Source organism: Propioniciclava sp. LT432 (genome assembly GCF_059515965.1).
Window position 1 is genome coordinate 1 of sequence record NZ_JCAKNE010000024.1, and the last position, 57,671, is coordinate 57,671.

The window sequence follows — 57,671 nt, forward strand, 5'->3', positions numbered from 1 at the left end:
TGGATATTGCGCTTGCTGAGGGCCGGTGTTCCGCTGGGGGGTGAGCCAGTGTTCCGGGGATCGGTGGGCCACGTCGACGGGATGGGTTGCCATGGTGCTGGGGCGGCCGCTTGGGCCGCCCCAGCGCTGTGGTTACTGCAGGTGAGTGAAGTGTTTGCGCAGGGAGTCGTCACAGTCCAGGACGGTGGCGTGCGCGTTGGTGGTGATCCGGTCGACGATGGCGTCGGCGAGGATCTTCTCTTCCATCCGGTCGTGCCACTGGCCCGGTGGTAGCTGGGAGCAGTAGATCGTGGAGGCGGTCTTGTGTCGTCGGTCGATCAGGGTGTGCAACTGCTGGACCTGGACCCGGGTGGGCGGGGTGAGGAACCAGTCATCGATGATCAACAACTCGACGTTGACCAGGGTGTCGAGGCAGCGCTTCTTGTCCCCGGTCCGTTCGGCGATGGTGATCCGGTCGAACAGTTCCCCGGCGGGCAGGTAGAGCACCTTGCGGTACTGCTGGCAGGCCTTGTTCCCCAGCGCGCAGGCGACGTAGGTCTTCCCCGCGCCGGTGGGTCCTTGCAGGATGACGTCTTGGTGCTTGACCAGGTAGGCGCCGACCGCGAGCCGGTGGATCAGCTCGAGGTCCATGCTGCGGCCGGGCATGGCTTTCAGGTCGGTCAGGTCGGCGGCGGGTTGGGCGAGGCAGGCTTGGCGGCGGAGCCGGTGCAGCTTGCTGTCGCGGCGTCTCTCGTATTCCCAGTCGACGGCCTGTTTGACCAACTCTGGACCGGTCAGGGTGGCGGCGGTCGTGGTGTCGGCGAGGTTCTCGAAGTACTCGGCCATCCCGGACAATCGCATCGTCTTCAAGCGGGTGAGGGTTTCCACATCGATCATGCTCGGCTCCCGTAGTAGTCGCTGCCGCGGACATAGCCGGCGTCGCCCAGGGAGGGGGCCGGCGGGGCTTGGGTGGGTGGGGTCCAGCCGGTCCACAGCTTCTTGATGAGCGTGTAGGAGGGGGCGGGGGTGGCCGCCAACGCCCGCGTGCAGGTGTCCTCCAGGCGGGCCATGCCGCCGGGCTTGGTGGCCAGCGACATCACCCCCAGACAGGACCGGTAGGACTGCTCGACGATCTGGCGGGACGCCAGGATCGCCCCGATCGCCGCTTGGGTGTTCGGGCCCACCGTGGCGGCCCACTGCTCGAATCGTTCCGGCGTCCAGTCGACCAGTCGGCTGCGGTGGGTGGCGGGCATGTGGGCCGGCAGGGTCGCATACCGGCCCGACACCCCTTGGAAGCGGGGGTGGGACGCGACCCGCTCGATCCCGTCGAAGACCTCCACGATGCTCGTGGTGAGGCGCACATCCAGGGATTGGCCGATCAACCGGGAAGGGACGGAGTAGAAGTTCTTGTCGACCTGGACGTGGTAGTTCGGGCCGACCTTGGCCTTGCGGAGCTCGGCCAACTCGAACCGGACCGGCGGCAGCGGTTGCAACAGTGGCTTCTCGTCGCGTTCGAACACGATCTGCCGGGAGTCCTCCCGCTTCTGGAACGGACGCGCGTTGATGGCAGCGACTTCGGCGAAGATGGCCTCGTTCAACTCGGCCAACCCGACGAACTGCCGATTGCGGAGCACCGCCGCGACCTGCCCCGCGACGAACCGGACGCTCCCTTCGACCACTGCCTTGTCGCGGGGACGTTTCACCCTGGCCGGGATGACCGCGGTGCCGTAATGCTCGGCCAACCGGGCATAGGCGGGGTTCAACGCCGGCTCGTAGCGGTCCGACCGGGACACCCCGGTCCGCAGGTTGTCCGGCACCAGGAGCCGGGCAGCACCCCCGAAATCCTCCAGGGCGTGCACGTGCGCGTCGATCCACGACCCGAGCGTCATGTCCGGGAACGCCTCCACATACGTGTAGGCCGAATACGACAGTGCGGCCACGAACACCCACCCCTGTCGTGGTTCGCCGGTCAGCGGGTCGGCGTAGGCCATCGGGTCCCCGGCCCAGTCGACCTCGATCGACTCGCCCGGGTTGCGCTGGATCCGCATCGACGCGCCGGTGGCCTTCGCCCACCGCCGGTACTGTTCGTTGAAGAACGAGTACTGGTAGGGCACCTCGCCGGTGGCGCGGCAGTTGGCCACGTACTCGTTCCACAACACCAGCAGCGTCACCGACGGCCGTCCCAGCTCCCGGTGCACGTGCTCGAAGTCTGGTGTGGCCCGGTCCGAGTCCGGCTTGGCCGGTTCGGGCAGCAACAGCCGGCGGACCTCGTCAGCCCCGAGGTCCGTCACCTGCTCGAACCCGACCCCCGCCGAGTCCGCCGCAGTGAACACCGCCGCCACCGTGTTACGGGAACACCCCAACACGTCCGCGATCCCACGCTGACTGACCCCCTCAGCTCGCAGCCGAAGGATCTGTTTGTAGTCGACCATGAAGGCGACTTCCTCTCGTCACGCCGTACCCCAACGGCACGGCGCGACGAACGTCCCACACGAAAACCCGAGCGCCGCCACGGTCCACCGCGCCCCGTCGCCGTGGCTCACCGCCCACCGGACCACTGGCTCACCCCACAACGGAACACCGGCCCTCACCGAGCGCAATATGCAGCCCTGCGCGGGCCCTCGTCAACGATTCTGGTTGCCCTCGACGGCGCGGACCTGCTGGGAACCGTGATGGTGGGGCACGACGGGCACCGCGGTTGGGTCTACTACCTGGCGGTGGAACCAGACCGGCGCGGACGTGGACTGGGCCGGGCACTGATGCATGCGGCCGAGGAGTGGCTGGACGGGCGCGGTGTCCCGAAGCTCCAGTTCATGGTCCGGGCCGACAACGCCTCGGTGATCCAGTTCTACGAGCACCTGGGCTACACCGACCAGCGGGTCACTGTCCTGGGCCGGTTCCTCGACCCCGATCGTCAGACCCTGCGGGAGTCCAGCTCGTCCCCTTGAGGTCACGATCGGAGCAATTGTCCTCCCTAGCCACGGGCCCAACCGATCTGGGTGACAATGGCCCATGCCCCCGAATCTCACTGCCGCAACGCCCCGTCGGTGGTTCGCCCTGTTGGGCGTCCTGACGGCCATCCTGCTTGGAGGCTGCGCCTCCGGAGCCCCGAGCACCGCTGGAGCGCCCGTACGTGCAGTCGAGGCGACTGTCGCGTCCCAGGCGCCCGCGGTCGCTACGACGCCGCCTGCAGCTACGACGCCCGCAGCTCCCCAGCCAACCCCAGTGGCGACGACTCGGCCTCCCAAGGCCAGCCCTGCGCCGACCACCCGCCCACCGCAACCGACTCAACCGGCACCGGCGAGAACGACCCGGGCTGCAGCCCCCGCGCCCACGGCGGCGGCGAAGGTCGTCGACACCTCGACGAAGTCGGGTTGCACCATCAAGGGGAACATCTCGAAGGAGGGGGAGAGGATCTACCACGTCCCCGGCCAGCGCTACTACGACGCGACGGTCATCTCCGAGTCGAAGGGGGAGCGCTGGTTCTGCTCCGAGAGCGACGCCCGAGCTGCAGGGTGGCGGAAGGCCAAGGTCTGACCACCGGCGGCTTGTTGCGGCCGGCCCGGTCCTCCTTGAGTAAGGGCACCCTGAGTGGGAAGCTGTCACGCGCTCTTTCAATCCAGGGGGATCCATGCCACACGCAGCAGACCGTCACGACGTCATCCGGGTGGAGGGAGCGCGAGTCAACAACCTGCGCGACGTGAGCGTGGACCTGCCCAAGCGTCGACTGACGGTCTTCACCGGCGTATCGGGCTCGGGCAAGAGCTCGCTCGTCTTCGACACGATCGCCGCCGAGAGCCAGCGCCTCATCAACGAGACCTATTCGGCGTTCGTCCAGGGCTTCATGCCCACCCTCGACCGTCCGGACGTCGACAATCTCGACGGGCTGACGACCGCCATCGTCGTCGGTCAGGAGCGTCTGTCCCCCAACATCCGCTCGACCGTCGGCACGGTGACGGACGCCAACGCCCTGCTCCGCATCCTGTTCAGCAAGCTGGCCGAACCGCACATCGGCTCGCCGCAGGCCTTCTCGTTCAACGTCCCCTCGGTGTCGGGTGGCGGAGCCATCAAGGTGGACAAGGGCGCCGGTGCGACGAAGGTCGTCAAGCAGTTCAAGGTCGTGGGCGGCATGTGTCCCCGCTGCGAGGGGACCGGCTCGGTCTCCGACGTCGACGTGAACGAGTTGTACGACGCGGACAAGTCGCTCAGCGAGAACCCGTTCAAGATCCCCGGCTACTCCATGGACGGCTGGTACGGCCGCATCTTCGCCGGCTCGGGCTTCTTCGACGTCGACAAGCCCATCAAGGACTACACCAAGCGTGAGCTCCACGACCTGCTCCACAAGGAGCCGACGAAGATCAAGGTCGAGGGCATCAACCTCACCTACGAAGGGCTCATCCCGAAGATCAGCAAGTCCATGCTCAGCAAGGATCCGGAGGCGATGCAGCCCCACGTCCGCGCGTTCGTGGAGCGCGCCGTCGTGTTCGGTACGTGCCCCGAGTGCGACGGCACACGTCTGGCGGAGGGCGCGCGGATGGCCGAGCTCGGCGGCATCTCGATCGCGGACGCCTGCGCGATGCAGGTCAGTGATCTCGCCGCTTGGGTGCGCGCGCTGGACGCCCCGTCCGCCGGGCCGCTGCTGGACAACCTGCTGGCCCTGCTGGATTCGTTCGTCGGCATCGGGCTGGGGTACCTGAGCCTGGCCCGCGCGTCCGGCTCGCTGTCGGGTGGAGAGGCCCAGCGCCTGAAGATGATCCGGCACCTCGGATCTGCCCTGACCGACGTCACCTACGTCTTCGACGAGCCGACCGTGGGCCTGCACCCCCACGACATCCAACGGATGAACGAGTTGCTCGTCCAACTGCGCGACAAGGGCAACACGGTGCTCGTGGTCGAACACAAGCCCGAGGTGATGGCCATCGCCGACCACATCGTCGACCTCGGACCGCTCGCCGGTTCACACGGCGGCCAGATCGTCTACGAAGGCGAGCTGGCCGGGCTCAGGGCGTCCGACACGTTGACCGGACGCCACCTCGACGACCGCGCCCGGCTCAAGCCCGCGGTGCGGACGCCGACCGGCAAGCTGGAGATCCGTGGGGCGTCCACGAACAACCTGCAGGACGTTGACGTCGACGTTCCCACGGGCGTCCTCGTCGTGGTGACGGGCGTGGCCGGCTCCGGGAAGAGCACTCTGGTCCATGGTGCGCTGGGCAACCGCGAGGGCGTGGTGACGGTGGACCAGGGCGCCATCAAGGGTTCGCGGCGGTCCAACCCGGCGACCTACACCGGGCTTCTGGAGCCGATCCGCAAGGCGTTCGCCAAGGCCAACGGGGTGAAGCCGGCGCTGTTCAGCGCCAACTCCGAGGGGGCGTGCCCGACGTGCAACGGCGCCGGGCAGGTGTTCACCGAACTGGGCTTCATGGAGACGGTGGCCAGCACCTGTGAGGAGTGCGAGGGCAAGGGGTTCCAGCCGGCGGTGCTGGAGTACAAGCTGGCCGGCAAGGACATCCGCGAGGTCCTCGACATGCCCGTCGACGACGCCCTGGAGTTCTTCGCCGCCGGCGAGGCGAAGCTGCCCGCGGCCCACAAGATCCTCGACCGGCTGGCCGACGTCGGGCTCGGTTACGTGCACATCGGGCAGCCGCTCAACACACTCTCGGGCGGCGAACGGCAGCGCCTCAAGCTCGCCACCCACATGGCCACGAACGGCGGCACCTACATCCTCGATGAGCCGACCTCGGGCCTCCACCTGGCCGACGTGGCGCAGTTGCTGGGGCTCCTCGACCGCCTGGTTGATTCCGGCAAGGATGTCATCGTCATCGAGCACCACCAGGCCGTGATGGCGCACGCCGACTGGATCATCGACCTCGGACCGGGAGCGGGCCACGAGGGCGGTCGCGTCGTCTTCGAGGGCACCCCCGGCGACCTCGTCGCGGACGGCTCGACCCTCACCGGCCAGCACCTCGCTGCCTACGTGGGGGCCTGACCGCCGACCTTGGGTGTGGACTCGGGAGCCGATCCACGAGAGAGTTGAACCATGAGCGAGGAGCCCGAGCGACTCAGCGGACGTACGTTCCGGAACCGGACCCTGCGCGGTTCCCGCTTCGCCGCGTGCGACTTCGGTGACGTGGTCATCCGAGGCAGCGACGTGGCTGGCATGGAGATCGACTCGCCCTGGCTGCTGGAGGGCGACAACACGCTGGTCGTCAACGGAGTGGACGTTGCCCCCCTCGTGGACGCCGAGCTGAACCGCCGGTTCCCGGGGCGCGAGTTGCGGACGGCCTCGGACCCCGGCGGCCTGCTGGCCGCCTGGGACGCACTCGAGCGGACGTGGGACGCGACGCTCGATCGGGCCCTCGCCCTGCCGGACGGCACCTTGGACGCCTCGGTGGAGGGGGAGTGGTCTTTCACCCAGACGCTGCGCCACCTCGTGCTGGCGATCGACACGTGGCTGGGCAAGGCGGTGCTGGGCCGCGCGCAACCCTTCCACCCGATCGGTCTGCGCGACGACAGCGACAGCCCCGCCTTCGCATCCGCCGAGTTCGCGGCCGAGCAACCAACCTTCGACGAGGTTCTGGCCGCGCGGGCCGACCGGCAGGGAAAAGTCCGCGCGTTTCTGGCGCAGGCGGACGCCGCACAGTTGGCCGAGCCGCGCCGGAACCCGCACGTCTCCGCGGAGGATGCGGATCGGTCCCCCGAGACCGTCGGGTCGTGCCTGCGGACCATCCTGGAGGAGGAGTGGGAGCACCACCGCTACGCGGTCCGCGACCTCGACCACCTGGCGGCCCCGGCGGACGGAGCCCACGGATGAGCACCCGTTACGTCGCCCTGCTGCGCGGCATCTACCCGTCCGGGAAGAACATGAGCAACGAGCACCTGCGCGGGGTCTTCACCGGGCTGGGCTTCGCGGAAGTCGCCTCGGTCCAAGCGAGCGGGAACATCCTGTTCACCGCGGACGAAGGAGACGTCCCCACCCTGGAGGACACGATCGACGCGGCGCTGGCCCGCGATCTGGGGCTGACGAGCACGGCCATCCTGCGCTCGGCGGAGGACATGGCCTCCCTGGCTGCCACCGACCCTTTTCCGGGGCTCGCGCACGGCAAGGGCACCTACCTGACGGCGACCTTCGTCAAGGAAGGGACGGTCCCACCCGAACCGCTGCCTATCCCACCCGAGGCGTTCGCCACGAATGTGGTCGGGTTCGACCGGACCCACGGCGTCCTGCTGTCGGTCACCGACAACAGCGAGCCGGGACGCACCTCGGGTTACATGGCTTGGATGGAGAAGGCGTACGGCCGCCGCCTCACCACGCGGTCGTGGCCGACCGTGCAACGGCTGGCGGCCAGGCTGGCCGGTTGACCCACCCCGCTCGGCCGTCCGTGAACGAGGCGGATCAGGCTGCCGACAGAAGCCCGAGGCGCTGCAACACCTCGTCGCTGCGCTCGACGACGATGGTCTCGAGGACCTCCTGGGCCTGCTCTTCGGATGACTTCACCGCCAGCGCGATCTCGGCGACCAACGGCTCAGCCCCCTCGCGCAACATGTCCCTCTCGGCCAGGGAGAGACCCCTCTCCTCGCGGCGGCGCACCAAGTCGCGGACCACGGCCGCGATGCGGACGGGATCGCCGGTGGCCAGCTCCATGCGCTGGTTCTTGACGCGTCGGGCCCACTTCGTCTCCTCGGGGCCGGACTCGGCTCGGAGGACATCGGTCAGGCGAGCCAGGTCGCAGGCCTCCGCGACCTCGCGGATGCCGACGTCATCCACCGTGGCCAGGGGGACCGAGACCGCCATGCCGCTGGCCTGCACCTCCAGGTTCACGTACTCGATGACGTTGCCCTTGATCGTTCTGCTCATCAATCCGGTGACCAATGCTGGTCCGTGATGGGGGTGGATGACGGTGTGACCAACGCTGAACTGCACTGCTGCCTCGCTTCTCCTCGAACCCCCAGTCTAGCGCACCGGGGACGGCAGCGTGGGTCGAACCTTGGTATACACCCTAGTCGCAGGGGATTGTTCGCCGTGGCTATGCTAATCGGTGCGCCAACCCGCTCATCCGCCGCGCTGGGTTCTCGATGGCTTGGGCGACGGCCTCGGCATCGCCCAACAGCAGGACGCTGCCGCGTGCGCGTGAGACCGCTGTGTAGAGCAATTCGCGGGTCAGCAGCGGCGACCCCGTCGGTGGCAGCACCACGCTGACATGGGAGAACTGACTGCCTTGGGCCTTGTGCACTGTCATCGCGTGCACGGTCGTGAGTCCGTCCAGGAGGAACGGTGACCAGTGGTGCAGGGAGCCCCCGGTGGAGAACCAGGCCTCCGGGCGCCCTTCGCTGGTGATGACCACGCCCGTGTCGCCGTTGTACAGCCCGAACTCGGGGCGGTTGGTCGTCACCATCACCGGTCGGCCGGTGTGGAACTCGCCGTCCACCGAGTAACCCGGTACGCCGTCCAGCAGCCAGGCCTGGACCTGCCGCGTCCAGTGGGAGACGCCGAACGGCCCGCGTCGGTGGCCGCAGAGCAGTCGGTGTTGGTCCAGGGCCGCCAGAGCGGGGCCGGGCCGCCCGAGTGAGGCGGCCTCGAACACCTGGCTCCCTGCGCGGAGGATCCGCCGACGGAGCAGGTCGGACCCCTCGGCGACTCCCACCAGGCGGACGCCGGCGTCGCCCCCCTGCAGGACCTCGAGGGCCGTCGCCACCTCCCCGTCCCGGATGGCGGCGGCCAGCGTCGCGATCGCCCCATCGAAGCGGTAGTTCTTGGTCAGGCGGGCCACCACTCCCGCGGTGGCGGGGGCGCGCGTGATGTCGGCGAGCACGCTGCCGGCGTCGACCGAGCTGAGCTGGTCGGGGTCACCGACCATCACGAGGCGCGCGGATGGCTTCAGCGCGGCCAGCAGGCGGTTCATCATCACCATCGAGACCATGGACATCTCGTCCACGATCACGACGTCGTGGGGGAGCGGCGTCTCGGCGTCGTGCCGGAACCGGTTGCGTGACCCCGGCTTCCACCCCAACAGGGCGTGCAGCGTCAGCGCGGTGAGGGAACCGTCACCCAGGGACTCGGTCATGCGGGCGGCGGCCTTGCCGGTGGGCGCGGCCAGGGCCACCAGGGCGTCCGGCTGCTCCTGGCGCAGTTGGTCGATGATCCGTCGGATCGTGTAGGTCTTGCCCACCCCCGGACCGCCGGCGATGACCATCACCGGGCTGGAGAGCGCCAGCGCCACCGCGGCGTCCTGCCCCTCGGGTTCACCGAAGGCGGGTGCGCCGCTGAGGCGTGCCAAGAGCGCGCGCTGCACGGACTCCTGGTCCTCGAAGTGACGCTCGAGGTAGAGCGCCCCGTCCACGAGGCGCAGGGGACGGCCGCCGTCCGGCCCGTCCCCGACGGTGACGGCCGGACTGGCGCGGAGGGCGGCCTCCCAGCCGGTTGCCTCGGGCCACCAATCCTCGGGGATCGCCACGACGTCCTCGCCGAGGTCGAGGTCGCGGATGCGCTCCCACTCCAGGCAGATCGACCCGGAGCGGAGCGCGCGCACGGTGAGGGCGAGCGCCAACTGGACGCGCTGGTCCTTCTCACCGAACAGGTGCCCCAACTGCTGCGCCGGGTGGACGTCCGCCCAGGTGAGCGCACCCGCCCGGTTGAAGTCGGCCAGGAGGCCGACCGCGCTGACGGCGACGTGTGACTCGGTCATGCGGCCCCTCCGGCGAGCAGGCGCGAGGTGGCCAGCACCAGCGCGGTGGGGGGCTTCCAGGCGAACACGCCCAAGGGTGTTCCGTCGACGACGGGGGTGTCTGGTCCGGCCATGCCCCGGACGAACAGGTACAACACCCCGGCGAGGTGGCGTTCGGGGTCGTAGCCGGCCATCCGCAGCCGGAGGAAGCGGTGCAGGGCCACGCAGTACAGCAGTGCCTGCAAGGGGTAGTGGCTGGTCATCATCGCCTCGGCCATGGCGTCCGGCGTGTAGTGGCCCACGGTGAGCTTCTCCTCGGGAGCCGAGAGCCGGTTCGTCTTGTAGTCGACGACCAGGAAACCCTCCGTCCCGGAAGCCGACCCCAGCCGGAGCACCGAATCCACCGAGCCCGTGAGGAAGCCGTGCAGCACCTGGTCGGCGAGCCCCGGGTGGTCGAGCCGGGCCGGGTAGCCGGCGAGCGGGTCGCCCGCCGGCAGGTGCTCGGCCAGCAGTGCCGCGATGTCGGCCAGCGTGGCGTCCGGGTTGTCGAGGGCGAACTCGAACTCCATCTCCGACAGCCGGTCCGCCGGGGGGAAGCTGCGCAGCGTCCGCCCGGGGGCGAGGGCGCCCAGCGGAGTCGTGAAGCTCGGCTCGAGGGCCGGTGCCAACTCGGCGGCGCGGACGTCCCCAACCGGCCAGCGGCGCAGGGCCTCGCCCACGGCCTCGGCGAGCGTGTCGCGCCATGAGTCGCCCGTGGCGTCCGTGTGCTCATAGATGGAGTGGACGAGCGTGCCGAAGGCGGCCCCCGCGGGCAGCTCTGCCAGGGGGGACGGCTGGGTCCAGGCCGGGTCCGGGTCCACCTCGAAGCCGTCGATGAGCTCGTCACCGACCAGCGGCGAGTCGACGGGAGCGGCGAATTCGTGCGCGGCCGCGGTGAGGCCCGAGTACGACGTTCGGCGCCACTGCCGGTCGATCGTGCGCGACCACCCCCGGGTCCGGAGTTCTGCCGGGGCCGGGAGGTCCACGATGAAACCGCCACGACCGGACGGCGTGGGCTGGGGCACGGCCACGCACGCCACCTGCGAGTCCGCGAGCCAGGCCAGGCCGACGGGGGAACCTCCGTCGGGAAGGTCCCAGGTCGGGTAGCTCAGCGCTGGTCGCTCGGCGACGGCCGCGTCGTGGCCCGCGTGCAGCAGCCGGTGCAGGGGGGACGCCGATGTCTCCCAGTGGTGGGCCCACCAGGTGACCACACGCGATTGTGCTCGCGTCAGCCCGACGTACAGGGCACGCAGTGCCTCGTCGCCCTCCTCGGTGCGCCACCGTTCCCAGCGGTCCGCGCGTGCGGGGGTGCTCCGACCCGCGATGTCGAGGAGGCGACCATCACCGCGAGGCAGCACCAGCGGACGTCCGGTGTCCTTGTCCGCCTCACGCTGGTGGGTCGCCTCGGGCAGAAGCACCACCGGCCACTGCAGGCCCTTGGCGCGGTGGATGGTCATCACCTGGACCGCATCGGCGTCCGTGTCGCGTCGCCGGGTGCTGTCCGCACCGGTGGACGAGCCGTCCCGCTCGGCGACGAGCCAAGCCGCGAGGTCGCGTGCGCGTCCGGCCCGACCGGCACTCAGCTGCTGGTGCAACAGTTCGGCGAGGTGGCGGTGGTCGGTCACGAGCCGCTCCCCGTCCGGGCGAGACAACAGCCGCCCGCGGAAGTTCGTGTCGGCGTCGAAGGCGGCGAACAGCGCGGGCACCCCGTGCCGGTCGAGCACGCGGGCCCACGTGTGGATGAGCAGGGACCAGTCGCCCAGTTGGTCGGCATCGGCCGACGCGAGGCTCGTGACGGTCGCCCCCACGAAGTCGGTGAGGAAGGCCCGACGCAGGTACGGACGCCGCGGCTGGTCGAGCGCACGCAGCAGGGTCAGCCAGTCACCGGCTGCGGGCGTGTTGAGCACGCTGTTCGAACCGTTGAAGGTGGCCGGGATCCCGGCGCCCGCCAGGGCGCTCGCCAGCTCCTGTCCCCGCTCGTTGGAGCGGACCAGCACCGCGATGTCGGACGGTGCGAGGGCTCCGTCCACCTTGCGCAGGGGCGCGTCGCGCGCGAGCAGGTCGCTGACGACGCACACGAGGTCGTCGGTGATCCTGCCGCGCGCGGTGGCGGGGTGGATCGCCTTCTCGGCTTCGAGGGCGCGGACCTGGACGCCCCGCGCCCAGGGGCTCTCCGGCGCGGCGACCAGGCGCGGCCTGTGGGCTGTCGCCACGATCGGGACGCCGATGTCGGACCCGAGGCGAACCCCTCGGAACAGGGTCGCAACTCCCTCGACGACCTCGGGATCGGACCGGTGGTTGACACCCAGGGTGGTCTTGGCGTCCGACTTCTGGACCGCCATGCCGTAGGTGTGCACGTCGCCGCCGCGGAAGCCGTAGATCGCCTGCTTGGGGTCACCGATCAGCACCAGGGCCACGGCGCCGGCGAACGCCTGCCGCAGGACACTCCACTGGGTGGGATCCGTGTCCTGGAACTCGTCCACGAGCACCACGGGGAAGCGGCGGGCCAGCCTTGCGCGAGCCTGCTCCCCGGTGGTCGGGTCGGACAGGGCGGCGTCCAGACGCGTCAACTGGTCGTCGAAGGAGTACAGGCGCCGAGCACGCTTCCGCGCCTCCACCTCGTGGCGGACGGCCGCGGCGAACTCGACCCGCGCGCCGGCGGAGCCCGGGCTGCCGGCACCGGCGAGCTCGGCGATCTCGTTGACGGCCTCACGCGCGATGTCCCGCGCGCCGGGGTCGGCGTCCCACTGCCTGCCGAAGGCGAAAGGGGCCCCGTGCGGCTCGTCTGCGAACAGGCGGATGTAGACGTCCTCGGCTGCCTCGTCGGCGAGGGGGCGCAGGTCTTCCACGAGCGTGGACTGCGGCGTCTGGGGCGCCAGGACGCCGAGTCCGGCGAGCATGCCGTGGCAGAACTCGTGGGTGGTCATGATGGCGGCCCGGTCGAAGTGCGCGAATGCCCGCTCGAGGCGCGCCGCGCGTTCGGCCACCACGGAGGGGGCGGCGTCGGCCAGGTGGGCGGTGACCTCGTCGGTCGGGCAGTCGCCCAGCACCGCGGTGGACAGCGCCGGGGTGGACAGCGCCGGGGTGGACAGCGGCGGGGTGGACTGCGCCGCGGCGGAGAGGGCCGAGGCTGTCTCGCGGATCCGCTCACGGACGCGGGAGCGCAGTTCGGCGGTCGCCGCCCGCGAGAACGTGATGAGGAGCAGGTCGTCCACCCCGGCCACGCCCTCGGCGATGTAGCGCGCGGCCAGCGCTGCGATGGCGAAGGTCTTGCCGGTGCCGGCGGACGCCTCCAACACGGTCGTGCCGGAGGGCAGTGGGCCGGTGAGGTCGAACAAGGTGGTGGTCAACATGAGGCCTTCCTGATCGGTTCCCACACCCGTAGGGCCAGGGCCCCCAGCTGTGACTCCTCCTCGGGGTGCCCCCATGGGTCGTCAGCCTCGCGGCGCACGGCCCACGGGGTCTTGTCGCCCGAGTACCACAGCCGCCAGACCTCGTCCCGATCCCACCGCCAGATCTTCTCGAGCATGTCCTTCCTGTCCTTCGGGTCGCGGCCCCTCGCGCGCTCCTGCGCCCAGAACTCGGCCACCCGTGGGGGCAGGGGGAGCACACGCTCGGTGGCGTGCCCCGCGAGGGTGACGAGGTCGGACAGGAAGGCCGTGGCCATGTCCACCGGGGGTGCCGCGAGCCGGAACGTGCCCTTGCCGCCCACAAGCGCGGCGTCGACGCGGCGTCCGGACTGCACGGTGAGGGCGAGCAGCCGCACCCACGCCTCCCCCAGGTGCTTCGCGTTGACACTGCCGTAGTGCGACTCGGCAAGCAGGCCGTTGCGCAGGGTGAGGCGGCCGGTCAGCCTGACGCCCTCGACGACGAGGTCGATGACCTGCGCGTCCGGTGCGCCGTCGGCCACCTTCAGGAACGCTTGGTGGACCGACTGCGCCTTCTCGGCGATGCTCCTGATGGCCTCCGCGCCCAGTCTGCGAGGCGGGAGGTCGCCGCTCAGCCAGGCCGCGGTGGTGACCGCGTCCAACGTGTGACCGGCCCTCAGGGCTGTCAGCATGCCGTCGCCCACCGACCACGCGTCCAGATGGCCGAGTTCCAGCGGCATGCTCTCCGCCAGCGGCTCGTCGTCACCGAGCGTCAGGTCGGCCCTCTCCTTGAGGAGGAAGCGACCGGGATGCTTGAGCATCGAGGCGAGCCGGTCGACCCCCAACTCGGTCAGGGGGGCGGGCCGGTGCAGGTGGCCGACCGCCCACCGGTCGGGATCCGCGTCCCTGGGGGACACCAGGGCTCGTGCCGCGTCGAGAGCGGCGAGGTCGAACGAGGGCTCGCGCCCGACGAAGTTGGCCCACGCGAAGCCTTGGAGCGTCGCCCTCAGGACCTGCCCGGTACCGCCGATCGCCTCGATGAGCTCCTGGACCCCCGCCGGCGGGTGGTGCGGCTCCGGCGTGAGGGATGACTGCCCCTGGTAGACCACGACGAGGTGGTCGCGGGCAGCGAGCACGGCGTCGAGCACGGCCTGACGGTCGTCCGCCCCCGGGTCAGGGTCGCCGGGAGCCGGCTCGCGCGCGATCAGGTCGTCCCCATCGCCCAACCCGCGACGTGGGAAGGTGCGCTCGTCGAGTCCGACGAGGCACACCACACGGTGGGGGACGCGGGCAAGCGCCTCCAGCGAGCACACGACGAGCGCGCCGCTGCCGAAGGCGGGCCGAATGCCGCGTTCGGCGAACGCGTCCGTGAGGAGGGCCAGCGCGTCGGCGGGTGCGAGCACGGCACCGGACGCGCCCGCGCGCGCCTCGATGGACTGCAGCACGGCCCACACCTGTGACAGCTGCCAGCCGTCGGCGAAGGGGACGTCGGCCAGGAGATCGATCGCCTGGCGCAGGCGGGCGACCCAGTCTGCGACCGACCCCTCGCCCGACAGGGCGCGCACCGAACGGGACACGCGGCTGACCAGCTCGGCGAGCGCCCCGATGAGCGCCGCGTCGGTGGAGGCCACGTCGTCGACCGTGGAGACCACGCCGGCGCTGACCAGGTGGTCCTCGCTGAACGCCTCGCCCATCACGAGCCGCTGGACGCCCAGTTGCCAGGTGTTCTGCTGCACCTGCCCCAGGCCGAAGCGGGCGCGGTGCTCCGGATTGATGCCCCAGCGGATGGCGGAGGCGGAGACCAACTCCTCCAGGCGTTCGAGCGCGTCGCCGCCGAACCCGAACCGGCGTGCGACGAACGGATGGGCGGCCAGCCCCAGCAACTGCGACGCCGTCGCCCGGCTGGCCCCCAGGGTGAGCAGGTCACGCAGCAGCGTGAACAGCTGGTTGGCCTGTGAGGCGTCGGCCTCGACCACCTGGAGGCGCAACCCCGTGGCGGGGTGTTGCCACCCACGCTGTGAGCCCCCGGGGTCGGTGAACGCGGCCGCCAGGTGTGGCGCGAGGGCGGTGGGATCGGGGCATGCCACGACGACGTCCCGCGGCTCGAGGGTGGGGTCGTCGGCGAACAGGCCGGTCACGACCTCGCGCAGCACCTCCACCTGTCGGCCCGCCCCGTGGCTGGCGTGGATCGTGACGGTCCCGTCGGCGACGGCGTCCGGGACCGGGGCACCGGCCAGGACCGACTGCTGCAGCCGTGCCAGCGTCGAGCCGCGGCGTCCGGAGCCGGCGATGTGCGTGACGCGGGGATCGCCCTCCAGCCAGGCTGCGTGCGACTCCCGTGCCGCGCGCCCGAGCGCGCGGGCCAGCGCATTCTCCGTGTCCTCGGGGCCGGGCGACGCCAGCCACACGTGCACGGGCGCCCAGTGCGCCAGGGAGCGGAGGAGGGTGCGCTGGGCGGTGGTGGAGCGCCGCGGCGCGAAGACGTGCACGGCCGGCCATGGAACCGGAACGCGGCCGGACGTGACCGCCCCAGCCAGTCGATGGCGCGCCACCACGGGGTCGTCGGCGCCGATGCCCTGGTGCAGGGCGGCCCACAGGTGCACCTGCCATCCATCGAACCCCAGCGCAGCCGCGGACGCCCCCGGGTCGGCCGACCACGCTGCCAGCATGTCGGGTCGATGGTCGGCGTAGCGCCGGAACAGGCGCGCGATCCGGAGGGCGTTGGCGTAGCGCTGGTCGTTCGCGTCGAGGTGGGCCGCCAGCGGTTCGAGGCCCGGGGCTCCCGCGCGGACCGCACCCAAGATGGCCCACACGAGTCGTTCCGGCTCCCACGCGTCGTCGTGGCCCTCACCGAGCAGCAGGCGCTCGAGGGGCCCGAAGCGGTGCACCTCGAAACCGGCGAAGATGCCCTCCCCGTCCGTTGCGCTCGAGCGGGCCACCTGCTGACCCAGCCACCGTTGGACGCCGGCGCCCGGCACGAGGAGCAGGGGGCGGGCGAAGGGGTCACCGGCGCCGGCCGTGGCCGCGACGAAACCCCGGGCCAGCGTGCCCAGGTCGTCAGCGGTGTGGAGGTGCATCTCGTTCATCGCTGTTCACCCTAGAGGTCGCCCCGGACAATCTTCGGGGGCAGGGAACAGAACGGCGGCCTGGGTGGTTGAAGTTTCGACCACCGCGACGAGAGGACCCCCATGACCAACGCCACGACCGTGCGCAATGCCACCGACCTGCCCATCGCACCGCCGCTGGCGGATCGGTGGAGCCCCCGCGGCTTCGACGCCACCCACACGATCGAACGCGAGGACCTGCTCAGCGTCGTCGAGGCGGCCCGCTGGGCCCCGTCGGCCGGCAACACGCAGCCGTGGGCCTTCGTGGCCGCCCGCCGGGGCACCGCCGCCTTCGAGGCGATCCACGGCGCGTTGGCCGGGTTCAACCAGACCTGGACGCCCGCGGCGTCCGCCCTGCTCGTCTTCGCCGTGGTCCCCGAGCGGGCGGGTCGCATGCAGGCGTTCACCGCCTACGACCTCGGCCAGGCCGCCGCGCACGCGACCGCGCAGGTCGAGTACCTCGGGCTGAACGCCCACCAGATGGGCGGTTTCGACCGCGACGCCCTGCACGCGGCGCTCGGCCTGCCCGAGGGCGTCCAGCCGATGACGGTGATGGCGATCGGCCGGCACGACGACTCGGACGCCGTCGCACCCGAGATCCGCGAGCGGGACGCCGCCGCCCGCACCCGCCTCTCCCTGGATGACGTGCTGGTCCTCGCGCAGTGACTGTCGGCGGTCGCGCGTAGGGTGCTGGGCGTGACCGATCCCGACAGCGTCCTCGATGGCCTCGACCCCGAGCAGCGGCGCGCCGCGACCGCGCTCGAGGGTCCCGTCGTCGTGCTCGCCGGTGCTGGGACGGGCAAGACGCGGGCCATGACCCACCGCATCGCGTACGGCGTGGCCACCGGCGCCTTCGACCCCACCGCGGTGCTCGCGCTCACCTTCACGACCCGGGCGGCGGGGGAGTTGCGCGCACGGCTCCGCACCCTCGGCGTCCACCGGGTCCAGGCCCGGACGTTCCACTCGGCCGCCCTGCGACAGGCGCAGTACTTCTGGCCGCGCGTGTACGGAACCGAGTTGCCGGCGGTCGCGGACCACAAGGTCGGCATGGTCGCGGACGCGCTGCGCCGGGAGCGACTCACACCCGACACCGGCATGTTGCGTGACGTCGCGGGTGAGATCAGTTGGGCCAAGGTCAGCAACGTGGCTCCGGGGGAGTACGCCGCCCTGGCCACCCAGCGGGGCCGAGAGGTGAACAACCTCGCGGCCGACCAGGTCGGCCGCGTCCTGGCCCACTACGAGGCGGTCAAGGCGGCCCGTGGCGTCATCGATTTCGACGACATCCTGTTGTGCACGGCCGGCCTGCTGGCCGAGGACGCCGGCGTCGCCGGCGAGGTGCGGCGCACGTACCGCCACTTCGTGGTGGACGAGTACCAGGACGTCAGCCCCCTGCAACAGGCCCTGCTCGACCTGTGGCGCGGTGACTCCGAGGAGATCTGCGTCGTCGGTGACCCGGCCCAGACCATCCACTCGTTCGCGGGTGCTCAGGCGGGATTCCTGACCGGCTTCACCAAGCGCCACCCGAGCGCGGCGGTCGTCGAACTCGTCCGCGACTACCGTTCGACGCCCCAAGTGGTCGGGTTGGCGAACGCCGTGATGAAGGGCCATGGCCCCGGCGTCGAGCTGCGTGCCCAGCGCCCGTCCGGCCCCGAGCCGCTCTACGTCGGGGCGCAGAGCGAGGCGGCCGAGGCGAGTGGCGTGGCCGCGTGGCTCACCGAGTGCAACAAGGCCGGTGTGCCCTGGTCGGAGATGGCCGTGCTCTACCGCATCCACGCACAGTCGCCCGCGCTGGAGGCGGCTCTGGCCGATGCCGGCATCCCCTTCTCGACCCGCGGCAGCGAGGGCTTCTTCGAGCGGGCCGAGGTGCGGGCCGCGCTGCGCGCCCTCGCCGCTGCCGCCAAGGCCACCCCTGACGAGGCCCCGACCGTCGTCCTGGACGCTGCGCTGGCGGGGTTGGGCTTCACGACGGAGCCGCCGTCGGGGCAGGGCACCGCGCGCGAGCGCTGGGAGTCCTGGTCGGCGCTCGCTGCGGCCGGGGGCGAGTTCGCGCGCACCCACCCCCACGCCGACGTCGCGGACCTCGTCGCCGACCTGGAGCACCGCGCCCGCGTCCAGCACGCGCCCACCGGGCAGGGCGTCACGCTGTCGACGCTGCACGCCGCGAAGGGCCTTGAATGGGATGCGGTCGCGATCATCGGCGTCCACGAGGGGAGCCTTCCGTTCGTGCTGGCGACCCGCCCTGAGGCGATCGCCGAGGAGCGCCGCCTCTTCTACGTCGGCATCACGCGCGCTCGTGAGCACCTCCGCCTGTCGTGGTCCGTCACCAGGAACGGGGGAGGGCAACGGCGCTCGCAGAGCCGTTTCCTCGACGGCGTCCTGACGCCGCACCAGGCGGCGCCCGGGGCGTCCAAGCGGCGGCGCGGTGGCCGGGCCAGTGCCTTGGAGGCCACCTGTCGTGTGTGTGGGCGCGGCCTCACCAGCGGCGCCGAGCGCAAGTTGAAGAGGCACACGGACTGTCCCTCGAGTTATGACGAGGCGACGTGGGAGGCGCTCCGCGCCTGGCGCAAGGCCGAGGCGGACTCGGCCAGCATGCCCGCGTTCGTGGTCTTCACCGACGCCACCCTCATGGCCATCGCGGAGGAGCGCCCCGCGACGTTGGCCGAACTCGCCCAGATCGGCGGTGTCGGACGCACCAAGCTCGAGCGGTACGGCGAGGGCGTCCTCCGTGTGCTGGCCGAGCATCACGGGGCCTGACCGACCAGCAGGGCACACCCACAGTCGGGGTGCCGCGGCCAACGGCGTGCGCCCAGCGACCCCGAGTGTGCGTCCAGCTCGAGGGTCACCCCGAGCGTCTCGGGCGGCCTGCCGGCACGCCACGCCGCCGTCTGGGCGGACGCCATGGCCGCGGCCCACGCCGCCTGTCGCGGCGCGGGGGTGTGCTCGGACCGGCACAACTGGGCGAGGAGGTGCGGGAAGCCCGGGTCGAGGTCACGCCGCACCAGGTCGGTGCAGCCCACACAACTGCTCGCACCAGGTGCGACGAAGGGCCCGACCACCGCACGCTCGGGCTCGGCGCGCACCACGAGATGGGTCACCCCGGACGCCGTCAGGTCGCGGGTGAGCACCCGGTCCGGTTCAGCGGTCGAGGCGCAGACCACCGCCAGGCCATTGGCCTGGGGGCTGAGATGGTCGCTGACGGACCAGCCCTCGGCGTCGAGGAGCTTGGCGACCTGGTCGTGCAGGATCCCGGATCCCAGGACCGAGACGGACGTTGGCGCTGCGGGGATGACGGCCTTCAGGAGTCCGGCTCCGAGCAGCGTGCCGGCGAGCCCTTCCAGCCACGGGAAGGGGACCGCCGGGACGAGCCGGCTCACCTCCAGGAGAGTGCGGGGGTGGCGCAACGCCCGCACCACGGCGTCCGTGCCGGCGGGAGCTTGGGGGATGACGAGAGCCTCGTCCGAGTCCAGCCCCACTTGGAGGGAGGCGTCGGGACGGACGAGGACGCTCACGGGGCGGGTCAGGGTGAGCAGCGGGGAGGACACGATGAACAGCATCGCGACCGGCAGTCGCCGACGCGCGCGTGGGGCGGGACGGACAACACTCGGACAACACCCGCACGACACCGGTCGTTGGACGTGCATGAGGGGCACCGGGGAAGCCCGGTGCCCCTCAGGAACTCGTGTGCCCGGCGGTCAGGCCTTGGGCAGGAAGCGGGTGAGGTTCGTGCCGCAGACGGGGCACTTGGCCTTGGCGATGCGGGTGCCCTTCTCGTTGACCGAGATGGCGCCCTCCGCCTCGCGGTGGTCCTTGCACTTCACGCAGTAGAACTTGCCGCTGTAGGTGTCGTTCGACACGGTTTCCTCCTGGCTGTTCGGTTCCCCCACCGGAGCAACCCGCTGGGACTAACCCGTACAGCATAGGGCAGCCTCCGCCTTTCATGCGTGGCGACAAGGCAAGACCCCCGGGTGTGTCGGACACCTGCCTTCCCCTGCGGGTATCCGACCCTCCGGGGGTCCTGCGGACAAACTAGTGGGCCGTCGCCCGCCGGTCAACCGGCGGCCCGCCCGCGAATCCAGTCCAAAGCGAAATGTCAGGACCGCGTCCTACCCTCGTGTGCATGGCGGATGAGAACTACGAGGTGCGCTCCTCGGCGCGCAGGACGCGCACGATGACGGCTTTCCGTGAGGGGGGAGCGCTCGTGGTCGTGGTGCCCGAGCACATGAGCCAGCGGCAGCGACGCCAGTTGGTGCCGGGTCTGGTGGAGCGGTTCCTGGCCAAGGAGGCCACGCAGCGTCCGCCACGAGCCGATGCCGAGCTCACGGAGCGCGCGGTGGAGCTCTACCGCACCTGGATCGCGCCGCATGCGTCCGGTCCGGAGCCGGCGATCGGGGTCCGCTGGGTCGGCAACATGGCGTCCCGCTGGGGGTCCTGCACGGTCCAGACCGGCGAGATCCGCATCAGCGACCGACTGCTCACGATGCCGAACTGGGTGGTCGACTACGTGCTGCTCCACGAGGTCGCCCACCTGGAGGAGCGCCAGCACGGCACACGCTTTTGGCAACTCGTGAACGCGCACGTGGATTCCGCCCGCGCGCGCGGCTTCCTCGAGGGTGTGGACTTCGCGCGGCGGAACCCCGAGAAGTGAGGTCAGCCCCTCCCGGGCTCCTGGCCTTGGTCCGTGCCGCCGCCCCGCTCCTCCTCGATGAGGCGGGCCAACTGGGCGTCGAGGTCGTCCAGCGCCGCGGGAGCGGCCTCGGCGACGTGCCCGTGGGCGGCGAAGCCGAGCGGGTCGTCGAGGTCCGCGCCCGTCGGGACGAGGTCCGGGTGCGACCAGACCGCCTCGCGTGCCTCGATGCCCTTCGCGGAGCGCACCGCTGCCCACAGGTTCGCCGCGTCCCGGACGCGGCGCGGCCGGAGCTCGAGGTTGAGCAGCGTCTTCAGCGCCGCCTCGGACGGGCCTCCGGACGCACGGCGTCGTCGGACCATCTCCAGGAGGGCGTCGGCGCGCGGCATGAACATCGCGGTGGTCTGCGACACCACGTCGTCGACCCACCCCTCGACATCGGCGACCAGGGTCTCGAGCCGACCGAGGATCTCGACCTGCTCCGGTGTCAGCGCGGGTTGGAAGAGCCGTCCCGCCATCTGCTGGCCGAACTCCTCCATGCGTTCGGGGGTCAGGCCCCCCTGCATCTGGGCCTCCATCGCCTCCTCGAACGCGGTGGCGTCGATCGTGATGTGGCGCGCGTAGTGCTCGATGAGGGCGAGCATCTGCGGCGCCAGCCACGCGACGTTGGCGAACAGGCGCTGGCGGGCTGCCTCGCGGAGGGCGAGGTAGAGACGCACGTCGGACAACGGCTCGTCGAGGCCCTCGGCGAAGCGGGCGATGTTGGTCGGCAGCAGGGCGACCACGGGCTTGCTGGTCAGGGGGAGGCCGAGGTCGGAGCCGGTGAGCACGTCCGTCGCCAGCTGGCCGATGCCCTGGCCGACCTGGGCCGACAGCATGCCCGTGGCAGCCATCTTCATCATCGGCTCCATCATCGACATCATCCCCGCGGCCTCGGGCTCGGCCCGCTTCATCAGGCCACCGACGGCTGTCGCCAGGGAGTTCGACACGCTGCCGGCGAGCTGTTCCCAGGTGGCGATGGTTCCCTCGACCCACTCCGCGCGACTCCAGGTGGCCGCCGGGGCGTTGGTCCGGTCGAAGGCGGTGTGCTGGTCGAGCCACAGGTCGGCGAGGGCGACCGTGTCGCGGATCGCGACGGCTTCGGACGCCGAGGGGCTCGGGTCCGGCCCTGCCCCCGCGGTCACCTTGCGGGCGATGTCCTTGATGAAGGTCCAGTTGAGCCCGTCCCCGCTCCCGGATCCCATCGCGGACATCTGGCGGCTGAACTGCTGCATGGCCTGCTGGAGCGGGCCGATGAGCTGGTTGAGGTCGAAGGTCCCGTCCGGCCCGGGTTGGATCCCGAACTGGCGGAGGAACTCCTCCATGGGGTTGTGGTCCTCGGCTGCCATCGTGGCACTCCCTTTCCTCGACCCATCCATTGTGGGGCATGGGGCAAACGGACGTCGGAAGGCGTCCCTGTAGGATCATTCCCATGACCAAGCAGACGTGGACCGCCGCCGTGTCCGCCCTGCTGTTCGTGGTCGCGGCGGCGTTCGTCGCCATGTGGCCCGTCGACTTCGTCACGGTGTCCCCGGGAGCCACCCACGACCTCCTGGCCCAGAGCGAGGGAGCCCCCGTCGTCTCGGTCCAGGACCTGGAGACCTTTCCCGCAACCGGCAAGATCCTGGTGACGACCACCTCGATGACACGCTCGGACTCACCGGTGAGTCTCCCCGAGGTCCTGTACGCCCACTGGACACCCGATCGTGACGTCTACCAGCGGGAGCACGTCTATCCGACCCGCATCTCGCAGTCCGAGTTGCGTGCCCGCGAGGCGCAGCAGATGACCGCGTCCCAGTCGGACGCCGCCGCAGCGGCCCTGCGCGCCGCCGGGAACGAGGTGGAGCAGATCCCCATGGTGCAATCCGTCTCCAGCACCGGGCCCGCCGCCGACAAGTTGTTCCCCGGCGACTTCGTGCTGGCCATCGACGACACCCCGACCCCCACCGTCGCCGACGCACGCGCGGCCATCGAGAGCCGCACCATCGGCCAGGAGGTCCTGTTCCGGGTGCTGCGCGACCGTGAGGTGCTCGTGGTCAAGGTCGACACGGCTCCGTCCAAGACCAACGTCGGCGTGCCGGTGTGGGGCGGCAACCTGGTCATGGGGTACAGCTACACGCCCCGGGTCCACATCGCTCTCGACCCGTCCATCGGTGGGTCCAGCGCCGGACTGATGATGGCCGTGGCCATCTTCGACACCATCACGCCCGGCGACCTCGTCGGTGGGCGGACGATCGCGGGGACCGGCGCGATCGACGGGGCCGGCACGGTGTCGACCGTCTCCGGGGTTCGTGAGAAGGTTTCGGGAGCCGAGCGGGACGGCGCGGACTTCTTCTTCCTGCCCGCCGCCAACTGCGGTGACCTCGCGGGCCATCCCTCCACCGTCCGGTTGGTGAGCGTCGAGACCCTGGAGGACACCATCAATTCCCTCGAGATGTTGGGCGACCCGGCCACCGAGGGTCTCGTGAAGGGATGCGCATGACCAACGACGCCCTGGCGGCGGCACTGCTGGAGATCGAACGCCACGTCACGCACGGCGGTTGGGACCAGCCGGCCCGGCTGTTCGCGCTGGTGCCCACGGGTGAACTGCTCGCGGCAGAGCCCTCGCTGGCCGCGCAGTTGTCCCGTCCGGGCGGCATTCCCGACGGCGCCCTGAGTTCCATCGAGCAGGATGGCTTCCACACCGGGGCCGACCTCATGGAGGACCTGGGGCGCATCATGTGGCCCGAGACGGTGCACGGCTGCGCCATGGCGATCGAGCGCGTCTTCGTCCCGCCGCACGTGGAGGCCGACATCCCCGACGATCCCGAGGCTGCGGCCACGTTCGTCGCCGAGCACGCCGAGCGCCGCGACGTCCGCGTCGTGGTGGGCGTCACCCGAGATGGGGGCCGCTACGGCGTGGCCCGGCTCAAGAGCGACCCGGACGACCTGCTGGCGGCCGACGACCTCGTTCCCGGTCTGGCTGACGCGCTCGCGCGCACGCTGACGGCCCACTGATCCACCACCCAAGACGCCCGACAACCCAAGGAGCACTGCAGACGTGCAAGCCCCAGCATCACCCCGCCGCAGCCCCATCGTGGTGACCGCCGTCATCCTGGCTGTCGCCATCGCGGTGTTCCTGCTCGCGGCGAGCCTGTGGACCGAGAAGCTCTGGTTCGACTCGATCGGGTTCACCGGTGTCTTCCTGACGCAACTCGGCGTCCAGGTGATCCTGTTCGTCGTGGGTGCCCTCGTCGTGGGTGGGCTCCTGTGGGTCAACATGGCGGTCGCCTTCCGCCACCGGCCCCAGCACCGCCGCCGTGGCGCTTCCGCCGTCCTCGACCGCTACCGCGACCTGCTGGAGCACAACGCGGTGGTGGCGATGCTGGTGCCTGCCGTGATGTTCGGGTTCATGGCCGGGCTGTCGACCGCCACGCAGACCCTGCCGGTCCTCGCGTGGTGGAACCGCCAGACCTCCGGCGTGATCGAGCCGACGTTCGGCCTGGACACCACCTTCTTCATGCTGGAGTACCCGGTCTGGCGCTTGGCGACATCGCTGCTCATGAGCGGTCTGGTCTTCGCGTTCATCGCCGCGGTGGCCGTCCACTTCGCCGTCGGCAACCTGGCCCCGGGCCAGGAGGACGGTCGTCGGGCCACGCGCGCGGCGTCCGTCCACCTCTCCATCCTGGGTACGGCGGCACTGGTCGTCTACGGCCTGCAGAACCTGCTCGACCGCTACGCGTTGGTGCTGGAGCAGGGCACGCTCTTCACCGGCCTGCACTACACCGATGCGAATGCGCGGATGGACGCCAAGCTCGTCGTGGCGGTCATCGCCTTCATCGTCGCGGCACTGTTCGTGGTCAACATCTTCTGGCGCCGGTCGCTCGTGCCCGGCACGGGTGTCGTCCTGATGCTGGTCTCCAGCCTGATCCTGTCGATGATCTACCCGTGGATCGTCCAGACGTTCCAGGTCCGCCCCAACGAGCCGGATCGGGAGAACGACTTCATCGCCGCCCACCTCGACGCCACCAAGGACGCCTATGGCATCGCGGGCACCGAGATCACCGAGTACGAGGCCGTCACGCAGGTGGCCCCCGGGCAGCTCAAGGAGGACGCCGCCGCCCTGCCCGGTATCCGCCTCATGGATCCCCAGGTCATCGGCCCGACGTTCGACCAGCTCCAGCAGGTGCGTGGCTACTACTCGTTCCCCGACATCCTCGACATCGACCGGTACACGATCGACGGGCAGGAGACCGACGTCGTGGTGGCCGCCCGTGAGATGAACCAGGCCAACATCCCTGACCGCAACTGGAACAACATCCACACCGTCTACACGCACGGGCACGGGTTCGTGTCGGCCTATGGCAACCGTCGCCAGGGCAACGGTGAGCCGGTCTGGATCACCCGCGACATCCCGCCGGTCGGCAAGATCGAGGAGGCGCAGTCCCGCGTCTACTACGGCGAGGAGTCCGAGAGCTTCGCCATCGTGGGGCGGCAGGAGGGCCAGGCCCCGATCGAGCTGGACTCGCCGGGTGGCGCCCAGGGCGGCGGCGAGCAGTACAACGAGTACGACGGTTCGGGCGGAGTCCCCATGGGTGATCCGCTGAGCCGGTTGCTCTACGCCGCGCGCTTCGGTGACATCAACATCCTGCTGTCGGACCGGGTCAACGAGAACTCCAAGGTCCTCTACGACCGGACGCCGAAGCAACGCGTCGAGAAGGTGGCACCCTGGCTGACGGTGGACAGCAACACCTACCCGGCCATCGTCGAGGGACGCCTGGTGTGGATCGTCGACGCGTACACGACGTCGTCGACCTACCCGAACAGCCAGCGCGTCCTGCTCCGGGACGCCACGTCCACCACCCAGAGCTCGGCCCTGGGTGCGCAGCTCGACCAGCCGATCAACTACATGCGCAACTCCGTCAAGGCCGTCGTGGATGCCTACGACGGCACGGTGAAGCTGTACGCGTGGGACGAGACCGATCCGCTGCTGCGCACGTGGGAGGCCGCGTTCCCCGGCACGATCACCCCGCGCTCGGAGATCAGCGCCGACCTCCTGGACCACCTGCGCTACCCCGAGGACCTGTTCAAGGTGCAGCGTGAGATCCTCGGTCGTTACCACGTCGGCAACCCGCGCGTCTGGTACAACGGCACGGACGTCTGGCAGGTGCCGATCGACCCGGTGCAGAGCAACGAGCGCCAGAAGGAGCCTACCTACTACCTGTCGATCAAGTGGCCCGGCGACCAGCACCCCGTCTTCAGCCAGACGGCCGTGTTCGTGCCGCAGAACCGCCAGAACCTCGCCAGCTACCTGGCCGTCAACGCCGATGCCGCGAGTCCCGACTACGGGCAACTCCGGATCCTGCGCATGTCGGACCGACGCCAGATCGATGGTCCCGGGCAGACCCAGAACGCCATCACGCAGAACCCGGACGTGGCCGAGCGGCTGCTGCCCTACACGCAATCGCGCGGTTCGGCGTCCATCAAGTACGGAAACCTGCTCACCCTGCCCATGGGCAACGGCCTGCTGTACGTGGAGCCCATCTACACGGAGCGGAGCGGCAACGCCGGTGCCTACCCGGCCCTGACGTTCGTCGTCGTCCGGTTCGGTGAGCACGTGGGCATCGGGAGCACGCTCCAGGAGGCCCTCGACCGGGTGTTCGTGGGGGATGCGGGGGCCGCGACCGGCGAGTTGCCCGTCACCGAGCCGACGCCGGGGCAGACGCCGTCCGAGACGCCCGCCCCGGGGCAGGCCCCGGCCCCGGGCGAGACGCCGGCACCGTCCGACACCACCGCCCCGACCGGCGTGGTCGACGAGGCGGCTGCGATCGCAGCGCTGACCAAGGCCGACCAGGCGTTCGACTCGGCTGACCTGGCCCTGCGGTCAGGCGACCTGGCGACGTACCAGGCGAAGCTGCAGGAGGCCAAGGCCGCGACGGAGGAGGCCATGCGCGCCCTGGGGCGCTGACCGGGCACGGTGGGCCGCCTCCGCGAGGGGCTGGCCCGTCAAATCCAATCGCCGACGGGCACGATGGTGGGATCCCAACCAGCCGCCCGGATCTGACCCTCCAGGACGCCGGCGTCCCCGACGACGACCAGGGAGCCGGAGTCGACGCCGAGCAGGTCGACGGCGGCAGCGGACGCGCTGTCGGGGGTCACCTTGCGGTAGGCGGCCAGCTGTGAGTCGATGGCGTCCGCGCCCAGGCCGGCACCCAGCAGGCTCAGGACACCGACGGTCACCCCCGTCGCCGTGGCGTACCGCAGGGGGGTGGTCCCGACGATGTAGTCCCGGGCCCGGGCCACCTCTTCCTTCGTGATGGGGTTGGCCGCCACGTCGAGCAGGGAGGGCATCAGGGACAGCGCCTCGCCGACCACCTCGTTGCGGAAGGAGCCGTAGGTGGAGGAGTAGCCACCGCTGCGCATGGGGGAGTTGAGCAGGCTGACGCCGTAGCTGAAGCCCTTCTCCTCGCGCAGCACACGGTTGAGGCGACTGAGGTAGGCCCCGCCGAGCGCGTTCGTCGCGACCTGGAGGGCGGCCCAGCGGGCGTCACGTCGGTCGATGGTGAACCAGCCGCGACGGATGTCGGCCTGGACCGAGCCCGGTCGGTCGATGAGCCACGCCGCGCCTGGGCGGGCCTGGGGCACCTCGTGGGTGCTGCGTTCCTGGGCGGGGCACTCCCAGGCGCTGAAGATGTCGATGACGTCGTCGAGGACGCCGTGGTCGTAGTCGCCCGACATGACCAGGACGGCGCCGTGCGGTCCGTTGGTGGCGTGGTGGTAGGCGCGCACATCGGCTCCCGTGACCTCACCGATCACCCCGGGCAGGCCGACCCTGCTGCGTGAGGCCCGGAAGGCCTGGTCAACCAGCGCCCGGCGCAGGGCGTGGTTGGCGCGACCCGACCCGGTGGCGAGCTGCTGCTCCAATTGAGCCACCTGGAGTCGACGGTGCCGCTCGACGTCCCTGTCGGCCAATTGGGGTTCCATCACGGCTTCCGCCAGCAGCCGGATTGCGGTGCGCAGGTGCGCGCCCGGGACGTCGGCCAGGAGGTGGACGTGGCTGTAGCCGACGGTGGGCTCCAGCACGGCGCCGGAGGCCTCCACGGCCTCGGCGAAGGTGGTGCCCGGGTGCGTGAGGGAGCCCTCAGTGAGCGTGCTCGCGGTGAGAATGGACACACCTTCGCGACTGTTCGGCTCGCTGTTCAGCGGCACGTCGAGCAGCAGCCCGACGGAGACGACGTACTGGCCGGGCAAGTTGTGCAGGATGACGCGGAGCCCGTTGTCGAGCAGGAAGGTGCGCCCGCGCGGGAAGGACCACGGACCAGGGGGCCGAACTCTCGGGCGCCTCGGCAACCTGACCACTATTCGCCTCCCAACGGTCCGCGTCGGTACTCGAGCACGGCACGCGCCTCCGGGTCCAACCACGCCCGGGCGGCATCCCGGACCTCGTCGGCGCCGATGCTCGTGTACTCGACGATGCGCATGTTGACCCGGGCAGGGTCGTTGAACATGGTGGTGTAGCCGCTCAACAGGTCGGCGCGGGACTCGAGGCGGGAGCACTCGGCCAGCCACTCCCGCTCGAACTGGACACGGACCCGCTGCAGTTCGGGCTCGGTCGGACCCGCCTCGCAGAAGCGGGCGACCTCCTCGCACAGGGCGGTCTCGATCGTCGCGAGGTCCTGGCCCTCGAGCGCACGGGCATACGCCATGCCCAGGGAGTTGGCGCGCACCAACGCGATTGAGGATGAGCCGGCCCCCGAGCACGTGGCGTCGTCGCGCACGAGGCGCTTGTACAGCCGCGATGTCTCGCTGCCGCCGAGCACCGTGAGGGCGATGTCCACGGCGTCCGCCTCGCGAGAGCCCCGCGAGGGCGTCCGCCACTGGACGTAAAGCATGTCGGCCGGGACGGGTGCGGACGTCACCCTGCGCGGGACCCCGGAGTGGGGCGGCAGGACAGCGAGGTCGGCGCGGGCCGGCACCGGACGGCAGGGCAGCTTGCCGAAGTACTTGCGGGCCTTCGCCACCCCGTCCTCGACGGTGACGTCGCCGACGAGGGTGAGGACCGCGTTGCTGGGGGAGTACCACGTGGAGAAGAACGCGTGCGCGTCGCTGAGCGCAGCCGCGTCGAGGTCGTCCATGGACCCGATGACGGTGTGCCCGTAGGGGTGGTCGGGGGGGAAGGCAAGCGCCAGCAGGTGGTCGACGGTGTCGCCGTAGGGTGCGTTGTCGTAGCGCTGCCGCTTCTCCTCCTTGACGACTTCGCGCTGGGTGTCGAGGTTCTCCTGCGTGAGGGCGGGCAGGAGGTTGCCCATGCGGTCGGCCTCGAGCCAGAGGGCGAGGTCGAGCACCCCGGTCGGCACGGCCTCGAAGTAGTTCGTCCGGTCGAACCACGTGGTCGCGTTCCCGGTGGCACCGGACGCCTGCAGGGCGTTGAAGTGCTCCCCGGAGGGAACGTTCTCCGACCCTTGGAACATGACGTGCTCGAACAGGTGCGCGAGACCCGTTCGCCCGGGCTCCTCGTCGCGTGAGCCGACGTCGTACCACAGGTTGACCGCCACGAACGGGACGGCGTGGTCGGGGCTCACGATCACGCGGAGGCCGTTGGGCAGCGTCTCCTCATGGATCGGGTACCCGAGTGGAACAGCGGTGGTCATCCGCCCATCCAAGCACAAGGGCCAAGAACACACGGCAGGACGAGCAACCGGATCGGGCAAATGGCCGGGGTGTGCGAAAGGCCCGGGCTCCCTGAGGGCCGGGCCTTTCGTGTTGGTAGCGGGGAGGGGATTTGAACCCCTGACCTCTAGGTTATGAGCCTAGCGAGCTACCGAGCTGCTCCACCCCGCGTCGTTGTTGCTTGGACTACTCTAGCCCACACCTCGGGGAATCCCAAAATCGGGGAGTCAGAGTGCGGTGCAGTAGGCTTGCCGCGCTCGCAGGTGGCGGTGATCCGGAGGATTCGAATGGCGAAGTCGGTGTTGGTGAGGACGCGTCGGCGTCGCGCGCTCGGGGCAGCGCTGGCCGCTGTCGCCCTGCTGCTGACGGCATGTTCGGGTGGGGCTTCCAACCTGCCGTCCTCGCCCTCGAACGTCCCTGCGACCGAGAACCCCGCAGCGGTGAAGACGCTCGTGATCGGAGCGACGGCCGAGCCCCCCACCCTCGACCCGACCGCGACGGACGCCGCGGCCCCGGCCCAAGCCCTGCTCTACAACGTCTACGAGACCCTGGTGAAGGTGGACGCGGACGGTCAGCTCAAGCCCCTGCTGGCCCAGGCGTGGGACGTCACCGAGGACCGCCTCACCTACACGTTCAAGCTCAACCCCCTCGCCAAGTTCGCGGACGGCTCGCCGATCACCGCCGACGCGGTGGTGCAGAACGTCGAGCGCATCCGGACCGGGGAGTCGGCACCCAAGTTGAAGCGGCAGTTGGCGGACGTCGTCGAGACCGAGGCCGTGGATCCCGGCACCGTCGCCATCACGCTCGCCAAGCCCAACGCCTTCTGGCTGTACGACATGGCAGGGGCGGCGGGCATTGTGATGAACCCGGCCGGCTTCGCCGAGGCCGGATCGAAGACGGCGGGCTCCGGCCCGCTCGCCCTCGGCACCTGGCTCCCGGGGGACAGCATCACGCTGGCCCGTAACACGAACTACTGGGGCACCCCGGTTCGCTTCGACGAGGTCACGTTCCGGTACTTCCGGGATCCCAACGCGATGACCGCCGCGATGCTGACCGACCAGATCGACGTCATCTCCAACCTGCAGGCGCCCGAGGCCGTCGCGCAGTTCTCCGACACCTCCCGCTTCACCGTGATCGAGGGCCTCACCGACGGTGAGGTGACCATGGGCATCAACAACGGGTATGTCCTGCCCGATGCGCCGGCGGGTTACGTCCAGGGCACGGGCAACCCCGCGCTGCAGGACGTTCGGGTGCGGCGCGCGATCACCCAGGCCATCGACAAGAAGGCGCTGGTCGAGACGGTGTGGGGCGGCAAGGGCGTCCCGATCGGCTCGATGGCGACCCCTCTGGCTGACTACTACGAGGACCTCACGGGCCTTTACCCGTACAACCCCGAGGAGTCCAAGCGGCTGCTGGCGGAGGCGGGCCACCCGCAGCTCACGCTGCGCCTGAGGCCCGCCGCGCTGCCGTACGCCAGCAAGGCGGCCCAGTTCATCTCCTCCCAGCTCAGCGCCGTCGGGATCACCGCGCAGGTGGAGGAACTCCAGTTCCCGGCCCGCTGGGTCGACACGGTGCTCACCAAGGCCGACTACGACCTGACGATCGTCGCCCACGTGGAGCCGCGCGACGTCGCCACGTTCGCCAACCCCGCGTACTACTGGCGCTACGACAACCCCGCCGTCCAGCAGGAGGTCGCGGCTGCGGCGGCCGGTTCGTTGGAGGAGTCCCCGGGCCACCTCCGGGCCGCCGCCCGCCTCATCGCCGAGGACGCCGCCGCCGTCTGGCTCTTCAGCCTGCCGAACCTCGTCGTCACGCGAGCGGGCATCACCGGGGTTCCGCAGAACGCCAACAGCGCGCTGGCCTTCGACGTCACGACGATCGCCAAGGCCTAGCCTCCGGTGGCCCGCCAAGTCCTGGCGCGGCTGGGCATCTTCGCTCTCAGCCTGGCACTCGCCTCAGCGTTGATCTTCGTGATCACCCAGGCGTTGCCCGGCGACGTGGCCGCCGTGATCCTGGGGCACGGGGCCACGCCCGAACAGCTGGCGGCCAAGAGGGCCCAACTGGGCACGGACCGGCCGTTCCCGGTGCAGTACCTGGAGTGGGTCACCGGAGTCCTCACGGGTGACCTCGGTCGCTCGTGGCTGTCGGGCCTTCCCGTCCGGACGCTCATCGCACCGCGGATCGGGGTGACGGTCTCCCTCGTGGCCGGGGGCCTGCTGCTGGCAGTCCTCATCGCGCTGCCCCTGGGTGCCCTCGCGGCCCTCAAGCGTCGCCGGTGGCAGGGCTTCCTCACGTCCGCTGCCGCCCAGGCCGGCATGGCCATCCCCGCATTCTGGGCCGGCATCCTGTTGGTGTTCGTGTTCAGCGTGAGCCTGGGCTGGCTGCCGGCCAGTGGGTACGTCCGACTCGGGAGCGACCCCCTCGAGTGGGCACGCCACCTCGTCCTCCCGGTGGTCTCGCTGGGCATGGTCCAGTCGGCCGTGCTGATCCGCTACGTCCGCTCGGCCTTCCTCGAGGTCCTTGCCGAGGACTACTACCGCACCGCCCGATCGATCGGCTGGACGCGCTGGCGGGCGCTCGCGCGCCACGGCGTCCGCAACGCCGCCCTGTCCCTGGTCACTGTGCTCGGATTGCAGTTGGCCTCCGTCATCGTGGGCGCCATCGTCATCGAGCGGGTCTTCGTCCTACCCGGCCTGGGGTCGCTGCTGCTGGACATGGTGAGCCAGAACGACCTGGTGGTCGTCCGGGGGGTCGTGATGCTGCTCGTGTTGGCGGTGCTCGTCATCAACGCCCTGGTCGACATCAGCTACGTCTTCATCGACCCCCGCCTGCGGGCTCGGGAGTCGTCGTGAAGCGCGCGGAACTCTGGGTCGGCCTGGTCCTGGTCATCGGTGTGATGGGCATGGCCCTGCTGTCGTTCGTCTGGACGCCGTTCAGCGCGACCGCCGTCGGGTCGGCCCCGCGTCTCCTGCCCCCGGGATGGCCGCACGTGTTGGGAACCGACCACATGGGCATCGACACCCTCAGCCGCATCCTCGTCGGGGCGCGGTCGGCGCTGTACGTCGGCGTCATCGCCGTCGGGATCGCGGCCCTGGGCGGGGTCCCGCTCGGGATCGTCACCGCTTGGCTACCGCGCTGGCCCGCCGAGGCGGTGATGCGGACGGTGGACGTGGCGTACGCGTTCCCGGCGCTGCTGCTGGCGATCGTGCTCGCCGGGGTGTTCGGGGGGTCCACGGAGACGGCGATGGTCGCGATCGGCCTGGCCACGATCCCCGCGTTCATCCGCGTCACGCGGGCCGCCACCCTGTCGGTGCTGGCGTCCGACTACGTGCTGGCGGCGCGGGCCTCCGGGACCCCGGTCGGGGGGATCGCGGTCCGGCACGTCCTGCCCAACATCGCCCCCATGATCGGCGTCCAGGCGTCGGTGAGCTTCGCCATCGCGATCCTGGCCGAGGCGGCGCTGTCCTACCTCGGGTTGGGCACCCCGCCGACCGTGCCGTCGTGGGGACGGATGCTCGGGGACGCCCAGACGTACCTGTTCGCCCACCCCAGCCAGGCCGTCTGGCCCGGTCTGGCGATCGCGGCGGCCGTGCTCGGGTTCAACCTCGTCGGCGACGGCCTGCGGGACTTCCTCGACCCGAAGCTGCAGGAGGTCGCGTGAACCCTGCGACCAGTTCCGGGACCGACCCGCACGCGCAGCCCCCGTTGCTGCAGGTGCGTGACCTGTCGGTCTCCTTCGGGCACAAGCCGCCCGTGGTGAAGGGACTCGACTTCGACCTCGCCGCTGGGCAGCGCCTCGGGATCATCGGGGAGTCGGGCTCCGGCAAGACCGTCACCGCGCTCGCCATCATGGGGCTCCTGCCCGAGTACGCGCGTGTGACCGGCTCGATCCGGCTCCGCGGGCAGGAACTCGTCGGTCTCACCGACCGCGAGCTGTCCCGTCTGCGGGGGGATCGGATGGGCATGATCTTCCAGGAGCCCATGACGGCGTTGGACCCGACGATGATGGCGGGCCGCCAGATCGCCGAGGCGTTCCGCCTGCACCGCGACCGGGACGCCGGCCGTGCCCGGAACGCCGTCATCAGCATGCTCGACGCCGTCGGGTTCACCGAGGCGGAACGCATCGCCGACAGCTACCCGCACCAGCTCTCCGGCGGGCAGCGCCAGCGCGTCGTCACCGCGATGGCCCTGGTCAACCGCCCGGACCTCGTCATCTGCGACGAGCCGACCACGGCCCTGGACGTCACCGTCCAGGCGACGGTCCTGCGGGTCCTCGACGAGGTGCTGGACGCCGTGGGCGCAAGTTGTCTGTTCATCAGCCACGACCTCGCCGTGGTGTCCCAGCTGTGCTCCGACGTGCTCGTGATGCTGGACGGCGAGGTCGTCGAGCGGGGAAGCGCGGAGCGGGTCTTCAGCAGCCCCCAACACCCGTACGCCGCGGGCCTCGTCGCCACCGCCCGGCTCGACCTTCTGGAACCCGGCACCCGACTGCCCACCGTCGCCGAGCACATGCGGGGGGGCCGATGAAGGACGAGCCCCTCTTCGAGGTCGAGCACCTCACCCGGGTGTACCACACCGGGCGCCGGAAGGTGCTGGCCCTCGATGACGTCAGCCTGACGGTCGCGCCCGGCCAACGCCTGGGCATCGTGGGGGAGTCCGGCTCGGGCAAGTCCACCCTCGTCCGCCTCATGGCGGGCCTCGACAGGCCGACGTCGGGCACCGTCCGCTTCGACGGCCGACCGGTCTCGGGCGTGCTGGAGCGTGAGCTCGGCTTCCTGCGGGCGGCCGTCCAGTTCGTCTTCCAGGACCCCCGCAGCTCGCTCAATCCCCGCATGCGGGTCGGCGACATCGTGGCGGAGCCGCTCCGGAGCCCCCGGGTGCGGCGCGAACTCGGCGCCGTCGACCAGCGCCGGCGTGTCGCCGAGGTGCTGGACGCCGTGGGGCTCCCCGCCGACGCCGCGTCACGGTTCCCGCACGCGTTCTCCGGCGGACAGCGTCAGCGCATCGCGATCGCCCGCGCCCTGGCACCGAACCCGCGCGTGATCATCGCCGACGAGGCCGTGTCGGCCCTGGACGTGTCCGTCCGCGCCACGGTGCTCAACCTCCTGATGTGCCTGGTCGACGAGCTCGGCTTGACGCTGCTCTTCGTGAGCCACGACCTGTCCGTGGTTCGCCACGTCTGCCCGGACGCCGTCGTGCTGCAGGCCGGCAGGATCGTCGAGGCCGGACCCTCGACGCGGCTGTTCAGCGCCCCCGAGCACCCCTACACCGCCCGACTGGTGGCCGCGATCCCGACGTTCCGCCACAGAACGTAGAATGCCCCGGGTGAAGGCGCTCCTCCTCGAGAACATCCATCCCTCCGGCGTCCGGCTCCTCCAGGAACGCGGGTACGAGGTGGAGACCGTGCCCGGCGCCCTGGGTGAGGACGACCTCATCGCGGCCCTCGACGGTGTCGACCTGCTGGGGATCCGGTCCAACACGCAGCTCACCTCGAAGGTCATCGACTCCGCGCCCCACCTGCGCGCGGTCGGCGCGTTCTGCATCGGCACCAACCAGATCGCTCTGGAGGAGGCCACCCATCGAGGGGTGGCGGTCTTCAACGCCCCGTTCAGCAACACCCGGTCCGTGGTGGAGCTGGCCATCGGCGAGATCATCGCCATGGCGCGCCACCTGACCGACCACAACGCCCGCATGCACTCCGGAGAGTGGTCGAAGTCCGCGAAGGGGTCACACGAGATCCGGGGGCGGTCGCTGGGCATCGTGGGCTACGGCAACATCGGGTCGCAGCTGTCCGTGGTCGCGGAGTCGCTGGGCATGCGCGTCCTCTTCTACGACATCGTCGACCGGCTCGCCCTGGGCAACGCCCGCCGCATGGGCTCCCTGGAGGAGCTGCTCGCCGAGGCCGAGACGATCACGCTGCACGTGGACGGCCGGGCCGCGAACCGCGGGTTCTGGGGCGACCACGAGTTCTCGCTGATGCGGCCCCGCTCGCTGTTCCTCAACCTGTCCCGCGGGTTCGTGGTCGACACCGAGGCCCTCAAGCGCCACCTCGACTCCGGCCACCTGGCGGGTGCGGCCATCGACGTCTTCGAGACCGAGCCGAAGAAGAACGGTCCCGGCTGGGAGCACCCGCTGCGCGGCACCCCGAACGTCATCCTGACGCCGCACGTCGCCGGATCGACCGAGGAGGCCCAGGAGAACATCGGCCACTTCGTCGCCAACAAGTTGGCCGACTACGCCGAGAACGGCTCCACCGTCCTGTCGGTGAACCTGCCGGCCGTGCAGGCCCAAGCCCCGCACGCGCGCCGCATCATGCATCTGCACCGCAACGTCCCGGGTGTGCTGGCGAAGATCAACACGATTTTTGCCGAGCACGGCACGAACATCGAGGGCCAGACCCTCGCCACGCGTGGCCAGACCGGCTACGTCGTCCTGGACATCGCCGGCGAGGTGTCGGACGCCGTCGTGGCAGCCCTGACGGCCATGCCCGAGGCTATCCGCGTCGAGGTGCGCTGACCGGGTCGACGCCGGTCAGGGCCTGCGGACCGTCGGGGCCGACCCGTCGATCCGCGCCAGGAACCGCAGCACGGCGGGTTGCCACGTGGAGTCACCCTGACCGTCGCTGACGAGCTCGCGCCACGTGGTCAACACGTGCTCCTGGATCGCGATGACGTCGGCGGGCGCCACCACCGGTGAGTCGACGAAGAGGGCCCGGGTGAAGTCCAGCACGTCCGCCTCGGTGACATCCCCGGGGGTGAGGCGACCCATGGCGTACAGCGCGGCCGGGATGCAGTTCACGCTGTGCTGCTTGATGTAGAGCACCGTCTCGGCGATCTCGACCGCGCCGTCGAACAGCGGGCCGTCCAGCTCGGACGCCGTGGCCGCATCGGCGCCCAGCTCGCGGTGGGTGCGCCGGTAGAACGTCCAGGCCAGGACGACGACCATGATGTGCAGGCTCGGTACGCAGAGCAGGTGGGGGTCGAACGCGTGGATCGCGAGGAACCGGCCCCTCAGGTAGCGCGGTCGCCTCGTGGTGGACATCGTGGTCGAGTAGACCCCGGACGCCTCGCGGTAGGCGCGCGTGATGAGCCCGAGGAACTCCACCGCGGCGCGTCGCTGGGCCCCTGCCCCGAACCGGCGGCGGATGTCGCCGAGGGGACGGATCCAGAACGCGATGAAGTCCAGGTAGGCGCCGATCCGCTCGGGGGCGAACGGGACGCGCTCGTCGAGGGGGTGGTCGACGTCGACGACGGGTACCCTCCGAAGGCCCAGGCGTACGGAGAACTGCAGCCAGAAGAACTCCACCAGGACGGTCCCGAGGAATCCCAGGACCGCGCGCAGCGCGTCCGGGTGACGGACGACCTGCGCGGCGACGACCGGCACCGGCACCGGCTTGCGCGCGCTCAGGGGAGTGGGTCCAGCTCGGTGGTGGGCTCGACGAGCGTCAGCGCGTCGGCCACCGCGTCGTGGAGTCGGCCGTTCGTGGCGAGCGCGCCGGGTCCGGCGACGCCGTCCACCCCGTCGATGTTGGTGAACCGGCCGCCCGCCTCGCGGACGATGACGTCGAGGGCGGCCATGTCGTGCAGTGCGAGGTCCGGCTCGGTGGCGATGTCGACCGCGCCCTCGGCGACCAGCATGTAGCTCCAGAAGTCACCGTAGGCGCGCGTCCGCCAACACTCGCGCATCAGGTCGACGAAGCCCTGGCCGCGACCGGAGGAGACCCACCCGTGGATCGACGAGTACGACAGCGACGCATGGGTGATGTCGTCGACGGCCGAGACCTGCAGGCGCGTGGCGTTGGCCAGCGACTTGCCCGTGTAGGCGCCGCCGCCCTGGGAGGCCCACCAGCGGCGCTGGAGGGCCGGCGCCGAGACCAGCCCCACGACGACCCGGCCGCCCTCCATGAGCGCGATGAGCGTGGCCCAGACGGGCACGCCCCGGACGAAGTTGCTGGTGCCGTCGATCGGGTCGATCACCCAGCGGCGCGGGCCCCAGCCGGAGTCCTCGCGCTCCTCACCGTGCACGGCGTCCCGCGGGCGCGCCCGCTTGAGGGTGGCGCGCAGCGCGTCCTCGACGGCGAGGTCGGCGTCGGTGACCTCGGTGAGGTCGGGCTTGCTGGTCACCGTCAAGTCCTGGGCCTTGAAGCGGGCCAAGGAGATCGCGTCGGCGGTGTCGGCGAGGACGTGGGCGAGGCGCACGTCGTCGACGTAGGAGGGCTCCGGCATGCCTCCACCCTAGTGGTCGGGGCACCGACGGCCCGGTACGGCTCACTCCCAGGAAGGCGGGCTCGTCCAGACCTTCTCCATGCGGCGGAACGACTCCAGCCGCTCGGGACGCAGGCGGCCGTCGGCCACGGCGACGTCCAGCGCGCACTCGGGCGCGGTCGAGTCATGGAGACAGCCGCGGGGACACTGAGCGACGAGCGCGGCCAGGTCGTCGAACGCGGCGAGGATCGAGTCGGTGGTCACGTGCGACAGCCCGAAGGAGCGGACGCCCGGGGTGTCGATCACCCAGCCGCCCGGCTCCGGCAGCTCCAGCGCGATCGCCGAGGTCGAGGTGTGGCGTCCGCGCCCCGTGTGCTCGTTGACGAGGCCGGTGGTCCGGCGCGCCTCCGGGATGAGGGCGTTGACCAGCGTCGACTTCCCGACGCCGGAGTGTCCGACGAAGACCGTGCGGTGGTCCGCCAGCAACGCGCGCAGGTGGGACAGGTCGGCGCCCGGCTGCACGACGATGGCGTCGACGTCCAGGCCGGCGTAGGCGGCCAGGAGGTCGTCGGCGGAGGCCAGGTCGGCCTTGGTCAGCACGAGGATCGGCACCAGGCCCGCGTCGTACGCCCCCACCACGATGCGGTCGATCATGCCCATCCGGGGAGGGGGGTCGGCCAGGGCGGTCACGATCGCGAGTTGGTCGGCGTTCGCGACGATGGGGCGCTCGAACGGGTCGTCGTCATCGGCGGTGCGTCGCAGCACGGTGTCCCGCTCGAGCACCTCGACGATGCGCGCCAAGGTGCCCTCGTCGCCGGACGTGTCGCCCACCACACGGACACGGTCGCCCACGATCACACCCTTGCGGCCCAGCTGGCGCGCCTTGGCCGCCAGCACGCGCCGTTTTCCCTGCTCGTTGTCGAGGTCGACGGTGTAGCGGCCCCGGTCCACGGTGATGACGAGTCCCACCTCGGCGTCCGAGTAATCCGGGCGGTCCTTCGTCCGCGGTCGGGTGCGGCGCTGGGGGCGTCCGAAACCGTCGTGCTCGTCGCGCTCCATCGAGCGCCGGCTCACGGCTCCACCAGGGTGTTCCACAGGCCGGGGAAGTCGGCCATCGTCTTGGTCGTGGCGCCGATGTCGTCGAGTTCGACGCCCGGGACCGCGAGGCCCAGGACGGCTCCCGCATGGGCCATCCGGTGGTCGGCGTAGGTGTGCCAGGTCCCGCCGGTGAGAGGGCCGGGGACGATGGCCAGGCCGTCAGGGGTCTGGTGGGCGCCCGCGCCGAACTCGCGCAGCTCCGTCTCCAGGGCTGCGAGCCGGTCGGTCTCGTGGCCCCGCACGTGCGCGACGCCGCGGATGCTGCCCGGGCCGTCCGCGATCGCGAGGAGCGCGGCCGCGATGCAGGTGAGTTCGCTGGCATCGGTGAGGTCGAGGTCCACGCCCCGGACCCGTCCGGTGCCCGTCACGGTGACGAAGCCCTTGGTGCGCGTCACCACGCCGCCGAGGGCGTCCAGCACGCCGAGGATGGCGTCGGACGCCTGGGCGGTGTGCTGCGGCCATGCCACGGTCACGGCCCCGGCGGTGGGCAGGGCCGCGGCCAGGAACACCGCGGCGTTGACCAGGTCTGGCTCGATGGTCTCGTCGCGAGCGGCGATCGTGCCGGGTCTGACCCGCCAGGACGCGGGGCCGACCTCCTCCGCGTCCACGCCGCGGTCGCGCAGCATGGCGAGCGTGAGTCCGATGTGGGGACGCGACGGGACGGCCTCGCCGGCGTGGTGGAGGACCAGGCCCTCGTCGAACCGGGCGGCCGAGAGGAGCAGCCCCGACACGAACTGGCTCGACCCGGAAGCATCGATCGTGGCCTCGCCGCCGCGCACCGACCCCGTGCCGTGCACCGTGAAGGGCAGCGACCGGCCGTCGATGCGGACGCCCGCCTGGGCGAGCCCGTCCAACAACGGTGCCACGGGCCGGACCTCTGCCTCGCGATCCCCGGTGAACGGCGTGGTGCCGTCGGCCAGGGCGGCCAGCGGCGGGACGAACCGCATGATCGTGCCGGCGAGCCCGACATCGACCGCCCCGGGGGAGAACCGAGCCGGGGGAGTGACCGTGACCGAGCCGTCCGCCTGATCGACGAAGCCGACACCCAGCGAGCCGAGGGCGGCGCGCATGAGGCGGGTGTCACGGGCGTCCAGGGCGCCTACGAGGCGCGACGGACCGCTCGCCAGCGCGGCGAGCACGAGGGCACGGGCCGTGGCGGACTTGGAGCCGGGGACCACGACGGCCCCCCGGACGGGCGAGTCCGGGGTGGGGGCCAGCCAGCGGGTCACGAGCTCACCGGTGTGGTCACGCGAGGGCGCCCTCGATGCTCTTGCGGGCGATCCGCGCCTGCAACTGCGCCTCCCGCTTCAGGCGCTTGGCGTCCTTCGCCAGCAGCTTCGCCGCGTGGCCGGTCTCATTGGTGACGGCCTTCGTGGCGCGACCGGCCTCGCGGGTGACGGTGCGCTGGGCGCGTTCCGCCTCGCGGGCGAGGCGCTTGCGGGAGTCAGCGGCGCGCCACATCAGGCTCGGCTGCCCGGCGGTGTCCTGCGACACGACGAGGGCCGCGCCCAGCAGCGCGAGGTTGCGCATCAACTGGCCGCGCACCTCCTTCTTCTCCTCGTCGGACACGCCGTTGGTCTTCGCGGCCAGGACGTGGGGCACGAGGGAGGCGGCGGCCAGGTAGCCGGCGCTGCGGCGTCCGATGCCGGTCGCCATGCCGAGTCCGCCGAGGATCGACACGGCACCGTTGATGCGGACGAGGGTGTCGGGATCCTCCGGGACATAGGCGGACGCCTCGGGCGGGAGCGCACGCTGGGCCAGGGGGACGAAGCGCTGAGCGAGGGGCTCGGCGACGGGGGCGAACTGGGCCGGGTCCTTCACGGCCTTGGCGCCCTGGACGATGAAGTAGCCGCCCAGCATCAGACGGCCGATTCCGCGCACGAGATTCATGGGTCATTCCTACCATCGAGGACCAACACTGGGGAACAAACGACGGGGACGTCGCGTTCTCCCACCATGGCAAGCACCGAGATACTCACGCTCCCGGCCACGGGGCTGCGCGCCGCTCCGGCGTCGGCGGTACTCTCGTATGTGATGAACCTGTCCAGCACCGACGCGCCCCGCGAGGTCGACGTCGACTCCGAGACCCCCGAGCAGCGCTCCGCTCGTTTCGAGCGTGACGCGATGCCTTTCATCGACCAGCTGTACGGCGCGGCGTTGCGGATGACCCGCAACCCGGCCGATGCCGAGGACGTGGTGCAGGAGGCGTACGCCAAGGCGTTCGCCTCGTTCCACCAGTTCAAGCCCGGCACCAACCTGAAGGCGTGGCTCTACCGCATCCTCACCAACACCTACATCAACGGCTACCGCAAGAAGCAGCGGCAGCCGAAGGAGGGGTTCGGGGAGGACATCGAGGACTGGCAGTTGGCCGCCGCCGAGAAGCACACCTCAACCGGCCTGCGTTCGGCGGAGATGGACGCGCTGGATCGCATGCCCGACTCGGCCGTGACCGAGGCGATGAACGAATTGGCTCCGGACTTCCGGATGGCCGTCTACCTCGCCGATGTCGAGGGCTTCTCCTACAAGGAGATCGCCGAGATCGTGGGCACGCCGATCGGCACGGTCATGTCTCGCCTCAACCGAGGGCGGACGCAGCTACGCGCCAAGCTCGCCGACCACGCCGCCTCGCTGGGCATCGGGACCGGTGGTCGCGATGCGTGAGGTCGATTGCAGCTTCGTGGCGGCCCGGGTCAACCAATTCCTGGACGGTGAGCTCTCCGAGCGCGAGGCGGATGAACTGCGCCACCACATCGACGCGTGCGCCCACTGCCTGGACGAGACCGACCTGCTGGACGCCCTCAAGCGGCTCGTCCGTCGGGCCTGCGCGTGCCCACGCGCGCCGGAGACCTTGCGCCTGCGCGTGGTCACCCAGATCCACACGGTCAGCGTCACCGTGATCGAGGAACCGCCGGCCGCCCAGGCCTGACCGTCCCGTGCGCGACGTTTGGGACACCCATGGCGTCCGTGGCAGAATGGACCGTCGCGCCGCCCGGCGCACCGACGCAGAGGAGATCCATCATGGGTAAGACCGGTCGCAAGCGCCGCGCTCGCAAGAAGACCAAGGCGAACCACGGCAAGCGCCCCAACGCCTGAGTCCTTCGACCAGTTTCGAGAGCCTCCACCGTCATGGTGGGGGCTTTTCGTTCGTCCCGATGCCCGCCCGGGGGCACGCGCGTTGGAGCGGAACCATACGATGTCGTTCATGCTCACGCTGACCGAGGTGGTGGCCCATCACAGTGACCTCTCCGCTGACGACACGCTCTGGCTCTCGGGGCTCGTGGACCAGTGGGACGTGCTGGCCGACCTCTCCTTCAGCGACTTGATTCTGTGGGTACCCGACGAGGACCCGAACGTCTTCTGGGCGGCGGCGCAGTGCCGTCCGAACACCGGACCGACGGCTTTGGAGGACGACGTGGTCGGCGAGGAGATCGCGTACGACCCCGAAAGCCTGGTCACGGAGGCCTACCTGTCCCGGCAAATCTCCAGCACGAGCGGCAACAAGCTGCAGGCGGGCATCCCGGTGGACATCCACGCGATCCCCATCATCCGCCAGAAGCGGGTCATCGCGGTCGTCGAGATGCACACCAACCGCATGGGGGTCCGCGCCCCCGGCGCGCTGGAGGACACCTACCTGGAGACCGCCCAGGTCATCATGGAGATGCTGCACGGGGCGGCGTTCCCCACTCCGGGGGACAAGCCGGTTCCGTGGGAGACCCCCCGGGTGGGCGACGGCTCGCTCCGCCTCGACCGCAACGGCACCATCACGTTCGCGAGCCCCAACGCCATGAGTGCGTTCCGCCGCCTCGGGTGGGGCGGGGACCTGCTGGGCGACAGGCTCCGGGCCATCGCGGACGAGTTGATCGAGGACACCCGCGAGCCCGTGGAACAGGTGGCGGCACCCCTGCTGGTGCCGACACGCGTCCGGGAGCGGGAGGTGGAGACGCGTCAGGGGGCGGTCCGGCTCCGCGCCCAGCCACTGCACCTCAAGGGGCGCAGCGTCGGCTGGTTCGTGACCTGCCGCGACGTCACCGACCTGCGCAACCGGGAGCGCGAGTTGGTCACCAAGGACGCGACGATCCGCGAGATCCACCACCGGGTCAAGAACAACCTCCAGACCGTCGCGGCGCTGCTGCGGCTCCAGGCGCGCCGGACCACGTCACCCGAGGCGTCCACGGCCCTGACCGACGCGCAGAAGCGCGTGGCGGCCATCGCGGTCGTGCACGAGATCCTGTCCAAGGGCTTCGACGAGGAGGTCCGTTTCGACGAGGTGGCCGACCGGCTCATGACGATGGTGCGCGACGTGGCGTCATCGAGGAACAAGGTGGCCATGACGCGGGTCGGCAGCTTCGGCAGCATGCCGGCCGACGTCGCCACGAACCTGTCCCTGGTGTTCACCGAAGTGATCCAGAACGCCTTGGAACACGGCTTGGCGGACGGCCCCGGCGAGGTGATCGTACGACCCTCCCAGAACGACGGCGTCCTGCGGGTGGACGTCGAGAACGATGGGGAGGACCTGCCCTCGGACTTCTCGCTCCAGGAGTCCCGCTCGCTGGGCCTGTCCATCGTCAACACGCTGGTGGCGGACCTCGACGGCACGTTCGAGATGGAACCGCGCGAGCAGGGCGGGGGCACGCGGGCCCGCATCACCATCCCGTCGGACTCCCGCCACGGACGCTGATCCGGGAGTCCGCCTGCCGGGTCAGGGCTCGGTGTGGACGCCCATGTGGGCACGGATGGCCAGCGCGGCCGCGCCCCTGGCCCACTCGTCGTCCCCCACGACGTCGACGACGACGTCCGGTGCCGGGACATGGGCGGGCACCATGGCGGCGACGGCGGCCCTGAGGCGGTCCTCGCGTCCGGTCAGCAGGGGAGCCCCCTCGCCGGCCACCAGCAGCACGTCGGGGGCGGTGATGGCGGCGACCGTCCCCGCGAGCTGACCCACGGCGTCCGCCACGTGGTCGAGCAACTCGGCGAGGCCCGGGTCGTCCTGCGCACGCGCCGCCAGAGTGGGCAGGTCCTCGGGCGTGACCGGACGCCCGAGCAGCACCGCCAGGCGTTCGCCCACGACGTCGCCGCTGATGACGTCCTGGACCCGGCGCCCGTCCGCGAGGAAGAGGGGACCGACCATGCCGGCGGCACCGGCTCGGCCCCGAACCAGCTCGTCCCGTGCGACCAGGCCGACGCCCACCCCGGCCCCGATCGTCACCACGGCGAACTCGGTGGCGTCCCGGCCGACCCCGAACCAGTGCTCGGCGACCGTGAACGCGTTGACATCGTTGTCGATCGTGGTGGGCAGGTCCGTCTCGGCCTCCACCATGGCCGCGAGGTCGACGGGATCGTCCCAGCCCAGGAACAGGGCGCCGCGCACGAGGCCGTCCGGGCCCACCGTCGCGCCGAGCGAGACGCCCAGGGCGTTGGGTCGAGGGCGGTCGGCCGTGAGCTGGTCGACCAGGGATCCGACGGCGGCCGTCACGTCGGCCGGGGAGAGGCGTGCACCCGTACACGAAATCTTGGCCAGGATCGTGCCGCGCAGGTCCGTGAGGACGGCGTGGAGGCCCTGGTGGGACACCTTCAGGCCGACGAAGGTGGCGCTGTCGGCCGCGATGTCGAGGGGGAACGCGGGACGTCCCGTGCTGCGTTCCAGGGGCTCACGCTCGACCAGGAGGCCGGCCTGCACCATGGGTTTCGTGAGGCGGGTGACGCTCGCCGAGGAGAGGCCGAGGTCACGGCCCAGGTCGGACCGTGACAAGGGGCCCCGTCTCAGGACGGCCAACGCGACCCGTTGGCTGGTCGGATCAAGCGCCCACCGTGCGCGCATCTCCCTCAATCCCCCGTCATCCACCGCCCCGACAGCGGTGAGGGGCGTTGTCCGGTGCGAGCGTCAGCTGCGGACGCGGGCGCGCGCGTTTCGCCGCTTCATCGCGCGGCGCTCGTCCTCGGACAGGCCACCCCACACCCCGTGGTCCTGGCCGGCTTCGAGTGCCCACTGGAGGCACTCGGTGCGTACATCGCAGCGCGCGCAGACCTTCTTCGCCTCAGCGATCTGCATGATGGCCGGGCCAGTGTTCCCCACAGGGAAGAACAACTCCGGATCCTCGGTCAGGCATGCAGCCCGATGGCGCCAGTCCATGCGGCAACCACTCCTTGTGCTGGGAGGAAAAATCTGTCCGTGCCCGCGGGGTGTTTCGGGCATGCCTGACTACCTTGCCAACTTGTCACGCCGAAAACAAGAGGACGTGCCGGATTGGCGTGGTTTCCTGCCGGTGCCCCCTAGACTCACGGCGTGCCCGAGACTGCCCGTCCCCTTCCCGCCGGTGTCCTCGTCGCTGCCCTCGCCACGTTGGGGCTGGCGCTGGCCACCCTGGTGATGGCGGGTGTGTCGCTCGCCCAGGGACACGGCTCGTTCAGTGGTGGCGTCGGGGTGGCCCTGGGCCTGTGGGCCCTCCTGGTCGGCACGGGAGGGATCCTGTTGCTGCGTGGGTCGCGCTGGGCACGGGGGCCGGCCGTGGCCGCGGGACTGTTGCATGCGCTGGGCTACGGTGAGCTGGCGATGAACAACGCGCCGGTGGCCTGGCTCGGAGCTGCTGCTGGCCTGGCTGCAGTCGTCGGGCTCGTGGTGCCGAGCAGTACGGCCTGGTTCACCCAGCGGCGCTGAGCTCGAGGCCTCCCGCCGATGCACGGGTGGTGCTGAATCCCGGCGAGGTGAATCCCCGCTCGGAGTAGGCCCGCTCGAGCGCGGCCGTGAAGGTGGACAGGGCGGTCGCGGGCAGCAACGCGATGACCGTCCCTCCGAAGCCGCCCCCGGTCATGCGGGCGCCGAGCGCGCCCTCGGCCAAGGCCACCTCGACCGCCAGGTCCACGGTCGGAACGGTGATCTCGTAGTCGTCCCGCATCGAGTGATGGGACGCCGTCAGAAGCGTTCCGAAGCTCGCCCAGTCATCCGCCTCAAGGGCGGCCACGGCGGCGAGGACACGGGCGTTCTCTGTCACCACGTGGCGGGTGCGACGCCTCAGTTCGGCGTCCTCCAGACGGGCGAGTGCGGCGGGGAGGTCCGCCTCGGCGACGTCGCGCAGGGCACGGACGCCGAGGGCCTCCGCCGCGCGGGCGCACGCCGCGCGGCGCTGGGCGTAGTGCCCGTCGGCCAGCACGTGGGGGCTGCGGGTGTCGACGAGGGCGAGGACGAGGTCGTCCGGCAGGGCGAACGGAACCTGCGCGGTCGTGAGCGTTCGGCAGTCCAGGAGCAGGGCATGGTCGGTGGTGCACCACAGGCTGGCCCGCTGGTCCATGGGGCCGGTGGGCACCCCCATGAAGCCGTTCTCAGCGGACTGGGCCACCTCGGCGAGTTCCTGCGGTGACAGGCCCAGTCCGGCCAGTGCGTCCAGGGCGAGCACGGTCGCGCACTCGATGGCGGCTGAACTCGACAACCCTCCGCCGAGGGGGACGGTGCTGTCGAGGGTGAGGTCCACGCCGCCGACGGCATGCCCCCGTTCACGGAGGGCCCAGACGACTCCGGCGACGTACCCCCACCAGGCCCGCCGCCCGGGGGTGAGGTCGGTGACCTCGACGGACTCGTCCAGCTGCTCCGAAAAGACGCGGACACCCGCACCGCCCGTCCACTCCGCCCGGACGCGCGCGGTGCGGTCCAGGGCGATGGGCAGGACGAAACCGTCGTTGTAGTCGGTGTGCTCACCGATCAGGTTGACCCGTCCCGGTGAGACACCGACCGCGGCATCAGTCATCGAAGTCGTCCTCCTCGTCGTCGAGCCGAGCCAGCCAGGTGGCCAAGCGCTCGACCGGAACCTCGAACTCGGGGTTCAGGTCGACGAAGGTGCGCAACTGCTCGGCGAGCCAGGCGAGGGAGACCTCCTCCTCGCCACGCCTGGACTCCAGCTCCTCGATGCCGCGATCGGTGAAGTACACCGGAGCGTCAGATCCCTTCGAACGCCTGGTCCATCAGGATCGCCTCCTGGGCCTGGTGCACCTTCAGCAGGCCCACCGACGGCGAGGACGACTGCGGACGCGTGGTCGGCTTGAGGGTGATCTCGCGACCACCCAGTCCCTCGGACAGGGCCTTGGGCAGGTGCAGCGCCATGAAGGGCCAAGAACCTTGGTTCTCCGGCTCGTCCTGGACGAAGCGGATGTCCGTCACATGGGGGTAGCGGCCCAGTTCGGCGACCAGTTCGTCGGTGGGCAGCGGGTAGAGCCGCTCCAGGGACACGATCGCGACCTTGCCCTCCAGGCCACGCTTGGCGCGCTGGTTCACGAGCTCCCAGCGGATCTTGCCCGAGCACAGGATGACGGCCTGCACCGCCGACGGGTCGGTGATCGACTCGTCGCCGATGGCCGGGCGCCACTTGCCCTGCGTGAACTCCTCCACTGGGGACGCCGCAGCCTTGCTGCGCAGCATCGACTTCGGGGTCATGATCACCAGCGGACGGTGCCAGTTCACGTAGGTGTGCGTACGGAGCAGGTGGAAGTGCGAGGCCGGGGTCGAGGGCTGGCAGACCGCAAGTGCACCCTCGGAGCACAGCTGCAGCCAGCGTTCGATGCGGGCCGAGCTGTGGTCGGGGCCCTGGCCCTCGTACCCGTGGGGCAGCAGCAGGGTCACGCCGGACTTCTGGGTCCACTTCGCGTCACCGGAGGAGATGAACTCGTCGGCGATGGTCTGCGCACCGTTGGCGAAGTCACCGAACTGGCCCTCCCAGAGCACAAGTGACTGCGGCGACGCCACCGAGTAGCCGTACTCGAAGCCCATGACCGCGTACTCGCTGAGCAGGGAGTCGAAGACGTGGAACTGGCCTTGGTCCTCGCTCAGGTGCTTGAGCGGGACGTACTCCTCGTTCGTCGTCCGGTCCACCACAGCGGCGAAGCGTTGCGAGAACGTGCCACGGCGGCTGTCCTGACCGGTGAGGCGGACCGTCCGGCCCTCCATCAGTAGCGAGCCGAAGGCGAGCAACTCGGCGGTGGCCCAATCGATCGGGCCGTTGGCGATGGACTCGGCCCGACGCTGCATCTGCGGCAGGACCTTCGGGTGGACAGTGAAGCTTTCGGGGAACGTCACCTGCGCATCGGCGATGCGCTGCATGACCTCGCGTGAGATCGCGGTGCCCTGGTCGTGCCCGAGCTTGGCCGGGTAGAACGGCACCCGGCGGTAGGAGTCGTCCTCCTCGTCGGCGGACTTGACCTCCTTGAACACGCCCTCCAGGCGGGCGCGGAACCGCTCCATGACGCCCTCGGCGTCCTCGGTGGAGATGTCGCCACGGCCGATGAGCGCCTCGGTGTACAAGCGGCGCACGGAGCGCTTCTGCTCGATGAGGTCGTACATCTTCGGCTGCGTGAAGCTGGGGTCGTCGCCCTCGTTGTGGCCCCGGCGGCGGTAGGCGATCAGGTCGATGATCACGTCGGCCTGGAAGCGCTGGCGGTACTCGAACGCGAGGCGTCCGACGCGGGCCACGGCCTCGGGGTCGTCACCGTTGACGTGGAAGATCGGGGCGCCGATCGACTTGCCCACGTCGGTGCAGTAGGTCGACGTCCGTGACTCGGACGGAGCGGTGGTGAAGCCGACCTGGTTGTTGACGACGATGTGGATCGTGCCGCCGGTCTTGAAGCCACGCAGCTGGCTCATCTGCAGCGTCTCGTAGACGACGCCCTGGCCGGAGAACGAGGCGTCGCCGTGCAGCAGGACGGGCAGGACCGCGCCCTGCTCGAGGGTGCCGGCGGCGTCCATCTTGGCGCGGGCGATGCCCTCCAGCACCGGGTTCACGGCCTCCAGGTGGCTGGGGTTGGCGGCCACGGACGTCTTCACCGTCTTTCCGGACAGCGAGGTGAACTCGCCCTCGGCGCCCAGGTGGTACTTCACGTCGCCGGTGCCCATGACCTGGTTGGGGTCGATGGAACCCTCGAACTCGCGGAAGATCTGGCCGTAGCTCTTGCCGACGATGTTGGCCAGGACGTTCAGGCGACCCCGGTGCGGCATGCCGATCGTGACCTCGTCCAGGTCCTCGGTGGCGGCCATGTCGCAGATCTCGTCGAGCATGACGATGGTCGCCTCGGCACCCTCGAGCGAGAAGCGCTTCTGGCCGACGAACTTGGTCTGCAGGAAGGTCTCGAAGATCTCGGCCTCGTTGAGCTTGTCGAGGATGCGGAGGTGCTCCTCACGGCCCCAGCGGATGCTCGGGCTCTCGAACCGCGACTCCACCCAACGGCGCTTCTCGGTGTCGGCGATGTGCATGTACTCCACACCGACGTGGCCGCAGTAGGCCGTGCGGAGCTGCGTCAGCACGTCCTTCAGCGTCATCGTGTCCTTCTCGTGGCCGCCGAAGACGCCCACCGGGAACTCGCGGTCGAGGTCCCAGATCGACAGGCCGTGCGCCTCGAGCTCGAGCTCGGGGTGGCTGCGCTGGGAGTACTCGAGCGGATCGATGTCGGCCATGAGGTGGCCCCAGCTGCGGTACGCGTCGATCAACTGGACGACGCGGGTGCCCTTGGCCAGCTCGTAGGCGCGGTGCGCCGAGTCGTCGGACGTCCAGCGCAGCGGGAGGTACGGCACGCGCAGCGCGAGGTAGATCTCGTCGTAGAAGTCGTGCTTGCCGATGATCAGCTCGTGCATCACCTTCAGGAACTCGCCCGACGTGGCGCCCTGGATGACCCGGTGGTCGTACGTGCTGGTCAACGTCGTGATCTTGCTGACGCCGAGTTCCTTGATGCGCTGGTCGGACGCCGCCTGGAACTCCGGCGGGTAGTCGATCGAGCCGACGCCCAGGATGACGCCCTGCCCGGGCATCAGGCGCGGCACGGAGTGCGACGTCCCGATGCCGCCGGGGTTGGTGAGCGACGCGGTGGTACCGGCGAAGTCATCGACGGTGAGCTCGTTGTTGCGCGCCTTCTTGACCATCGCCTCGTAGGCCTGCCAGAACTCGCGGAAGTTCATCTGGTCGGCGGCCTTGATGTTCGGCACGATCAGGGTGCGGGAACCGTCCGGCTTGGGCATGTCGATCGCCAGGCCGAGGTTGACCTGGTGGTTGGTGATGAGGACCGGCTTGCCGTTCTCCTCGTCGTAGCCGACGTTCATGTCGGACACCATCGAGATGGCCCTGACCATGGCGTAGCCCAGGATGTGGGTGAACGAGACCTTGCCGCCGGTGGTGCGGGCCAGGTGCTTGTTGATGATGTCCCGCTGCTCGATGATCAGCTTCATCGGCACGTTGCGGACGGACGTGGCGGTCGGCATGGACAGCGACAGGTCCATGTTCTTCGCGGTGCGCATGGGGGCGCCGCGCATCACCGTGCGCGTGGGCTCCTGGGTCGTCTCGATCTTGCGCCGGGCGGACGGGCGGTTGGCGGAGAGGCCGCCCGCGGAGCCCGGGTTCTTCGGACCGGTCGGCGACTCGACGCGCGCCTGTGGGGCGGCGGACGGGGCCGGCTTCGCAGCCGTCGGCTCCGCCGCGGGCTTCTGGGGCGGCGCCTCGGCGGTCGTGGGGGCCGGGGCCGGCGCGGCCGGGGCCGCCTGCTGGGGGGCGGCTTGCTGGGGAGCCGACTGCGCGGGTGCCGCCTGCTGAGGAACCGTCGGAGCCGGAGCGGCCGGTGCCGACTGCGCCTGCTGCGCGGGCGGGGCCTCGGAGGTCTGGCCGGCACGGCCGGCGAAGAAGTCACGCCAGGTCGGATCCACCGAGCTCGCATCCTTCGTGTAGGCCTCGAACATCTCCTCGATGAGCCAATCGTTGGCTCCGAAGTTCGAGAGGTCGTCGTTGGAGTTGTTGCTGGGCGCCGTCGCCACAATCGCCTTCTTCCATCAGGTCGCACGGGACGACCCGTCGACGTCGCCCCTCGTTGGATGTTACCGAGGAATCCTTGCGTCCCATAACCGCCCCTGCCGCCTCGTGGACACCCGGCCGTGGCCGGGCCGGGAAGGACGGTGTGTCGCGACTTGGCCCGGTGGCGCAGACTGGGGGCGTGGACCCCGACACGCCTGCCCCTCCCGCGCAAGCGAACTCGCCCCGCGCGCTCGTCGCCGCGGCGGGGGGAGCCCTCGTGCTGATGCTGGTCGGCGGCATCGTGGCGGGCGTCCTGGCCACCCAGAACGCCGCCCCGCCGCGCGCGACTCCCGCGCCGCCCCCCGTGGCGGACGCCGCCACGGTGGCCCCCGCGGAGCCGTCGCCGGCGCCGCCCCTGACCGGGGAGTTGGGGCCCACGGCGGGGCCGACGGCGGACGCGACCCCGGCGTTCGACCCCACCTCCACGCCCGCGGCCTCGCCCATCGGGTCGGCAGCCCCGTCGTCCGCGGCCACCGCGAGGCCCCGGCCCACGGCCACGGCCACCGCCAAGGCGTCCATCGTGCCGCCACCGGGCAGTCGTCCCGATCCTCGATGGCTCGACGACGTGGCCGCGGCCACCGGCGTGCCCCGCCGGGCCCTCGAGGCGTACGCCACGGCCACCCTGGCGCTGCAGCGCGAGCGGGCGAGCTGCTCGCTGGGCTGGAACACGCTGGCGGCGATCGGACAGGTCGAGTCGGGGCACGGTTCCTACGGCGGGTCCGTGCTGGGGTCCGACGGCGGCACCACCCCGCGGATCATCGGGCCCGCGCTGGACGGCAACGGCTTCGCGTCCATCCCCGACACGGACGGGGGGAGGCTCGACGGCGACACGACCTGGGACAGGGCGGTGGGGCCGATGCAGTTCATCCCGTCCACGTGGGCGAGGTACGGGGCGGACGGCAACGGCGACGGCGAGAAGGATCCGCACAACATCGACGACGCGGCCCTGGCCGCAGCGCGGTACCTGTGCGCGGCGGGCGGCATGGAGTCGGCGGGGGGCTGGCGCAACGCCGTCATCGGCTACAACCGATCCGAGCAGTACCTGGCCGACGTGGCCCGCATCGCCAACGAATACGCCCTGCGCGTGCCGCGTTGACCGACGTGGTGCGGCTCCAGGGCAGGATGAAGCCGCGCCGGACACCGAACGCGTGGTCGGCGCCGTCGACCCCACCAGCCGTCCGACGGCTGGCGCGCGCTGAGTCGGGGACCGCGAGTCTGGGAAACTGGACCGCATGACCCACATGCACGTAGCCGGCGCGATCCACGCGGACGCGGTGTCCGCAGCCCCGAACTGGCTGGTCAAGCCCGCCGACGCCAACGCGCTGGTGGACGGGCTGTGGAGCGGAACGGTGTCCCGTCACGACGACGGAGCCGTCCGCATCGGCGGGCTGACCGTCGCCGAGATCCTCTCGCAGGTCGGCTCCCCGGCGTACGTCATCGATGAGGTGGACTTCCGCGGCCGCGCCCTGACCTGGCGCGAGGCCTTCCATGACTGGAAGGTCTACTACGCCTCCAAGAGCTTCCTGTGCGGCACCGTCGCCCGCTGGATCGACGAGGCCGGCCTCAACCTGGACGTCGCCAGCCTGGGTGAGCTCACGGTCGCGCTGCGCGCGGGCTTCGACCCGGCGCGCATCGGACTGCACGGCAACAACAAGTCGGACGCCCTCCTGCGGCTCGCGCTGACCGAGGGGGTGGGGCGCATCGTGGTGGATTCCCCCGACGAGATCACGCGCCTGGAGCGACTCACCGAGGAACTCGGCACCAAGGCTGTCGTCCAGATCCGCGTCACGACCGGCGTCGAGGCACACACCCATGAGTACATCGCCACCGCCCACGAGGACCAGAAGTTCGGCCTCTCGATCTCTGGGGGGCAGGCGCTCGTCGCGCTGGTGCGCTGCCACGGCTCGGCGAACATCGAACTGCGGGGCATCCACTCCCACATCGGCAGCCAGATCTTCGACACGAACGGCTTCGAGGTGGCGGCCCGGCGCACCCTGCGGTTGATGAGCCAGTTCAAGGAGGCCACCGGCGTCACCCTGCCCGAGCTCAACCTCGGCGGCGGCTTCGGCATCGCCTACACGATCGACGACTCCCCGGCGACTCCGCACGATCTGGCCAAGGGGCTCGACGACATCATCGACCACGAGTGCCGCGCCTTCGGGTTGGACAAGCCCATCCTGTCGGTCGAGCCCGGCCGCGCGATCGCGGGCCCGGCGGGCACGGCTCTGTACACCGTCGGCACGACCAAGAGCGTCGAGCTCGGTGGGGGACAGCAGCGCCGCTACGTCTCGGTGGACGGCGGCATGAGCGACAACATCCGTCCCGCCCTGTATGCCGCCGAGTACTCGGCGGTGGTGGCCAACCGGGTGAGCTCCGCATCGCCGCTCCTGTCCCGTGTGGTGGGCCTCCACTGCGAGGGTGGCGACATCCTCGTCCGGGACGTGTTCCTGCCCGGGGACACCGGCATCGGCGACATCATCGCGGTGCCCGCGTCGGGCGCGTACAGCCGCTCCATGGCCAGCAACTACAACCACACGCCCCGCCCGCCGGTCGTGTCGGTCCGTGACGGTAGGATCACCACGATGATCCGGCGGGAGACCCTGGACGACCTGCTGGCGCTGGACGCCGGCCTCGACACCAACGAATGAGGAACGGACTTCCATGATGACCCTCGGTGAAGCCCCGGTGCGCGTGGCCCTGCTGGGCTGCGGCGTGGTGGGCTCGCAGGTGGCCCGCATCCTGCTGGAGCAGGCCGACGACCTCCGCGCCCGGGTGGGGCGTCCGCTCGAGCTGGTGGGGATCGGCGTCCGTCGCACGATCGAGCGCCCCGGCATCGACCCCGCGCTGTTCACCACCGACCTGGCGTCGTTGGTGGACCGGGAGGACGTCGACCTCGTCATCGAGCTCATCGGCGGCATCGGCCCGGCCCGCGACCTCGTCCTCGCGGCGATCCGCTCGGGCAAGTCGGTCATCACCGCGAACAAGGCGCTCCTGGCCCAGCACGGCGCGGAGATCTTCGAAGCCGCCGCCGCGGCCGAGGTCGACGTGTACTACGAGGCCGCGGTCGCCGGCGCGATCCCGATCATACGTCCGTTGCGCGAGTCGCTGGTCGGCGACGCCATCACCGCCGTCAAGGGCATCGTGAACGGCACGACGAACTACATCCTCGATCAGATGCACACCCACGGGGTGTCCTTCGGCGACGCGCTCGCCGACGCTCAGAGGCTGGGGTACGCCGAGGCGGATCCGACCGCTGACGTCGAGGGCCACGACGCTGCCGCGAAGGCCGCCATCCTGGCCTCCCTGGCGTTCCACACCCGCGTGACGCTGGCGGACGTCGACACCGAGGGGATCTCCCGGGTGACGGCGGAGGACGTCCGGGCGGCCGAGTCGCTGGGCTGCGTCATCAGGCTGCTCGCCGAGTGCTCCATCTCCGCGGACGGGACGGTCGCGGTCGGCGTCCACCCGACGATGGTGCCGCTCGAGCATCCGCTGGCCGGGATCCGGGGGGCCTACAACGCGGTCTTCATCGAGTCCGTCAACGCAGGTCGCCTCATGTTCATGGGCCCGGGTGCCGGCGGTTCGCCCACGGCGTCCGCGGTGTTGGGTGACGTCGTGACCGCAGCCCGCAACCGGGTTCGCGGCGTCGCCGGCCACGGTGAGACCGCCTACACGTCGCCGGGCATCACCGATCCGGCTCACGTGGTGTCCGCCTACTACGTGGCCATGACGGTCCGCGACGAGCCGGGGGTGTTGTCCCGTGTCGCGGAGGCGCTGGCCCGCCGCGGCATCTCCATCGCGGCCGTCCGCCAGGAGCAGACCACGGGGTCGGACGCGAGCGCGCGCCTCGGCATCACCACGCACCGGGCGCCGGACGGCAATGTCCGGGCCGTCGTCGATGAACTGCTGCAGGGCGGCGACGTCCTGGGCGATGTGCGCGTGTTGCGCGTGGAAGGAGCCTGACCGTGCTGGTCGCCTGCCTCGACCTCGAGGGTGTCCTCGTCCCCGAGATCTGGATCAACGTCGCCGAGCGAACCGGCATCGACGCCCTCCGCCTCACCACCCGCGACATCGCCGACTACGACGAGCTGATGACCCATCGCCTGAAGGTGTTGGACGAGCACGGCATCTCGCTGTCGCAGATCCAGGAGGTCATCGCGGGCCTCGGCCCGTTGCCCGGTGCGGCGGAGTTCCTGGACTGGCTGCGCGAACGGTTCCAGGTCGTGATCCTGTCCGACACCTTCTACCAGTTCGGCATGCCGCTGATGGCCCAGTTGGGACATCCGACGCTGCTGTGCCACAACCTGGAGGTCGTGGACGACCGGATCGTGGCCTACCGCCTGCGCCAGAGGGACCAGAAGACCAAGGCCGTCGCGGCGTTCCAGTCGTTGAACCTCCAGGTCGTCGCGACGGGTGATTCCTACAACGACACCGGCATGCTCGGTCAGGCGGAGGCCGGCATCCTCTTCAGCCCGCCCGCCAGTGTCGTGGCCGAGTTCCCGCAGTACCCGGTCGCCCGCGACTACGACGAACTGCGTGCCGAGTTCCTCCGGGCGGCCGAACGTGTCACGGCTGGCTGAGCCGCTGGTTCCCGTCGACGAGCGGCGCCCGTCGACCGTCCGGTCGGTCCTGGGGGCACTGCTCCTGTTCGTGCCTCCCCTGTTCGCGGGCCTGTGGGCGGGGGCGACGACGATCACGGGCGGATCGTTCGACCCGTGGCGGCCGGCGATGATCGACCTCGACGTGTATCGGCGGACCGGCGCGATGTTGCTCGCCGGGCAGGACTTCTACACCGCCGAGGGCCTGCCGTGGATCTACCCGCCGTTCGCGGCGCTGTTCACCGTCCCGCTGGCGTGGATCGACCTCGGTGTCGCCCAGGTCGGCTGGATCCTCCTCACCGTGGCCCTGCTCATGTCGATGCTGTACCGCCTGGGCCTGTCGGGGTGGACGCTGTCGATCGCGACGATGGCCGCGGTCTGGCTGGCCGAACCGGTCCGGGAGACCCTCGGCTTCGGGCAGTTGGGCGTGCTGCTGGTGGCGGCCGCGGTGCTCGACTCCATGCCCGGGCGCCGCGTGTTCGGCCGTCGCATCCTGCCGGAAGGTTTCTGGATCGGCCTGGCCACGGCCGTGAAGCTGACGCCGGCGACGGTGGCTGCGCAGCAGTTCTTCGCCGGACGCCGGCGGCCCGGCCTGGTCGCCTTCTTCACCTTCGTCGCGGCCACGGGCCTGGGCTTCCTCCTGATGCCGCAGGGCTCGTTGACGTACTGGGGCGGTCTCATCTCAGGCAACTCGGGTATCAACTCGGGCATCATCTTCAAGACCAACCAGTCGGTGATGGGCTTGTGGGCCCGCCTGTTCGGCGAACTCTCCAGAGGCGGGCTGGTGCTGAGCGCGGTCGTGGCCGTCCTCGGCATCGCGGTGGGCGTCCTGGTCCAGCGCGCGGGTGAGCAGCGGCTGGCCATCTGCATCGCCGGCCTGACGAGCCTGTTGGCCTCCCCGATCAGTTGGTCGCACCACTACGTGTGGATCGTGCCGCTGACGGTGGTGCTGGTGATGGACCGCCACCTCGCGTCGTCGGTCCGCGTGCTGGGGTTGTTCTACGCGGTGTGGACCCTCCACGCCCCGTTCAAGCAACTGCCCGGTGGTGATGGCGTCGAGCTCACCTACACGGTGGGGCAGCAGGTCGTCGCCAACGCGGGAGTGGTGGCGGGCGTGGCCTTCGTGGTGCTCTGCGGGGTTCTGGCGGCGCGCCGCAAGGGGACGCGGTCTTCGCTGGCCGACGGCATGCTAGGCTGAACCAAGCACCTGATGCGATCGCCTGTACAGGTCGGGCGGCCGAGTTCCTCGGCGATGACCTGCTCCTCCACCTTCGGCGCCCAGTCGAGCCCATGGGCTTGCGCGCGACGCCCCCCGGTCGGCATGGTGCCGTGCGGGGACCACGAAAGGACCTTCGTGACCACTATCGACTCGATGCTCCTGCCCGACCTGAAGAAGGTCGCCAGCTCGCTGGGCGTGAAGTCCGCCGGCCTGCGCAAGGCAGAGCTCGTCGCAGCCATTCGAGCGGCCCAGGGCGGTTCGGCACCCGCTGCCACCCAAGCCGCTCCCGCCCCGGCGCAGTCGGCGCCGGCCAAGTCCGCGCCCGCCCAGCAGGCGCAGCAGGCCCCGGGCGACGCGGCCGCGCCCCAGCGCACGCGCCGCCGTGCCGGGCGCCCCGAGGGTGCCCCGGACTCACAACAACCCACGCTCACCCAGCCCGAGGCGTCCGCCCAGGCCGCTCGTGAGGCGTCCGAGCCCGCCCGGCGTGAGGCGTCCGCCGGCTCCGCCGACCGTCCGTCCCGCGACCAGCGCGCCGACGACGGCCAAGGGAACGACCCGGCCTCCGGCCAGGACGACGTCGCCGCACGCCTGGAGGCCCTGGCCGCCGAGCCGGGCCGCCGCGGTCGCAACCGCAACCGCAACCGTGACGGAGGGGATCACGCCCCGTCCGAGGCGCAGGCCGAGCAGCAGCAGCAGGCCGCCGCGGAGCCCGAGGCGCGTCAGCCGCAGCAGCACCAGCAGTCAAACCGCAGCGACTACGACGACGACGGCCAGGGCGGTCGCCGCAACCGCCGTCGCCGCAACCGCGATCGCAGCAGCAATCGCCAGCGTCCCGGACGCGGTGGGCAGGGCCCCGACCTGTCCCGTATGGAGGCCGAGCCCACGGTGTCCGATGATGACGTCCTGACGCCGATCTCCGGCATCCTCGACGTGCTCGACAACTATGCGTTCGTCCGAACCACCGGCTACCTGCCCTCGCCGAACGACGCCTACGTGTCGTTGTCGATGGTGAAGAAGTGGAACCTGCGCAAGGGCGACGTCGTCACCGGCGTGATGCGCGCCCAGCGCGACGGGGAGCGGCAGAAGTACAACCCGCTCGTCCGCGTCGAGACGATCAACGGCGCCGACCCCGAACAGGCCAAGGGACGTCCGGAGTTCAACAAGCTCACGCCGCTCTACCCGCAGGAGCGCTTCCGCCTCGAGACCACGCCGACGAACATGGCCGGCCGCATCATCGACCTGGTCGCGCCGATCGGCAAGGGCCAGCGCGGCCTG

General features: G+C 70.7%; 49 protein-coding genes and 1 tRNA gene (1 of these 50 running past the window's edge). 28 read left to right on the forward strand and 22 right to left on the reverse strand.

Going from position 1 to position 57,671, the window contains the following annotated elements; translation table 11 throughout:
* Positions 1 to 132 precede the first annotated feature (132 nt).
* Positions 133 to 876 (reverse strand): ATP-binding protein, encoded by a 744-nt coding sequence (locus tag AC5YDV_RS14000; RefSeq protein WP_496181551.1) that lies wholly within the window; start codon positions 874 to 876, stop codon positions 133 to 135.
* Positions 873 to 2,411: an IS21 family transposase gene (istA, locus tag AC5YDV_RS14005; protein ID WP_496181550.1), complete on the reverse strand. Its 1,539-nt coding sequence runs from the start codon at positions 2,409 to 2,411 to the stop codon at positions 873 to 875. Before istA ends, AC5YDV_RS14000 begins: the two co-directional genes overlap by 4 nt.
* A 102-nt stretch (positions 2,412 to 2,513) precedes the next feature.
* Between istA and AC5YDV_RS14010 the strand changes: the two genes are divergently transcribed.
* From AC5YDV_RS14010 to AC5YDV_RS14030, 5 genes are all read left to right on the forward strand, one after another.
* On the forward strand, positions 2,514 to 2,927 hold the full coding sequence (locus AC5YDV_RS14010) for a GNAT family acetyltransferase (RefSeq protein ID WP_496184162.1): 414 nt from the start codon (positions 2,514 to 2,516) through the stop codon (positions 2,925 to 2,927).
* 433 nt (positions 2,928 to 3,360) lie between these two features.
* The gene (locus tag AC5YDV_RS14015; RefSeq protein ID WP_496184169.1) at positions 3,361 to 3,516 is read left to right on the forward strand and encodes a sunset domain-containing protein; all 156 of its coding nucleotides are present in this window, start codon (positions 3,361 to 3,363) and stop codon (positions 3,514 to 3,516) included.
* 94 nt (positions 3,517 to 3,610) lie between these two features.
* Positions 3,611 to 5,965 carry an ATP-binding cassette domain-containing protein gene (locus AC5YDV_RS14020; protein WP_496184161.1) on the forward strand — a complete coding sequence of 785 codons (2,355 nt, stop codon included), beginning with the start codon at positions 3,611 to 3,613 and terminating at the stop codon, positions 5,963 to 5,965.
* Between the two features lie 51 nt (positions 5,966 to 6,016).
* Positions 6,017 to 6,790: a DinB family protein gene (locus AC5YDV_RS14025; protein WP_496184160.1), complete on the forward strand. Its 774-nt coding sequence runs from the start codon at positions 6,017 to 6,019 to the stop codon at positions 6,788 to 6,790.
* Complete coding sequence (locus AC5YDV_RS14030; RefSeq protein ID WP_496184159.1) at positions 6,787 to 7,338, forward strand: DUF1697 domain-containing protein; 552 nt, start codon at positions 6,787 to 6,789, stop codon at positions 7,336 to 7,338. The genes AC5YDV_RS14025 and AC5YDV_RS14030 overlap by 4 nt, the downstream gene beginning before the upstream one ends.
* 34 nt (positions 7,339 to 7,372) lie before the next feature.
* Here the strand turns inward: AC5YDV_RS14030 and AC5YDV_RS14035 are convergent, their stop codons facing one another.
* From AC5YDV_RS14035 to AC5YDV_RS14050, 4 genes are all read right to left on the reverse strand, one after another.
* A complete protein-coding gene (locus AC5YDV_RS14035; RefSeq protein WP_496184158.1) occupies positions 7,373 to 7,900 on the reverse strand; it encodes a CarD family transcriptional regulator in 528 nt (175 codons plus the stop codon).
* Between the two features lie 103 nt (positions 7,901 to 8,003).
* On the reverse strand, positions 8,004 to 9,662 hold the full coding sequence (gene recD / locus AC5YDV_RS14040) for an exodeoxyribonuclease V subunit alpha (protein WP_496184157.1): 1,659 nt from the start codon (positions 9,660 to 9,662) through the stop codon (positions 8,004 to 8,006).
* Entirely contained in the window at positions 9,659 to 13,033 is a 3,375-nt protein-coding gene (locus AC5YDV_RS14045) for a UvrD-helicase domain-containing protein (RefSeq protein WP_496184156.1), read from the reverse strand. The genes recD and AC5YDV_RS14045 overlap by 4 nt, the downstream gene beginning before the upstream one ends.
* Positions 13,027 to 16,134, reverse strand: coding sequence for an exodeoxyribonuclease V subunit gamma (locus AC5YDV_RS14050; RefSeq protein ID WP_496184155.1), 3,108 nt, complete (start codon positions 16,132 to 16,134; stop codon positions 13,027 to 13,029). Before AC5YDV_RS14050 ends, AC5YDV_RS14045 begins: the two co-directional genes overlap by 7 nt.
* Before the next feature lie 102 nt (positions 16,135 to 16,236).
* Here AC5YDV_RS14050 and AC5YDV_RS14055 point away from each other — a divergent pair, with 102 nt between their 5' ends.
* On the forward strand, positions 16,237 to 16,818 hold the full coding sequence (locus tag AC5YDV_RS14055; RefSeq protein ID WP_496184154.1) for a nitroreductase family protein: 582 nt from the start codon (positions 16,237 to 16,239) through the stop codon (positions 16,816 to 16,818).
* Positions 16,819 to 16,848: 30 nt separating this feature from the next.
* Positions 16,849 to 18,906 carry an ATP-dependent DNA helicase UvrD2 gene (locus tag AC5YDV_RS14060; RefSeq protein WP_496184153.1) on the forward strand — a complete coding sequence of 686 codons (2,058 nt, stop codon included), beginning with the start codon at positions 16,849 to 16,851 and terminating at the stop codon, positions 18,904 to 18,906.
* Here the strand turns inward: AC5YDV_RS14060 and AC5YDV_RS14065 are convergent.
* Positions 18,894 to 19,694: a hypothetical protein gene (locus AC5YDV_RS14065; RefSeq protein WP_496184152.1), complete on the reverse strand. Its 801-nt coding sequence runs from the start codon at positions 19,692 to 19,694 to the stop codon at positions 18,894 to 18,896. The genes AC5YDV_RS14060 and AC5YDV_RS14065 overlap by 13 nt on opposite strands.
* A 150-nt stretch (positions 19,695 to 19,844) precedes the next feature.
* A complete protein-coding gene (locus tag AC5YDV_RS14070) occupies positions 19,845 to 20,006 on the reverse strand; it encodes a DUF5679 domain-containing protein (RefSeq protein WP_496184151.1) in 162 nt (53 codons plus the stop codon).
* Between the two features lie 263 nt (positions 20,007 to 20,269).
* Between AC5YDV_RS14070 and AC5YDV_RS14075 the strand changes: the two genes are divergently transcribed.
* Positions 20,270 to 20,797, forward strand: coding sequence for a M48 metallopeptidase family protein (locus AC5YDV_RS14075; RefSeq protein WP_496184150.1), 528 nt, complete (start codon positions 20,270 to 20,272; stop codon positions 20,795 to 20,797).
* A 2-nt stretch (positions 20,798 to 20,799) separates the two neighbouring features.
* Here the strand turns inward: AC5YDV_RS14075 and AC5YDV_RS14080 are convergent, their stop codons facing one another.
* Positions 20,800 to 22,164, reverse strand: coding sequence for a zinc-dependent metalloprotease (locus AC5YDV_RS14080; RefSeq protein ID WP_496184149.1), 1,365 nt, complete (start codon positions 22,162 to 22,164; stop codon positions 20,800 to 20,802).
* A gap of 83 nt (positions 22,165 to 22,247) precedes the next feature.
* On the opposite strand from AC5YDV_RS14080, the gene AC5YDV_RS14085 reads away from it, so the two are divergent.
* From AC5YDV_RS14085 to AC5YDV_RS14095, 3 genes are read left to right on the forward strand one after another with little or no spacing between them, the layout of a single operon-like run.
* Positions 22,248 to 23,297, forward strand: coding sequence for a YlbL family protein (locus AC5YDV_RS14085; protein ID WP_496184148.1), 1,050 nt, complete (start codon positions 22,248 to 22,250; stop codon positions 23,295 to 23,297).
* Positions 23,294 to 23,812, forward strand: a complete 519-nt coding sequence (locus tag AC5YDV_RS14090; protein ID WP_496184147.1) for a PPA1309 family protein — start codon at positions 23,294 to 23,296, stop codon at positions 23,810 to 23,812. Before AC5YDV_RS14085 ends, AC5YDV_RS14090 begins: the two co-directional genes overlap by 4 nt.
* A gap of 43 nt (positions 23,813 to 23,855) precedes the next feature.
* Positions 23,856 to 26,762: a UPF0182 family membrane protein gene (locus AC5YDV_RS14095; protein ID WP_496184146.1), complete on the forward strand. Its 2,907-nt coding sequence runs from the start codon at positions 23,856 to 23,858 to the stop codon at positions 26,760 to 26,762.
* Between the two features lie 38 nt (positions 26,763 to 26,800).
* Here AC5YDV_RS14095 and AC5YDV_RS14100 read toward each other — a convergent pair whose 3' ends face one another.
* From AC5YDV_RS14100 to AC5YDV_RS14110, 3 genes are all read right to left on the reverse strand, one after another.
* Positions 26,801 to 28,144, reverse strand: coding sequence for a M16 family metallopeptidase (locus tag AC5YDV_RS14100; RefSeq protein ID WP_496192511.1), 1,344 nt, complete (start codon positions 28,142 to 28,144; stop codon positions 26,801 to 26,803).
* A gap of 8 nt (positions 28,145 to 28,152) precedes the next feature.
* Positions 28,153 to 29,445, reverse strand: a complete 1,293-nt coding sequence (locus tag AC5YDV_RS14105; RefSeq protein WP_496184144.1) for a M16 family metallopeptidase — start codon at positions 29,443 to 29,445, stop codon at positions 28,153 to 28,155.
* Between the two features lie 113 nt (positions 29,446 to 29,558).
* A tRNA-Met gene (locus tag AC5YDV_RS14110) sits at positions 29,559 to 29,635 on the reverse strand.
* A gap of 116 nt (positions 29,636 to 29,751) precedes the next feature.
* On the opposite strand from AC5YDV_RS14110, the gene AC5YDV_RS14115 reads away from it, so the two are divergent.
* From AC5YDV_RS14115 to serA, 6 genes are read left to right on the forward strand one after another with little or no spacing between them, the layout of a single operon-like run.
* Positions 29,752 to 31,356 (forward strand): ABC transporter substrate-binding protein, encoded by a 1,605-nt coding sequence (locus AC5YDV_RS14115; RefSeq protein WP_496184143.1) that lies wholly within the window; start codon positions 29,752 to 29,754, stop codon positions 31,354 to 31,356.
* A 6-nt stretch (positions 31,357 to 31,362) separates the two neighbouring features.
* The gene (locus tag AC5YDV_RS14120) at positions 31,363 to 32,316 is read left to right on the forward strand and encodes an ABC transporter permease (RefSeq protein WP_496184142.1); all 954 of its coding nucleotides are present in this window, start codon (positions 31,363 to 31,365) and stop codon (positions 32,314 to 32,316) included.
* Entirely contained in the window at positions 32,313 to 33,125 is an 813-nt protein-coding gene (locus AC5YDV_RS14125) for an ABC transporter permease (protein WP_496184141.1), read from the forward strand. The genes AC5YDV_RS14120 and AC5YDV_RS14125 overlap by 4 nt, the downstream gene beginning before the upstream one ends.
* Positions 33,122 to 33,991, forward strand: coding sequence for an ABC transporter ATP-binding protein (locus AC5YDV_RS14130; RefSeq protein WP_496184140.1), 870 nt, complete (start codon positions 33,122 to 33,124; stop codon positions 33,989 to 33,991). The genes AC5YDV_RS14125 and AC5YDV_RS14130 overlap by 4 nt, the downstream gene beginning before the upstream one ends.
* Positions 33,988 to 34,779 carry an ABC transporter ATP-binding protein gene (locus AC5YDV_RS14135; protein WP_496184139.1) on the forward strand — a complete coding sequence of 264 codons (792 nt, stop codon included), beginning with the start codon at positions 33,988 to 33,990 and terminating at the stop codon, positions 34,777 to 34,779. Before AC5YDV_RS14130 ends, AC5YDV_RS14135 begins: the two co-directional genes overlap by 4 nt.
* Positions 34,780 to 34,789: 10 nt before the next feature.
* Positions 34,790 to 35,980 carry a phosphoglycerate dehydrogenase gene (serA, locus tag AC5YDV_RS14140; RefSeq protein ID WP_496184138.1) on the forward strand — a complete coding sequence of 397 codons (1,191 nt, stop codon included), beginning with the start codon at positions 34,790 to 34,792 and terminating at the stop codon, positions 35,978 to 35,980.
* Between the two features lie 15 nt (positions 35,981 to 35,995).
* On the opposite strand, the gene AC5YDV_RS14145 is transcribed toward serA, so the two are convergent.
* The 5 genes from AC5YDV_RS14145 to AC5YDV_RS14165 are packed head-to-tail and all read right to left on the reverse strand — an operon-like array spanning position 35,996 to position 40,656.
* Positions 35,996 to 36,847 (reverse strand): hypothetical protein, encoded by an 852-nt coding sequence (locus AC5YDV_RS14145; protein ID WP_496184137.1) that lies wholly within the window; start codon positions 36,845 to 36,847, stop codon positions 35,996 to 35,998.
* A gap of 20 nt (positions 36,848 to 36,867) precedes the next feature.
* Positions 36,868 to 37,689, reverse strand: coding sequence for an inositol monophosphatase family protein (locus tag AC5YDV_RS14150; RefSeq protein WP_496184136.1), 822 nt, complete (start codon positions 37,687 to 37,689; stop codon positions 36,868 to 36,870).
* Positions 37,690 to 37,731: 42 nt separating this feature from the next.
* Entirely contained in the window at positions 37,732 to 38,727 is a 996-nt protein-coding gene (gene rsgA / locus AC5YDV_RS14155; RefSeq protein ID WP_496184168.1) for a ribosome small subunit-dependent GTPase A, read from the reverse strand.
* 11 nt (positions 38,728 to 38,738) lie between these two features.
* Entirely contained in the window at positions 38,739 to 39,995 is a 1,257-nt protein-coding gene (aroA, locus tag AC5YDV_RS14160) for a 3-phosphoshikimate 1-carboxyvinyltransferase (RefSeq protein WP_496184135.1), read from the reverse strand.
* Between the two features lie 16 nt (positions 39,996 to 40,011).
* Positions 40,012 to 40,656 carry a DoxX family membrane protein gene (locus AC5YDV_RS14165; protein ID WP_496184134.1) on the reverse strand — a complete coding sequence of 215 codons (645 nt, stop codon included), beginning with the start codon at positions 40,654 to 40,656 and terminating at the stop codon, positions 40,012 to 40,014.
* A gap of 144 nt (positions 40,657 to 40,800) precedes the next feature.
* On the opposite strand from AC5YDV_RS14165, the gene AC5YDV_RS14170 reads away from it, so the two are divergent.
* The 4 genes from AC5YDV_RS14170 to AC5YDV_RS14185 all read left to right on the forward strand — a co-directional run bounded on the left by AC5YDV_RS14170 (position 40,801) and on the right by AC5YDV_RS14185 (position 43,444).
* Positions 40,801 to 41,427 carry a sigma-70 family RNA polymerase sigma factor gene (locus tag AC5YDV_RS14170; RefSeq protein ID WP_496184133.1) on the forward strand — a complete coding sequence of 209 codons (627 nt, stop codon included), beginning with the start codon at positions 40,801 to 40,803 and terminating at the stop codon, positions 41,425 to 41,427.
* Positions 41,420 to 41,692, forward strand: coding sequence for a mycothiol system anti-sigma-R factor (gene rsrA, locus AC5YDV_RS14175; protein WP_496184132.1), 273 nt, complete (start codon positions 41,420 to 41,422; stop codon positions 41,690 to 41,692). Before AC5YDV_RS14170 ends, rsrA begins: the two co-directional genes overlap by 8 nt.
* Positions 41,693 to 41,784: 92 nt before the next feature.
* Positions 41,785 to 41,859, forward strand: a complete 75-nt coding sequence (locus tag AC5YDV_RS14180) for a 50S ribosomal protein bL37 (RefSeq protein ID WP_496184167.1) — start codon at positions 41,785 to 41,787, stop codon at positions 41,857 to 41,859.
* Between the two features lie 109 nt (positions 41,860 to 41,968).
* The gene (locus AC5YDV_RS14185) at positions 41,969 to 43,444 is read left to right on the forward strand and encodes a sensor histidine kinase (RefSeq protein WP_496184131.1); all 1,476 of its coding nucleotides are present in this window, start codon (positions 41,969 to 41,971) and stop codon (positions 43,442 to 43,444) included.
* A gap of 21 nt (positions 43,445 to 43,465) precedes the next feature.
* Here AC5YDV_RS14185 and AC5YDV_RS14190 read toward each other — a convergent pair whose 3' ends face one another.
* Positions 43,466 to 44,515 carry an ROK family protein gene (locus AC5YDV_RS14190; protein ID WP_496192512.1) on the reverse strand — a complete coding sequence of 350 codons (1,050 nt, stop codon included), beginning with the start codon at positions 44,513 to 44,515 and terminating at the stop codon, positions 43,466 to 43,468.
* 132 nt (positions 44,516 to 44,647) lie between these two features.
* Positions 44,648 to 44,896, reverse strand: coding sequence for a WhiB family transcriptional regulator (locus AC5YDV_RS14195; RefSeq protein WP_496184129.1), 249 nt, complete (start codon positions 44,894 to 44,896; stop codon positions 44,648 to 44,650).
* A gap of 153 nt (positions 44,897 to 45,049) precedes the next feature.
* On the opposite strand from AC5YDV_RS14195, the gene AC5YDV_RS14200 reads away from it, so the two are divergent.
* Positions 45,050 to 45,421 (forward strand): hypothetical protein, encoded by a 372-nt coding sequence (locus tag AC5YDV_RS14200; protein ID WP_496184128.1) that lies wholly within the window; start codon positions 45,050 to 45,052, stop codon positions 45,419 to 45,421.
* Here AC5YDV_RS14200 and galK read toward each other — a convergent pair.
* From galK to AC5YDV_RS14215, 3 genes are read right to left on the reverse strand one after another with little or no spacing between them, the layout of a single operon-like run.
* Positions 45,405 to 46,505, reverse strand: coding sequence for a galactokinase (galK, locus tag AC5YDV_RS14205; RefSeq protein ID WP_496184127.1), 1,101 nt, complete (start codon positions 46,503 to 46,505; stop codon positions 45,405 to 45,407). The genes AC5YDV_RS14200 and galK overlap by 17 nt on opposite strands.
* Positions 46,498 to 46,686 (reverse strand): DUF6104 family protein, encoded by a 189-nt coding sequence (locus AC5YDV_RS14210; RefSeq protein ID WP_496184126.1) that lies wholly within the window; start codon positions 46,684 to 46,686, stop codon positions 46,498 to 46,500. The genes galK and AC5YDV_RS14210 overlap by 8 nt, the downstream gene beginning before the upstream one ends.
* A 7-nt stretch (positions 46,687 to 46,693) precedes the next feature.
* Complete coding sequence (locus AC5YDV_RS14215) at positions 46,694 to 50,545, reverse strand: multifunctional oxoglutarate decarboxylase/oxoglutarate dehydrogenase thiamine pyrophosphate-binding subunit/dihydrolipoyllysine-residue succinyltransferase subunit (protein ID WP_496184166.1); 3,852 nt, start codon at positions 50,543 to 50,545, stop codon at positions 46,694 to 46,696.
* Between the two features lie 173 nt (positions 50,546 to 50,718).
* On the opposite strand from AC5YDV_RS14215, the gene AC5YDV_RS14220 reads away from it, so the two are divergent.
* From AC5YDV_RS14220 to rho, 6 genes are all read left to right on the forward strand, one after another.
* On the forward strand, positions 50,719 to 51,675 hold the full coding sequence (locus AC5YDV_RS14220) for a lytic transglycosylase domain-containing protein (RefSeq protein ID WP_496184125.1): 957 nt from the start codon (positions 50,719 to 50,721) through the stop codon (positions 51,673 to 51,675).
* A 136-nt stretch (positions 51,676 to 51,811) separates the two neighbouring features.
* Positions 51,812 to 53,227, forward strand: a complete 1,416-nt coding sequence (gene lysA, locus AC5YDV_RS14225) for a diaminopimelate decarboxylase (protein ID WP_496184124.1) — start codon at positions 51,812 to 51,814, stop codon at positions 53,225 to 53,227.
* Positions 53,228 to 53,243: 16 nt separating this feature from the next.
* A complete protein-coding gene (locus tag AC5YDV_RS14230; RefSeq protein ID WP_496184165.1) occupies positions 53,244 to 54,542 on the forward strand; it encodes a homoserine dehydrogenase in 1,299 nt (432 codons plus the stop codon).
* 2 nt (positions 54,543 to 54,544) lie between these two features.
* Positions 54,545 to 55,159 carry a bifunctional phosphoserine phosphatase/homoserine phosphotransferase ThrH gene (gene thrH, locus AC5YDV_RS14235; RefSeq protein ID WP_496184123.1) on the forward strand — a complete coding sequence of 205 codons (615 nt, stop codon included), beginning with the start codon at positions 54,545 to 54,547 and terminating at the stop codon, positions 55,157 to 55,159.
* Positions 55,116 to 56,375, forward strand: a complete 1,260-nt coding sequence (locus AC5YDV_RS14240; protein ID WP_496184122.1) for a glycosyltransferase 87 family protein — start codon at positions 55,116 to 55,118, stop codon at positions 56,373 to 56,375. The genes thrH and AC5YDV_RS14240 overlap by 44 nt, the downstream gene beginning before the upstream one ends.
* A 123-nt stretch (positions 56,376 to 56,498) precedes the next feature.
* Positions 56,499 to 57,671, forward strand: the 5' portion of a protein-coding gene (rho, locus tag AC5YDV_RS14245) for a transcription termination factor Rho (RefSeq protein WP_496184164.1). 750 nt of this gene lie beyond the right edge of the window; 1,173 of the gene's 1,923 nt are visible here — the first part of the coding sequence; it begins with the start codon at positions 56,499 to 56,501; its stop codon lies beyond the right edge, outside the window.

Excerpts from the sequence above, each read along its gene's own strand:
- AC5YDV_RS14170 (WP_496184133.1), top strand. The coding sequence starts at position 40,801 with ATGAACCTGTCCAGCACCGACGCGCCCCGCGAGGTCGACGTCGACTCC.
- AC5YDV_RS14030 (WP_496184159.1), top strand. The coding sequence starts at position 6,787 with ATGAGCACCCGTTACGTCGCCCTGCTGCGCGGCATCTACCCGTCCGGG.
- istA (WP_496181550.1), bottom strand. The coding sequence starts at position 2,411 with ATGGTCGACTACAAACAGATCCTTCGGCTGCGAGCTGAGGGGGTCAGT.
- AC5YDV_RS14075 (WP_496184150.1), top strand. The coding sequence starts at position 20,270 with ATGGCGGATGAGAACTACGAGGTGCGCTCCTCGGCGCGCAGGACGCGC.
- AC5YDV_RS14080 (WP_496184149.1), bottom strand. The coding sequence starts at position 22,164 with ATGGCAGCCGAGGACCACAACCCCATGGAGGAGTTCCTCCGCCAGTTC.
- AC5YDV_RS14050 (WP_496184155.1), bottom strand. The coding sequence starts at position 16,134 with ATGAACGAGATGCACCTCCACACCGCTGACGACCTGGGCACGCTGGCC.
- AC5YDV_RS14165 (WP_496184134.1), bottom strand. The coding sequence starts at position 40,656 with ATGAATCTCGTGCGCGGAATCGGCCGTCTGATGCTGGGCGGCTACTTC.
- galK (WP_496184127.1), bottom strand. The coding sequence starts at position 46,505 with ATGACTGATGCCGCGGTCGGTGTCTCACCGGGACGGGTCAACCTGATC.
- AC5YDV_RS14090 (WP_496184147.1), top strand. The coding sequence starts at position 23,294 with ATGACCAACGACGCCCTGGCGGCGGCACTGCTGGAGATCGAACGCCAC.
- AC5YDV_RS14230 (WP_496184165.1), top strand. The coding sequence starts at position 53,244 with ATGACCCTCGGTGAAGCCCCGGTGCGCGTGGCCCTGCTGGGCTGCGGC.
- AC5YDV_RS14115 (WP_496184143.1), top strand. The coding sequence starts at position 29,752 with ATGGCGAAGTCGGTGTTGGTGAGGACGCGTCGGCGTCGCGCGCTCGGG.
- AC5YDV_RS14085 (WP_496184148.1), top strand. The coding sequence starts at position 22,248 with ATGACCAAGCAGACGTGGACCGCCGCCGTGTCCGCCCTGCTGTTCGTG.
- rsgA (WP_496184168.1), bottom strand. The coding sequence starts at position 38,727 with ATGGAGCGCGACGAGCACGACGGTTTCGGACGCCCCCAGCGCCGCACC.
- AC5YDV_RS14045 (WP_496184156.1), bottom strand. The coding sequence starts at position 13,033 with ATGTTGACCACCACCTTGTTCGACCTCACCGGCCCACTGCCCTCCGGC.
- AC5YDV_RS14000 (WP_496181551.1), bottom strand. The coding sequence starts at position 876 with ATGATCGATGTGGAAACCCTCACCCGCTTGAAGACGATGCGATTGTCC.
- lysA (WP_496184124.1), top strand. The coding sequence starts at position 51,812 with ATGACCCACATGCACGTAGCCGGCGCGATCCACGCGGACGCGGTGTCC.
- AC5YDV_RS14020 (WP_496184161.1), top strand. The coding sequence starts at position 3,611 with ATGCCACACGCAGCAGACCGTCACGACGTCATCCGGGTGGAGGGAGCG.
- AC5YDV_RS14195 (WP_496184129.1), bottom strand. The coding sequence starts at position 44,896 with ATGGACTGGCGCCATCGGGCTGCATGCCTGACCGAGGATCCGGAGTTG.
- AC5YDV_RS14150 (WP_496184136.1), bottom strand. The coding sequence starts at position 37,689 with ATGCCGGAGCCCTCCTACGTCGACGACGTGCGCCTCGCCCACGTCCTC.
- AC5YDV_RS14055 (WP_496184154.1), top strand. The coding sequence starts at position 16,237 with ATGACCAACGCCACGACCGTGCGCAATGCCACCGACCTGCCCATCGCA.
- AC5YDV_RS14105 (WP_496184144.1), bottom strand. The coding sequence starts at position 29,445 with ATGACCACCGCTGTTCCACTCGGGTACCCGATCCATGAGGAGACGCTG.
- AC5YDV_RS14185 (WP_496184131.1), top strand. The coding sequence starts at position 41,969 with ATGCTCACGCTGACCGAGGTGGTGGCCCATCACAGTGACCTCTCCGCT.
- AC5YDV_RS14025 (WP_496184160.1), top strand. The coding sequence starts at position 6,017 with ATGAGCGAGGAGCCCGAGCGACTCAGCGGACGTACGTTCCGGAACCGG.
- recD (WP_496184157.1), bottom strand. The coding sequence starts at position 9,662 with ATGACCGAGTCACACGTCGCCGTCAGCGCGGTCGGCCTCCTGGCCGAC.
- AC5YDV_RS14135 (WP_496184139.1), top strand. The coding sequence starts at position 33,988 with ATGAAGGACGAGCCCCTCTTCGAGGTCGAGCACCTCACCCGGGTGTAC.
- rsrA (WP_496184132.1), top strand. The coding sequence starts at position 41,420 with ATGCGTGAGGTCGATTGCAGCTTCGTGGCGGCCCGGGTCAACCAATTC.